Below are 57,671 nucleotides of genomic sequence, written 5' to 3' on the forward strand. Positions count from 1 at the left end.
CGACCGCGGCCTCTCGGTGGCGGAGTTCACCGCCGAGGCCGTGGCCGGTGCCACGGGCGAGGACAAGATCGACCGCCGTGAGCCGCGCGATGTCGTCCTGTACGGCTTCGGCCGCATCGGCCGCCTCGTCGCCCGCCTGCTCATCGAGAAGACGGGCTCCGGCAACGGCCTGCGGCTGCGTGCCATCGTCGTCCGCCGGGGCGGTGACCAGGACATCATCAAGCGCGCCTCGCTGCTGCGCCGCGACTCGATCCACGGCCAGTTCCACGGCACCATCACCGTCGACGAGGCGAACAGCACGATCGTCGCCAACGGCAACGCCATCAAGGTGATCTACGCCAACGACCCGTCGGAGGTCGACTACACGGCGTACGGCATCGACGGCGCCATCCTCATCGACAACACCGGCAGGTGGCGCGACCGCGAGGGTCTGTCCCAGCACCTGCGGCCCGGCATCGCCAAGGTCGTCCTGACCGCTCCCGGCAAGGGCGATGTCCCCAACATCGTCCACGGTGTCAACCACGACACCATCAAGCAGGACGAGCAGATCCTGTCCTGCGCGTCCTGCACCACCAACGCGATCGTCCCGCCGTTGAAGGCGATGGAGGACGAGTACGGCGTGCTGCGCGGCCACGTGGAGACCGTCCACTCGTTCACCAACGACCAGAATCTGCTGGACAACTACCACAAGGCGGACCGGCGCGGCCGTTCGGCGCCGCTCAACATGGTCATCACCGAGACCGGCGCAGCGTCGGCGGTCGCCAAGGCGCTGCCCGACCTGAAGGCGCCGATCACCGGCAGCTCGATCCGCGTCCCGGTCCCGGACGTCTCGATCGCGATCCTCAGCCTGCGACTGGGCCGCGAGACCACCCGTGAAGAGGTCCTCGACTACCTCCGCGACGTGTCGCTGACCTCCCCGCTCAAGCGCCAGATCGACTTCATCACGGCGCCCGACGCGGTCTCCAGCGACTTCATCGGTTCCCGCCACGCCTCGATCGTCGACGCCGGCGCCACCAAGGTCGACGGCGACAACGCGATCCTCTACCTGTGGTACGACAACGAGTTCGGCTACTCCTGCCAGGTCATCCGGGTCGTCCAGTACGTCTCCGGGGTGGAGTACCCGACCTACCCGGCCCCGGCGGCCTGATTCCCGGCCTGTCCCGCACCGCCCCCGTCCGCCCGGCGTCCCGGTCGGCGAGGGCGGTGCGTGGGCGGGAACCCCGGGGGGCGACGCCGGAAGGCGCGGAACCCGGTAACAGACCTCCCGCGGAGCCCCCGCCCGTCGAACGACGGGCGGGGGCTCCGTCGTGACCGACGTGCGCCGGGACGCCGACGGCCGGGGCGGACCGGATTGCACGGCCCGCCGGCACCTCGGCTCGCACCGCGCGGAACCCCGACCACGTTTCGACCGTCGTCGAACACGGAACAAGTCGCTGATCCGGGCAAGCCGCCCCGCCGTCGTCCTGAAGGAGCGCACCCATGCCGATCCCGCTCGGTCTCGGTCTCCCGCAGATGAAGCAGTACGACATCGGCCGCGATGTCGCCACCGTCGCACGTGCCGCGGAGGAGGCCGGATACGAGAGTCTCTGGGTCTTCGAACGCATTCTGTTCCCCGAGCCCGCGACCCAGGGGCTCTACGGCGTACCGGGACTGCCGTGGCCCGACCAGTACCGCGGTGTCGCCGACCCGCTGGTCACGCTCACGCTGGCCGCCGCGGCCACGCAGCGGCCCCGGCTCGGCACCGGCGTCCTGGTCGGGCCCCTGCACGTACCCTTCCAACTGGCGCGTTCCCTCGCCTCGTTGGACGTGGCGAGCGACGGCCGGGTGATCGCGGGAATCGGCACGGGATGGTCACTGGACGAGTACGCGGCGGCGTCCGTCGCCCCCTTCGAGAGGCGCGGCGCGGTCCTGGACGAACTCCTCGACGTGTGCGCGGCCGTCTGGGGCCCGGACCCCGTGGCGTACGAGGGCGAACTGACCACGATCGCCCCGTCCGCGGTCGGTCCCAAGCCGGTGAGCCCCATTCCGGTGTACCTGCCCGCGAACAGTCCGCGCGCCACCCGCCGTCTCGTGGACCGGGCGGACGGCTGGATGCCCGTGGCGGCGGACCCCGCCCAACTGGCCGAGCAGTGGCGTCGGGTGCGGGACACGGCCGCCGAACGCGGCAGGGAACGCCCGCTCGACGTCTGCGTCCGTGTCAACGCGCGCCACACCGCCGAGCCGGTCGGGAGCGAGGGACGGCAGCCCTTCCACGGCAGCGTGGCGCAGATCGTCGATGACCTCGCGGCGCACGCCGGACCGTACGTGACGACATTCGTCCTGGACCTCCAGGGCACGCCGCGCGACGCCGCGGAACTCGTCGACGTGGCGGCCGAGGTCTACGAGGCGGCGCGAGCGGCGGGCATCTGACGCCCCTGCCCGGGACCGGGTGGCGGACAGGCGTACGGGCAGAGGCACCCACCGCAGGGGTGCCGGGGGGTGCGTCACCCCGGCACCCCTTCGCCTCGCCCGGCGCTTCCCCCGCTCGCCCGGGCCGGGCACGTACGCGCGACCGCGACCCGGTCCCGCCCCCGGCGGGACACCGGCCGGCGACCGGGCTCGCCCGCATGGAGCAGCGCCTCGGAGGAACCACGCGGACGACCACGCCCCGCTCGGTGGTTTTTCAGGACGGGAACGGCAATCTCTCAAGAGAGCGCCGGACGTTCCCGCACCGACCACCGAGAAAGGCATGGAGACACCATGAGCGAATCGATCGCGGATGTACGGATTCCGGACAGTGCCATGGCACGGGAGGCCACCGAACTGGTCCGTGAGGCGGCCTCTCAGCTCTTGTTCGACCACTCACGGAGGGTCTTCCTCTGGGGCGCGCTGCGGGGGCGCGAGGAGGGGCTGCGGTACGACCCGGAGCTGCTGTACGTGGGGGCGATGTTCCACGACCTGGGCCTGACGGAGCGCTACCGCCGCACCGACCAGCGGTTCGAGATCGACGGCGCCGACGAGGCGCGGAGGTTCCTGCACACCCACGGCATCGCCGACCGGGAGGCCAACCGGGTCTGGACGGCCATCGCCCTGCACACCACACCGGAGATCCCGCTCCACATGGCCCCCGAGATCGCCCTGGTCACCCGGGGAGTGGAACTCGACGTGCTGGGCATCGGCTACCACGCGGTCTCCGACGAACAGCGTGCGGCCGTCGTCGCCGCCCACCCCCGCCCCGACTTCAAGAAGCGGATCCTGGCCGCGTTCACCGAGGGCATCAAGGACCGCCCCGAAACGACGTTCGGCAACGTCAAGGCAGACGTCCTCGCCCGCTTCGTGCCCGGATTCGAACGGGGAGACTTCGTCGATGTCATCCTGGACTCCGACTGGCCGGAATGACCCTCGGGCCACGGCTTTGGCATCGCCGATACACCGCTCGTCCCGCCGTGTGGCAGCGCGCCGCCCGGCGGCCGTCCGTTCGCCGTCCGCGCGGGAGGGACGGCCGCGCAGACACCACGCACCCGGTGACGGTCCGGCATCCGACCGGCCCGTCCGGACCGCCCACCACGTGCGGGTGAATTCGCTCGTGACCCACGACCACCTGAACAGCACGGCCATCACCATGGCCGAGGATCTGCACAGGTTCCCGCAAGGGTCCGGAGGACGGACTCCGGCCCGAGCGCGTCAGCCGCGGTCGCACGAGACCGCGCGAACAGACCACCATCCCTGGCCCGAAACGGGCGTGGGGGCATCCGCGCATGTGGGTGCCCGCTGTGGGCCCGCCCGTCGGCCCCACGGCGAGCCACACCCGGCAAACAGCCGAGTCGATGCCGCAGCCCGTCGCTCCGGAGCGCGACGGGCAGGAGGATCATGCCCATCACTGACGAACGCGTCCCTCTGCACCGTCTGACGTTCGCCCCGTCCGGTCCGCCCCGGCGTACCGACCTGCCCGACGGCCGCCCCGCCTGGTTGTTCACCCGTTACGCCGATGTCCATCAGGTCATCAACGACAGCAGGTTCAGGCGGACCCTGCTCCGCACGCCGGAGGACAGCGCCCCCGCCCTCGTGGACTCGCCCGATGCCGTGGGCAAGCTGGACGACGTCCAGCACCTCCGCCTGCGACGCACCGTCCAGCGCGCGTTCGGCCCGCGCGCGGTCGCGCGCATGACGCCCTGGGTGGCCGATGTGGTCGACGAACTGGCCGACACGCTCGCCGACCACGGCTCCCCGGCGGACCTGGTCGCCCACTACACCCGCCCGCTGCCCATCGCGGTCATGAGCAGACTGACCGGCGTGCACGACGTCAGCGACACGCGCCTCCTGCGCTGGACCGAGCACGCCTTCGCCACCGATGCGAAGGATCCTGCGGAAGTCGCCGAGGTCACACGGGAGTTCACCGAATTCACCACGGGCCTGCTGGCCGACCGGCGAGGCGCCCCAGGCCCGGACCTGATCAGCTCGCTCGTCCAGGCGGCCGACGGGGAGGGCGGCATCCCCGAACCGCAACTCGTCAACCTGGTCAGCACCCTCGTGGTGGGCGGCTACGACACCGCGATGACCATGCTGGGCAACTCCCTGCTCTGCCTGCTCCACGAACGCCCCGAGGTCTGGGCCCGACTCGCCGCGTCCGACGAGGACGCGGCGAGTCGGCTGACCGAGCGCCTGCTGCACCTGATCCCGCTCGGCGATCCCGCCGCCCACTCCAACCCCCTCCAGGCCATGGAGGACGTCGAGGTCGGCGGTGTCACCGTCCGGACCGGCGAGATCGCCACCGTCGACCGCGGCGCGGCCGGCCGGGATCCGGCAGCATTCTCCGACGCCCCCTTCGGAGACCTGTTCGCACCACTGGAACACCCGACCCTCGCCTTCGGCGGAGGACGGCACTACTGCCTGGGCACCTGGCTCGCCCGCGCCGAACTGCGCCTGGGACTGCACGGACTGGCCGTCCGCTTCCCGCGCCTGCACCTCACCACGCCCGTGGACACGATCACATGGCGCCACGGCACCATCACCCGCAGCCCGCTGCACCTCCCGGCCGCCTGGTGATCCGCCGAGGGAGGCTGAACCACCGCCGGCAGCCGGCATGGCCGCTCGTCCCGTCGGTGACGGGACGGGGCCTCAACGGCGTCCGTAGTAGAGCGCGTTGTGTGCGATGTCCGGGAGGTACAGCACATCGTTGCCGTCAGAGTCCCGCCGCACCGCGAGCCGGTCCGCGCTCACGCCCGGCGCGGCGGACTGCGCGGTCCACGTCCCGTCCGTGGCCTGGGTCGCGGCGAAGACGCGGTCGGTGCCGGAGGAGGTCACGTAGTACACCCGCTTCGTGTCCGTCGCGTCCCAGGTGATGCCGAGGGCCGCGGCGGTCTGGCCGCCGGCGTACACGGTCTTGCTGACCCAGCCGCTGCCGCTCGGATAGGCGTAGTACACCCGGAAGTTGCCGCCGCTGTCGGCCGAGCGGTAGCGGTAGGCGACCTTCGGGGCGGAGCCGTCGAGGGTGAGCTTGGCGCTCTGCACCGCCGGACCCGTGTAGGCGTTGTCGATGCTCCACTCCTCACCCGCGGTGAGGTCCTGGACCACGTCGGACGTGGCGGGCGACACCGGGGTGGTGACGGCCGCGCCCGCACTGTCGGCGAAGGCACCGGTCGACGGGTCGTAGCGCAGGTAGGAGAGCTGGTGCCGGAACCCGGTCGCCGGGGCCTTGGCCCACTCGTACAGGAGGTGCACGCGGCCGGCGGCGTCCACCATCAGGTCGTCGGGGTACACGGAGCGGTTCAGCGCGTCGGCGAAGGTGGCGACCACGCTCCAGCGTGCGGCGGCGTCGTCCCAGCGGTACAGCTTGCCGGGACGCCGGTCGGCGCCGGCGCCGACGCGGGCGGCCAGGTAGAGATCGCCGTTGGGCGCGGTGGTCACGATCGGATAGGTGATGCCCTGGCCCTGGTCGGGCAGTTCGGCCGCGTGGTCCGTGACGTCCGCTCCGGGGGCATCCGTGTGGAAGTAGCGCCAGGCGTCGGCGTGCATGGAGGCGAACACGTGCAGACGGCCGCTGCCGTCGCGCGCGACGGACGGCTGGTTGTGGCCGTTGTCGTCGGGGAACTCGGCCTGCTGTCCGCTCCGGTCGAGCAGCGGCAGACGGCTCCAGACCCCGTCCGGGTCGCGCCGCGCGATGGCCGGACGGTGCGTGGCGGCCGTCGAGCCGGGCTCGTTGAAGGCGAAGTACGTGTACTGGCCGCGGCCCTTGTACGTGGCGACCGGCGTCCACCAGGCGGCCTGGTTCGACGAGTCCATCGCGTACGGCACCTTCTCGATCACCGTCGCCGCGGCTGCCGAGGAGGCCGTGGTGCCGGCCTGGGCGGCCGGGACGGGCATGAGCAGGGCGGCCAGGGCCGCGGCCGAGGCGGCGTACGCGCGTGCCGTGGGACGTCGCAAGGTGAACTCCTTCGCGGGCGTGATGGGAGGAGGACGGGAGCGGCCACGCGGGCCGGTCCACCCCTCCGCTGCGCCGGAAACCTACAGTAGATCCCGGATCATGAATAGAGCTTGCACAATACGGATCTGAGATACGTCCTGAGGAAGGCGTATGCGGCACGGCGAAGGGCCCGGTGAAGGTCGTTCGACCTCCACCGGGCCCCTGGATCCCCGCGCGTCTGCTCAGCGCTTGATGAGGGCGGCGACCTCCTCGCCCGCCTTCCTCATCGCGTCCTTCGGCTTCGACCTGCCGACCAGAACGGCCTGGACCTGCTTGGCCACGGCCTCCTCGATCTGGGCGTTCTGCGCGAACTGCCAGAACGGGCTGCCGGTCGCCGTCTTGGTGATCTTCTCGGTCCACTCGGTGGTGAAGGTGTCCTTCGCGACCTCCGGGGCGGACAGGCCCGCGGTGGTGGACGGGGGCAGGGAGCGGGCCGCGAAGTACTCGGAGGTGGTGGCGCGGTCGGAGGTGGTGTGCAGGGCGAACTGTGTCGCTGCGTCCTGCCCCTTGCCCTTGACGATCGCGATCACGCCGCCCCACAGCAGCGCCTGCGGCGTGTCACCGGAGCGCAGCACCGGCCGCTGCATCGGCTGCATCGCGTCGGCCAGCGTCTTGTCCTTGGACTGGGCCGAGGTCACGCCCTTGCCGATGACGGCGTCGTCGTAGAAGGCGGCCTTGCCCTGCCCGAACAGGGCGCGCGCGTCGAAGCGGTCCACGTCCGCGGCGATCAGCTTCGCGTCGTGCAGCTTCTTGTACCAGGTGACCGCGTCGACGGACGCATCGTCGCCGATGGTCACCTTGTCGCCCTCAAGGAGCGTGCAGCCGAAGGTCTGCATCCACGGGAAGATGTCCTTGAGCTGCGCGACCTTGGTGGCAGCGGCGTACGGCACGACACCGCCGCCGAGCCCCTTCAGCTCCCGCAGCGCGTCCTCGAACTCCTCGACGGTGGTGGGGTGCTTCTTGATGCCGGCCTTCTCCAGGAGCTTGGCGTTGGCGATCACACCGATCGAACCGGTGTTCCACGGCAGGCCGTACTGCTTGCCGTCGTACATGCCGCTGTTCAGCGCCACGTTCGTGTAGCCGCCCTTCAAGGCCACGGAACCGAGGTCGGCGAGCCTGCCCATCTGCGCCACCGCGGCGAGCCAGGCGATGTCGAGGTGCACCGCGCCGGTCGTCTCCCCGCCGCCGAGCTTGAGGGTGAGCTGGCTCAGGTACTCGTTGTACGGGTACGAGACCGCGCGGATCTTGGAGTTCTCGGCCTTCTCCCACGCCGCGATGATCTTCTCGATCGCGGGCTTGGCGGCCTCCTCGTTGAGCGACCAGGAGGTGAAGTCGAAGTTCTTGGACTTCGTGTCGCCTCCGTCGGAGGAGGTGCCGGCGCCGGACGGTGCGCAGGCGCCCAGCACGCCTGCACCGGCCACACCGAGCGCGCCGATACCGAACATGCGCAGCGCGCCGCGCCGGCTGATGCCAGAGGTGGTCATGGTGTCTCCATGGGGGAGTGGGTGGAAGGGGGAGTGTGGGGGAGAGTGCGGGCTCAGCTCTTGACCGAGCCCGCGGTCATGCCGCCGACGAGGTAGCGCTGCAGGAACATGAAGGCGACGACCACCGGGACGGACACGATGAGCGAGGCCGCCATCAACTCGGGCCAGGCGGTCTGGAACTCGCCGATGTAGGTGGAGACGAGGCCGGGCGGCAGGGTCTGCTTCTCCTTGTCGGCCAGCGTCACCGCGAAGATGAAGTCGTTCCAGCCGCGGACGAAGGCGAACAGGCCGGCGGCGATCATGCCGGGCGCGGCCAGCGGTGCCACGACGGAGTGCAGCGTCCGCCACCGGGACGCGCCGTCGATGGACGCTGCCTCCAGCAGGGCGTCCGGGATGGTGTCGAAGATGCCCTTCAGCATCCAGACGCACAGCGGCATCGTGAACGTGGTGAAGGACAGCACCAGGGCGGTGTACGTGTTGAGCAGGCCGAAGCTGGAGAACACGGCGTACAGCGTCACCAGCAGGAGCGCCTGGGGGAACATCTGGGAGGCCAGCACCAGGTGCATCAGCGAACGCCGCCCGCGGTAGCGGAACTTGGAGAACGAGTAACCCATGTACGTGGCGACGACCACGCTCAGCACGGCGGTGATCGAGGCGACGATCAGGGAGTTGACCAAGTACTTGATGAGCTGGTCGTTCTCGGCGAGGGCCGTGAAGTTGCTGAAGGTGATGTCTGTGGGTACGAGCTTCGGCGGAAACTGGAAGGTCTGCTCGGGGCTGCTCAGGGCGGTGGCCAGCAGCCAGTAGACCGGCAGCATGCCGAAGGCGCCGATCACCAGGACCGCGGTCCAGGCAGCGATCCGTGAGCGCAGCAGGTCCTTGCGTACCCTGCGCCGCGTGGTGCGCGGGGCGGACGTGGCGGACCGCCTCGGCCGGTCGGTGCCGGACAGCGGGGTGGAGGTCGTGGAGGTCATCGGGCGTCGCCCTTCCGCTCGGTGATCCTGAGGTAGACGACGACCAGGATGAGCAGGAGCAGCATCCACAGACCGCCCAGCGCGGTCGCCCGGCCGATGTCGAAGCCCTTGAAGGCGGTCTGGTACACGGCGGTCGCGAAGGTTTCGGTGGCGCCGGCCGGGCCGCCGCCGGTGAGCACGTAGATCGTGTCGAAGTGCTGGAAGTTCCAGATGAACTCCAGCAGCAGCACGATCGAGGCGACACCGCGGACCTGCGGCCAGGTGACGGCGAAGAAGCGCCGGATCGAGCCCGCCCCGTCCATCGAGGCCGCCTCGTGCAGTTCCTTGGGCACGGTCTGCAGGCCGGCCAGGAGCATCACCATCATCCAGGGGAAGCTCGCCCAGGTCTTGGTGACGATGACGGCGAGCATGGCGGTGCCGGGCTGGCCGAGCCAGGAGACGGACTCCTCGATGATCCCGGCCCTCATGAGGATGCCGTTCAGCACGCCGTAGTTCGCGTTGAAGATCCACATCCACAGGAAGGAGACGACCACGCCCGGGATCACCCACGGGAACAGGAACAGGCCGCGCAGGAAGCCGCTGCCCTTCAGGCCCGAGTTCAGCGCGAGCGCGAGCGCGAAGCCGATCACGAAGGGGACGATGGTCGCACCGACGGTGAAGACCAGCGTCTGCTCGAGGATCGTGAGGAAGTCGCCGTCCAGCCAGTGGGTGAAGTTGTCCAGGCCGACGAACTCCCGGCCCGGCAGCCGCAGGTCCTGCTTGAAGAAGCCGGTGAACAGCGCCGACACCAGCGGGTAGATGATGATCGTCGCGAACAGGGCGAGCCCCGGTGCGGTCAGCAGCAGTGCGAACGCGCCGTTGGAGAGCCGTCCGCCGGTCCGCTCACGGGGTGGAGCGGCCTTGTGGGGAGGTGCGGCCGTACTCATGGATGTGTCCTCTCAAACGGTGCGGGAGCGGTGATGCAGGGCGCACCACGGGAGGCCGTGCGTCGACAGGCGGACGCGACGCGGCCGGGTGCGAGCGGTGAGCGGCCTCGTCCCCCGCTTCGATCGAGGCCCTGTGTGAATGCCATGCATGCTCCGTTGAACGCAAGTTGCAGCATGCGGGATCGTTCTCCATATCGTGCGACGGCGTCAACCCTTTTGGTCGGTGAATCGCCAGTTCTGTGCGGGACCGGCGGTCTCGCCGGACCTGCGGCGAGCTCGGCCGTCAGTCCCTGACGGCGGCGTCATCGGTTGAGCCGAAAACCTACAGCACATTCCCACTGACTGAATAGTGGTTGCACAATGTGGATGTGATGTACGTTCAAGGTCGCTCCGCTGCGGCGGAGAGTATTCGAGCTTCATACCAAGGAGGCCGCACCGTGCGGGAAGAAGAGGTCCATTACGACATCGCCGTCATCGGCGGCGGCCTGGCGGGGACCTGCGCGGCCATCGCCGCGGCCCGGCTCGGCCGGCGCGTCGCCCTGGTCAACAACCGGCCGGTCCTGGGCGGCAACGCCAGCAGCGAGATCCGCGTCTGGGTCTGCGGCGCCACCGCCCATGGCGTGCACCGCTGGGCCCGCGAGACCGGCATCATGGGCGAGCTGTACACCGAGAACCAGTACCGCAACCCCGAGGGGAACCCGTACTACTGGGACCAGGTGGTCCTCGACGCCGTGCGGGCCGAACCGGGCATCGACCTGTACCTCAACACGGACGTACGGGAGGTCGACGCGAGCGGCCCGGAGGACGCACGCGAGGTGCGCTCCTGCACCGGCTGGATGATGGGCTCCGAGCGCCGCATCACCTTCCACGCCGGGCAGTTCCTCGACTGCACCGGCGACGGCCTGCTCGGCCACCTCGCCGGTGCCCGCTACCGCATCGGCCGCGAGGCCCACGCGGAGTTCGGCGAGCCCTGGGCGCCCGAGGAGGGGGACGAGGCACTGCTCGGGTCGACGATCCTGTTCCACACCAAGGACCTGGGCCGGCCGGTGAAGTTCGTGCCGCCCGCCTCCGCCCGCGACCTCACCACCACACCCATCCTGCGCAACCGCGTGCTGCGCACCGGCGACAACGGCTGCGACTACTGGTGGATCGAGTGGGGCGGCGAGCTCGACACCGTCCACGACAACGAGCGCATCCGCGACGAACTCCAGGCCGTGATCATGGGCATCTGGGACCACATCAAGAACTCCGGCGAGTTCCCGGACGCCGAGAACCTGACGCTGGAGTGGGTCGGCAGTCTCCCCGGCAAGCGCGAGTACCGCCGCTTCATCGGCGACCACGTGCTGACCCAGCAGGACATCCTCGACCAGCGACAGTTCGACGACCGCGTCGCCTTCGGCGGCTGGTCCGTCGACCTCCACCCCGTACAGGGCATGTACGCCGACGAGCCCGGCGCCCGCCAGCGCTACGCGGACGGCATCTTCCACATCCCGCTGCGCTCCCTGTACTCGGCGAACGTCACGAACCTCCTGTTCGCGGGGCGCAACATCTCCGCCACCCACGTCGCCTTCGGTGCCACCCGTGTCATGGCCACCTGCGCGACGCTCGGCGAGGCCGCGGGCACAGCCGCCGCGTTGTGCGTCGCCGAGGGCCTCAGCCCGCGCGAACTCGCCGCCGAGCGCCCCGAACTGGTGCGCCGCGCCCTGCTGCGGCAGGACGCCTCGGTCATCGGCCTCGTCGACGACGACCCCGACAACCTGGCGCGCACGGCCCGCGTCAGCGGCTCCTCGCACCTGAGCCGCCTGGCCGCCGAACCCACGCCGACCGCGCCCGGCGAGCCGTACCCGCTCACCCGCGACCTGGCGCTGCTGCTGCCGGCGGACCCAGCACTCGACACGGTCGACCTGCTCGTCCACGGCGCTCCGGGCGAGCGGCCGAGCGAACTCACCGTGGAACTGTGGAGCACCGGCCGCCCCGAGAACGCGGTCCCCGTCGACCATCTGCTCACCACCACGGTGACCGTGCCGGCCGACGGCCCTCACTGGGTCACGGCCCGCCTCGGCCACCGCCCGGACGCCCCGGAGAACGTCGTCCTGATCGTGCGCGCCTGCCCGGGCGCGGCGCTGGTCCTCCTGCCCGAGCGTACCGACGGCGTCCTCGCCCTGCGCAGCAGGGCCGAGGGGGACGCGGCCGTCGACCACGACATCCCGGAGGAGGAAGGCCAGCTGGTCCTGGAGTGGCAGGCCCGCGGCCTGCGCCGCCGGACCTTCGGCTTCCGTGCGGCCCCGGACACCGCCGCGTTCCTGCCCGAGCGGGCCGTCGGCGGATTCCAGCGCGCCTACGGGGGCCCGCAGATGTGGTCGTCCGGGCCGCTGCCCGACCCGGACCGGGCCGCTCAGTGGCTGCGCCTCGAATGGGACGAGGAGCAGCAACTCGCCGAGGTGCGCGTGGTGTTCGACGACGACGTCGACGAGTACCTCAACAACCTGCACCGCCACCGCACCCCGTTCGAGGTCATGCCGGAACTGGTCCGCGACTACCGGATACAGAGCCGCGAGCCCGACGGCGCCTGGCGCACGCTGCTGACGGTGACGGGCAACCGCCGCCGCCACCGCGTGCACGACCTGAACGGCGCGGACGGCGGGCCCGTGCGCACCGACGCGCTGCGGCTCGTGGTGGACGCGACGCACGGGGCCCGGCACGCGCATGTGATCGCGTTCAAGGCGTACGGCGCATAGCCGTACGGCGAAGGGGCCCGGTGAAGGCCGAACGACCTTCACCGGGCCCCTTCGCCATGTGAGTCAGAGGGCGCCGAGTGCTTGGCTGATGGCGTCGGCGGCCTCGATGACCTCGCGGGTGAGGGCGAGGCGCTGCCCTTCGGCCTCGGCGTGGTTGCCGAGGAGGGAGGCGGGGCCCCACAAGGAGATGGCGGCGACGACGTCCCCCGAGGCGTCGCGTACGGGCGCGGCGAGGGAGGCGCGGCCCAGGGCGCGTTCCTCGGCTTCGAGGGCGTAGCCGGTGCGGCGGACGGTGTCGATCTCGGAGTCGAGGAGGTCGTGGCTGGTGGTCGTGTAGTCGGTGTGCGCCGCGAGGGGTTCGGGAAGCAGCTTGCGGCGTTCCTTGGGTGTGAGGCCGGTCAGGAGGCATTTGCCGATGCTGGTGGCGTGCAGCGGGGCGGTGTGTCCGGCCTGCGTGTAGGACTTGGGGGCGCGCGTTCCCTCGAAATTGCACAGGAACATCAGCTCGGTACCGCGGCGGACGGCGACATTGGCTCCGAGTCCGGTGCGCGTGGCGAGGTCCTGGAGGACCATGCGGGCGGCGCGGTGGACGGGGTGGCGGTTGGCGGCGGTGGCGGCGAGCGGGAGGATGCCGAGGCTGAGGCGGTAGAGGTTGCTGACGGGGTCGCGTTCGACCATGTCGAGGCGCTCGAGGGTGGACAGGAGGCGTGAGGTGGTGGAGGAGCCCAGTCCGGTGAGTTCGGCGACGTCCGAGACGCGTAGTTCGGCGCGGCCGGAGTCGAGTGCGCGCAGTACCGAGACCGCTCGTTCGACGCTCTGGTTCGTCCCGGTGTCGGTCGCCCGAGTAGCCATGACCCTCCTCATTCTGCAAACCGCTTGCACAATCTGCATCAGCATATCGTGTCGGCCTGAGGGCTGTTCGTGAAATCCGCTGACTCGCGGCTGGAACGGATACGGGTCGATCGCCGGGTTGCACGGGGCTCCCAGGACGGACGTCGTCTGCGTGAAGGGAAGCGTGGAGCAGGAGGAACACCTTCGACGATGTCACCGGCACGCACCGCCGTCGGGTGTCAGGACGACGGCGGTGCTCGCGGCTCACTCTCAGGCGGGTTCGGGTTCCAGGCCCGCGGGCTGTGCTCGTGGCTCCCGCGCCGGTGCGGTCCTCGATCGCCACCGCTTGGTGGTGCGTACGTAATGAAGGACGACGCCGGACATCAACAGAAGGAGCAGAGGGCCGAACAGCCACGGATGCGCGGCCATCTGCTGCGGCAGGTAGCGGTACGACACCAGCAGCACGGCGAAGACCGTCGTGCCATGGGCCACCAGCCACGTGCACGACCGGTCCCAGCCGAGTGCCGCGCCGCGCATGCCGGCCTCGATGGTGAGGGCGAACACCACACCGGCGACGAGGTCCACGCCGTAGTGGTAGCCGAAGCCCAGCGTCGCGGTGAGGGTGGCGACGAACCAGAACAGGCCCGCGTATCGCATGAACCGTGAGCCCTCGCGGGAGTGGACGAGGAGCGTGGTGGCCCACGCGGTGTGCAGGCTCGGCATGCAGTTGCGCGGCGTGATCTCGTCGAACGGTATCGGATGCGGGGCGCCGATCACCGGCAGCGAGTCGGGCCATACGTCGGCGGCCGCCCACGCTCCGCCTTCCGCACCGTAGGCGTAGACCGGCCCCACGACCGGGAAGATCATGTAGATGGCCGGCCCGAGCAGGCCGATGACCAGGAAGGTGCGCACCAGGTGGTGGGCCGGGAACCGCCGCCGATCCGCCACGTGACGCAGCTGGTACAGCCCGACGAGCGCGGCTGCCAGCGGGAGTTGGCCGTAGACCAGGCCGAGAACATGGCCGCTGACCGGGTCGGTGGCCTCGACGATCCGGCCGACCAGCCACGAGGGATCCCCCAGCGCGTGATCGGCGGTGACGACATACGGGTCGAGCACGGTCGGGCGGGTCTGCGACGTGATCAGCAGCCAGGTGTCGCCCGCCCTGTGGCCCATCACCAGCAACAGGCCGAGACCCGCACCCTTGAGAAGCAGCGCGCGTTCCGCGCCGGTGCGACGCGTGAGGGCGAGGACCACACAGCCCACGACCACCCACAGGGCGCCGTTGCCGAAATGCAGGTCGGCGCCGACCGCCCACCGCACCAGCAGGAAGAGGACGTCGATGCCGATCGCGGCCCCCGCCGCGACGAGCCGTTGCCGCCAGGTGAGCACCACCATGGTCAACGCCAGACCGGCATACAGCAGGGGGCCCGAATGGGGGGCGAATATCAGCTCCCGTGTCTCGATGGCGATCGGCCCCGGCTCGCCGTAGCCGCGCGCTGCGAATTCCAGCGCGATGAGGAATGCGAGGGTCGTCACGCCGGCCGCAGCCCACAACATCGTTCGTGGCTGACGCCATGCGGTGTGACCGTGCGAGGGTATTCGTGGTGGTGTGGTCTGCAATGGCCTGACTCATCGGTGGAGTGGAGGAAAAGGACAAGTACTGCGCCGATGAACGCGAATTCCCGGTGAAGAACAGGTGATCACGGTGATCGTCGCGAGTTCGAACATGCTAACGGCACGTGGGCATGTCACAGGCGGTTCGGCGCCGATCAGGCGGCGGAGGTCATCGTTCCGTACACCCGGCCTGCCCGAGGGAACGCTCGGACCGGAAGGCCGTGCCCGTGGCGGCACGAGGCCGACACCTGTGCGTTCCGGTAGGCGTCCATCGACGCCGACCGCGCCCGGGCTACCGGCCGGACGCGCTGAGCGGTCTCCGTGCGCGCGCCGCGCCGCGGCTCAACCACCGCCGCGGTGCGGCGGTCGGGCCAGGTACGCGGACGGGGCACGGCCCAGCAGGCTCCGGAAGGCCGCCGTGAAGGCGGCGGGATTCTCGTAACCGAGCGATGCCGCGACCCGGCTCACCGGCGTGCCCTCGGCGAGCGCGTGCACCGACCGCAGGATGCACGCGCGCTGCCGCCACTGGGCGAAGCTCAGGTCCGTACCGCGCCGGAACAGCCGGCCGAGGGTGCGCTCGCTGACGTTCAGGGCTGCCGCCCAACGGGCCGGCGGATCGTGGATGTCCGGTGCGCGCAGGAACGCGTCGCACAGTCGCCGCAGCTCCGGGGCGGCGGGCAGCGGCACGTCGAGGGGGAGCGGTGTCAGGCTCCGCAACTCGTGCAGGATCAGCTCGACGACGGTCGCGTCCCGGCCGTGCTCGGAGTAGCGGGGCGCCATGTCGACCGCGTCGAGGACCAGCGCCCGCAGCAGCGCGGAGACGTCCACCACCCGGCACCGCTCGGGGAACCACGGAACGGCACCCGGCTCGATGTACAGACTGCGGGTGCTGACCCCCGTCAGGACGACGTGGTGCCGGACCCCGGGCGGGATCAGGACCGCACGGTCCGTGGGCACGGTCCAGGTCCCGTCCGCCGTCTCGACCTGCATCACACCGGTCGCCGCGTACAGGAACTGGGCGCGGCGGTGCGCGTGGAAGGGGAGCAGGTGGTCGTGCGGGTAGTCGGTGCCGATGGCCAGTACCGCACGGTCCAGGTCGTCCACCTCGTCGACCGGTACGTTGCGCACGCCCCGATCCTACGCCGGGTTGTCGTCTGCACGTAAGAAGTCGGCGAACGATCGATTGTCCGTCGTAGGAGTCGACGTCTAGCGTCGCCACCGTGTCGACCTCGCTCCTTGCTTGTCTCCCGCTCCTCCTGTTCGGCTGCCTGACCGGCGTCACGACGGTGCTGTTCGGTTTCGGCGGCGGCTTCGTCATCGTCCCCGTCGTGTACGCGTTCCTGACCACCGCGGTGCATGACGACCCGGGCGGCGCCATGCACGTGGCCGTCGCGACCTCGACGGCCGTCATGGTCGTGAACGCGGTGACTGCCACGCTGGCGCAGCACCGGGCCGGCCGGCTGCGGCAGGAGTACGTCTGGCCCCTTGCCGGTTTCGTGCTGCTGGGCGCGGCACTCGGCTCGTTCGTCGCCACCCGGCTCAGCGGTGGCCTGCTGCGCGTGCTGTTCGTCGTGTACCTGGTGGTCACGATCGCGGACAGCCTCCTGCGCAAGGGGTTCCTCGTCATGGCCGACGACGGCGGGCCGCGCCCGCTCGGCCGGTTCACCACGACGTTCGGCGGCGTGGGCATCGGCGCGGTCGCGGCGAGCCTGGGCGTCGGCGGCAGCGTCATGACGGTCCCGCTGCTGCGTCGCCGCGGACTGCCCATGGCCACTGCCACCGCGCTGGCGAACCCGCTCAGTGCCCCCATCGCCCTCGCGGGCACCCTGGTCTACGCGCTCGCGCCCGCCGCCCAGGCACACGTCGGCCGCGTCGGCCACGTCGATCTCGTGTCCTGCGCCGCCCTGCTCTGCGGATCCCTGCCCGCCATCGCCCTGCTCAGGCGGGTCGGCGGGCGCGTTCCCGACCGCCTGCACTCCGTCGCCTACGTGGCCCTGCTCGTCCTCGTTCTGATCGTCATGCTCGCCACCGGGCCGTGACCGCAGTGCCGTCGCGCTCACGAAGGAAGCGGCCCCGGTCGATCCCCCGAGCGCACTTCCTTCTTCCCCTGCAGGCCACCAACGCCGCCGTGGCCCAGATGTTCCGTCAGGCCGGGCATCGCCGGGCCGAGGAGACGCACCGGCACTCCGCCCGATGCGGCCATGACCGAGCCGAGCGGCCCTGCGCGCACACCCTCGCCCACGAACCCACCCGTGTCGTCCAGCAGCGCCACGGGCCCGTCGCGGGCAGCGACATCGGCAGCCGCTTACGGTTCTCGACCCGTCCGACCCGTCCGACCCGTCCGACCCGTCCGGCCGTTTCGAACGAGAAGCCGAGGCCGACGCCGGGCGCGTCATGCGCGAGGCGATACCCGCGACCGCGGACACCGGTGACGAGCCGCGGCGCGACTCCGGCCGAGAGCCAGCGCATGGAAGCGCCGGACAACCCCGCCGTCTCCCCGCCTCCGGCCGCCCCCGCCGCCCTCGCGGGCCCCTCGGTGCAGCAGGTCGACTTCGAGGGCGCCATCCCCCTGGCAGGGGACAACTCGACCCGGCGGACGCCGGGTTCCGTCGTCTCCAACGCCAGGGACTGGGCGCCGTCGGGGGCGACCTGCTCACCGCCGGCCGGTGGATCGTACGGGCGAACGGCACGCAGGAGGCGGGCTCCACGATCCACTTCATGTATTGCCTGTTCGACACCCCCATCACGACCGGGCAGCCACGCGCCCCAGCGGTCTGGGAGGCCACGAGCATGGCGGTGGAGCGGACCGACGGCCCGCCAACCCTGAAACGCCGAGGGTGCGGCCCGCGTCCCTGCGCCGGGAGATGCGGATCACGGCTCCTACGGCGCGGTACGCATGCTCGACGAGACCCGTTGGGAACCGAAGAAGGTGTTCCACGCGATGGCGGCCAGGCACCGCCGCGGTTGAAGGGAAACCCGCCGCCAACTGCGCCAACGGTCGAGCGAGGCGAACGTGTCTGCTGCCCAAGGCTCGCGCCTGGCCGACCTGGCGACATCGGCCACGCAGCCGACCGCAACCACGCAGTCGACCGCGTGGCTGCGGGAACTGGTCGACGAACTGGAGAATCCGCATTCCACCTCGAAGAACCTCAGCGTCGGCACGAGGCCGATTCAGGTCGGGCCGGACTTGTTCGCGACGAAGTCCCCGTCACTGCCCACCGGCGTCCGATGCTCCACCCGTCCGCCGGGGGCCGCTCCCGCCGCAGCGGCCATGTCCTGGCTGCCATGGCGGAGACGGGTGACGGGCCCCATCCGGGCGATCACCGGCCCGTCGTAGTCCGTCGCGGCCGACGGCCCAGCCGGACGAAGGAATCGATGCCCTGCGGGCGATGCGGTGGCGGGGCGCGAGGCGTCCGGTGGCCCGCCAGCAGGACCGGAGCGCGGCGCACTTGACCTCCCACACCTGCTCGCCGGGCTTCCACACCATCCCGGCTTCCGGCAGTTCGAGCAGCTCCTTGCGCCGCTCCTACAGCATTGCGGTCCGCAGCGACTTCCCCCGCTGGGGCGCCCACCGCCCGGCGGGGCTCCTTCGTGACGTCGACCTCGGCCACCAGCGCCGACCGCCGACACGAGCCGCGGACGTACATCATGAGCACATCTGCGAAGCAGGTTTGGAGGATCGGTGAGCGCTGAGACCAACGGACTCGTAGCGTCGACGGGCGTCGTGATCAGGACGTCAGGGTGACCCACCGGCCGGTGCCGCCTGTCTCGACGCATTCCTGATACGGATTCAGCGGGCCCGGCCTTTCGCGACAGCCCCAGGAGGATCCTGCGACGTGGACGGTCGTGGCTCCTTCGCCGCCGCTGTTCCAGCTCCGCGTGTAGGCACTCGCGACCAGGAGTGCTGTGGCACAGTCCCTGGCGTGGGCCGTCCCCACCGAGAGCCCCGATGCGCCGTCGGTGCCGCAGATGACGCCGGCTGCCTCGCTCGTTTTCTCGCCGACGGCACTCGCCGCGGGTGTCGGCAGGGCCAGTAGGGCGATGCCTACCGCTCCTGCGGCTGCAGTTCTCATCGATGCGTTCATCCTTTTGTCTCCTTTGTGAAAGCCGCGCCGCGGCCGAGGACCAGTCCTCCACCTCCGCCGCGTCCAGCACGGCAAGGGCGGCATCCATCAGCACGGCGAGCCGGCCGAGCAGGGAGTCGGAGTCGTTGCCGTCTGCATACGGACAACGACACCCCGGCCGACCGGACACCCTTCAGCGGCTTCGCCGACGACCGCACCGCCGATTCACGCGTACGCCAGACAGCACGCAAGGGCGCTGCACCATGACCATCCCGTGCAGTCCGCCATGCGGCTGCAGACCGAACGCGTCGATGAGGACGAGGCTGACACCGGCCTGGCTGTAGGCGTGGCAGACCGCGCCGGTGCTCTGGGCCTGGGGCATCCGGGTGGTGACAGAGATTTCGAGGTAGCGGGGCGAACTCCGCGGCGAGGGTCCTCTCGGTAGCGCCGGACGGGACGAAGACGTGGGGTGCAGGCCACTGCCACTTCGCGCCGAGCTGTTCCAGATGCCGTCGCCCCGGCCCGGCTCGGCTGTTACAAGACGGCGACAATGCCCCAGTGAACGTCCGTCTCCGTTGTGCCGTCGTTTCTAGTGACCACGCCAATCGGCATGTAGGTGCCCTTTGGCGCGAAAGGCTGTTCTCACTATCGAAAGGGGCAGATCTGTGATGGTCTCGAAACGGCGCTCCCTGCGCATTGCCGTCGTCGGTGTCCTCGGCGCGGCTTCCCTTGCCCTCGCGGGCACCGCAATGGCAGCCACCCCGGCTACGCACACTGCCACCCCGGTCGTCGCACCGAAGGCCGTGCCGGCCAAGGCCGACATCACGGCAAAGCCGTCGGTGTCCTCCGTCCGTGCCTGGCAGCTGTTCCGCGTCACGGGCCGGACCACCGGCCTCAAGCCGGGCAGCAAGGTGACCCTTCAGCAGAAGCAGCACGGCAAGTGGGTCAGCCTGCCCGCATTCACAAGCATCTCGCGGGACGGCTCCTACTCACTCGGCGTCAAGCTCGGGCTGAAGGGCAAGAACGACCTGCGTATCATCAGCGGCACCACGGCCTCGCCGGTCTTCAACGTGACGGTCCGCTGAGACGTACCGCCACCGCAGCAGATGCTTGTCGGCACCGGGGTGGTCTCACCTGCCCCGGTGCACGCGCCGGACACGATCTGCGCCGACATCGCTGCGTCCCGCCCGATTCAGCAGTTCCGCGCCGCGCATGTGGGAACGGCGCGGCCGGCGCGCCTGCTCCCACGCTCCGACCTACGACATCATCGCCTGCCTGCACTGCGGAGAGAAGACCGGACTGAATGTCCGTTGTTCTCATCGGGAAGGCACTCGGCCTGTCGTGAACGCGGCCGACTGACCGTCCGGGCCGTCGCCGAATGAGCAGGGTCTCCGCGACATTCCTCCATGAGAACACCGACGTACGGGCCCTCGTCCAGAACGCTACGGCCGAGCACCACAGGCGCTACGACCGCCAGGCCAGCGCCGTTCTTGTGTTCTTGGTTGAACAGGGCGGTCAGACCCTTGGGCGCGTTCCAGTGCTGGTGCAGGTCGACGGTGGCGCCGAGGTTGTCCAGGAGTTGGTCGACGACGGCCGCGGCCTCGCTGGCCCGGTCGCCCCACCACAGGTGCTTGGTCGGCGTGCACGGCGCGACGTGGCCGTCGTCGGTGGCCGGGGTCTCGACCGCGGCCGCCTGGGCGCCGGGCTTCCACTCGCGGATCACACGCGGAAGGCGTAGCGGGTCGGGCCACCAGGGCGGCATCTGGCCAACGACCTCGTCTCCTGGGCCAACGAGCACGTCGACGAGGCCGGGATCACCGGCCTCGTCGTGCGTAAGGACGTCACCCGGCTGCCGGTCGGGCTCAGCCAGACTCAGGTCAGCCGCAAGCAATCGGGAACCGCGGCGTGAGCGCTGACCGACAGCGACCGTCTGTCCGCCCGCTACGGCATCCCCGTCCCCGACCTCCTCGCCGGAGCCGACCGCGCCGTCCACTGTTTACCCGCCCGCCGCCGCGCGCCGTTGCCTGGCACCTTCCAGCTGGCCTTCAGCCCCCGACCGACAGTTCGCTGACCCGCCGCGTCACCCCGCCCGTGCGTGGTGTGCCGCCCGACAAGCCGGATTCGACATGCGACGGCCAGTCAAGTTCGAATGTACGAGACGGCCGAAGCGGTCATCGGCGGGGTCACCGGCTCTCTCACCTGATCTCGGGCTCGTCGGCGTGCCGCTGTACCCGGCGCCGCCGGCGTGGAGCGGGAGCAGCGAACTGCTGCGCTTGCTGCCTCACGGCCGACGCTTCACTTCCCCGCGCCGGGCCGCGCCGGAGCGGGCCCGGGCGATCGAGCAGCGCAGCCCGGTGCCGGTCGGCCACCGTCTCCCACCATCCAGGTGGATGCGCAGCGCGTGGTGCACCGCAGCGGTCGGTGTCAGGGGCGTTGTCAGTCGGGGAGTCGGGGAGTCGGGGAGTCGGTGTGACGGTCCGGCCGGTTCTGCGCTCAGCGGATGTGCCGGGCCAGGCCCGTCGCCTTGGTCATCAGCCATTCCAGTGGTCCGCGCTGGTGGAAGCGCGACCAGACGGTCGCGAACACCATGGCGGCCGCGATGAAGCCGAGTAGGACATGCAGGGGTGACCCAGGCAGTTCCTCGATGCCCAGCAACCGGATGCCGACGAGGTGGAAGACGTACGCGGTCAGCGACATGGAACCGACTGCGATGACCGGCCGGGCCAGGGACTGGAGCCGCGGGAGTGCGTCCGTCGCGGCCAGACATGCGGTCACGACCATGATCGCCACACCGGTGTTGCCCAGGATCGACAGGGTGGTCTCACTGTGCGGGGAGGCAGCCAGCAGCCAGGCGGGGGTATCGCCGGACGGAGAACCCGCGATGTCGGACCACCATGCGTTCGCCCCACCCGCGCCGATGGCGTCGGCGGCGCCGGGAACGACGTGCAGCGCCAGCCAGGAGCCTCCGTAGCCGACGATCATGAGAGCGGCACCTGTGAGGGCCAGGCGTGTCCGGACGGCGGTGGCGGCCAGGTCCAGGCGGGCCACGGCCATACCGGCGATCACGAACGGGATCCAGGCCAGGGCCGGGTAGGCGCCGGTGAAGAGCAGCGAGACGATGCCGTCGGGCTCACCGGGTGAGCGGACGCCGCTGCTGCCGATCGCCTGCTGCACCACGTAGAGCACCTGGGGCAGGACGAGGGCCGTTCCCGCGGCGATCGCCGCCAGGGGGCCGGGGCCGAGCCGGTACAGCGGCAGTACGAGCAGGAAGTACAAGCCGTAGAACGCGAGGATCACATCGACCGGGATGCCGCTCATGGTCAGCGCAGTGCCCAGGGCCAGAAGGATCACGGCCCGGATCACCACCTTGGCCGCTGCCTGGCGCCCGGCCAGCCCCGTCTTCGGCGTCACGCGCCCGGTGATGAGGACAACGGCGAAGCCCGCCAGGAAGGCGAAGAGAGCGGAGGACCTGCCGTGGGCCAGCTCCATCAGGAAGCCGATCACACCGCCCTGGTCAGGGTCGGGGCCCACATGAGCCGCGTACATGCCGAATACCGCGAGTCCGCGGGCCAGGTCCAGCCCGATCAGCCGGCCCGCCGTGGCTTCCCGCTCTCGCGCGTGCGGGCCGGGGCTTCTGTCACAGGAGCTGCAACGTCTGAGTACTGTGTCATGCCTTCCAGGTTTGAGAGTGGGTTGATCGCCGGGTATCCGGCACATTTCCGTGCTGTCCCCGCCATCCGGCGGAGGCCCACCTGCCGGGTGACTGGAGCCACTGCTCACGGAGCCGCCCTGGTCATCCGGGGCTCTGGGCTCGGCGCAGCAGGCATGGACAGCCATCGGCGCGTGACTTCGAATGTACAGCTGACAGCCGCGAACAGATGATGGGGCGGACCACATGTGATCCGACTCTCGGTGGGGGGCGGCCGAGATGCGGCCGAAAGGGATGGCGGGACCTGTTGAGGGTGTTCCCGCCGGCTGGTCACCGCAGTCCGGAACGGGTTCTGCCGGGCATACCGGCGCCCGGCCGGGCGGCTCCTCACTATTTCGGTGCGGGGTGGAGATCACCGCTCGCCGCCCTCGGTGCCCGCGGTCAGGAGGCCGGAAGGAGCCGTCGGGCGGCGGTGGCAGCTACGCGGGGACGGATGACTGTTCGATCCTCCCCAGGGCGCGGCGGATGGTGCCGCGGATGACCTTGAAGGCGTCTGCGTGCCATCCGCCGGCACTGCTGCTGGGGCACGGAATCCGCACCCTCCCGAGCGACCGGCCGCCTGCCACCGTTACGGACGCGCGCGACAGACATCCGGCCCGCCGGTCGTCGGAGTGCCCCGGGCTGAGCCCGAGCGCTCATCGGGGGCGTTCCGCGCGGACCGAGTAATACTGGCGGCCCGGTGACCGCTGCCCGCATCCTCGTCGTCGAGGACGACCACGGCCTGCGCGATGTCCTGGCCCGTGGCCTGCGCGATGAGGACTTCGACGTCGTGACCGCCGTCGACTGTGCCACCGCTCTGAAGGCCGTCGATGCGTCGGTGCACGCGGTCGTGCTCGACGTGGGGCTGCCGGATTCCGACGGACACAACGTGTGCCAGGAGATGCGCGGTGCGGGGTTCACCATCCTGGTGATCTTCCTGACGGCCCACGGCAATCTCATCGACCGGCTCTCCGGGTTCGCCTCAGGTGGTGACGACTACCTGATCAAGCCGTTCCACCTCAGCGAGCTCGCGGCCCGTGGCCGCGCGGTCCTGAGCCGCACCGGTCACCACGGCAGCGCCCTCGCCGACGGCGCGGGCGCACTGCGGCTGGACCCCATGAAGCACGAGCTGACGGTCCACGGCCGACCCGTGGCCCTGACACCGACCGGGTTCCGGCTGCTGGCGTGTCTGATGGCCCGGCCCGGCACCGTGGCACGCCGCCCAGGCCCTGCTGCGGGCGGGCTGGCCGGAGGGGGCACACGTCAGCGACAACACCCTGGACCAGTACCTGACCCGCCTGCGCCGCAAGTTCCGTCAGGCGGACAGCCCGCAGAGCATCAGCACGGTCCGCGGGGTGGGCTACCGCTTCGACACCCCACCCCTGTCCTCGCCGCCGCCGCCGTCGTCGTCGGCATCATCGGAACGCTGAGCGGTCTTCCGACCCCCGGGGCGAGGCGGCCGCGCAGGGTCCGGGTGGTGAGGCCGTCGACACCCCCGCTCGCCCGGATCACCACCGAGACCGAGTGGCTGACCGCCCGCCCGCGCGACACGGAGCAGCGGGACACTTCCCTGGAGGCCATCGCGGGCGCCGCCGCGACCATGCGGCAGATCTGCGACTCACTGCTCTCCGAGGTCCGGACCCGCAACGCGCGGACCCCCGGCCGTCGTGCCCGCCCCGAGGACGGACACGACGGCGCGAGTCTCGGACTGGCCCTGGGCCCCGCCGACTGGCCAGGGCCGCGGCGCCCGCCTCGGCATCGAAGTCGAAGTCGAAGTCGAAGTCGAAGTCGTCCAACGCTAACCCGGAGTCAAAGGATTCGATCTGAGCCCGTCAGCTCAATAGGACGGCTGTGAAAATCTCGTGGTGGGCCACCAACCACCCCCGGACGCGGTCCGAGAGGTTCGTCTCAGCACGCTCATGGGTTGAAGTTCAATTGACAAGTCCGAGGAAAGCGCGTTCGGAGCCACCCGGACGTATGAGTGACGCAGGCCCATCCGCCCGGAGACCGCTCCGTGATTCTCGGACCGGGGCGAGCGGTCATCCCCTGCGCGTACGGGGCGGACCTTTCCGACGTGGGCGTTCAGAAGGGCGTTGCCTGTTCTTGGTGCGGTACCAGCAGTGCCCCGACCGCGCATCCCAAGGGGGCTGGCTACCGCATCGGGGCTGGTGGCTCGATCCACTGGGCCGGGACAATGGATCTCATGAACGCATTGCCCACGCTGTCTGCCACTGAGATCACCACTGATCGTCTCCGTCTGCGAAAAGCGCACGACGCCGACATCGACGGCCTCATCGAGCTCCAGACCGATCCACAGGTCCGTGCCCACCTCGGCGGCCCACGGCCCCGTAGCGTCGTCGAGCAGTACTTCGACGCGAACGGCATCGGCGCTGTTGCAGGCAAGCCCGGCACCTACGTCATCGCCGACAAGGAAGCCGACCGGTTCATCGGGACACTCGTACTCGACCGCCGCTCCGCCGACCTTCCCGGACACGTCACCGAGGAAGGCGGCGAGCTGGAGCTGGCCTACCTGCTCCGGCACGGAAGTTGGGGTGCAGGGCTGGCATTCGAGGCCGCCACGGCTCTGCTGCGTGCCGCCGCCGGCGAGCTGCCCGACCAGCCGGTCCTGGTGGTCACCCAGACGGCCAACGAGCGCTCCCTCAAACTCGCCGCCCGCCTCGGCTTCCGGCCCATGGACACCTTCGAGGCGCATGACGCGGAGCAAACCCTCGCTGTAGCCGAACTGCACTTGTTCAAGACCCGGTCTCCTGTCTCTTGACCCACGCCGAAAGCAGGGCAGCCGTTATGCCGTGCGACAGGGTCGCGTTCGGCAACATGCCGGGCGACCGCGTCGACGCCGGGGCGGGCGTTCCATCGAAGACCTGGCACGCCATCACCGTCCGCTGCGGCACGACAGGCTCACCAACGAGATCACCGTCCCCGCCGACCAGGACCCGCAGGCCGTCAGCGCCTTCATCGACGGCCGCCGTCGCGCTCCCCCTCCCCCTGGACTGGGCCGGCTGCCGCTGCGCTGGCAGATCGCCACCGCCCGTACGCTGAGCGGCCTGCCGTACGCACACCTGGTCCGTCTCTAAGGGCTCTGCACGGCGGTTCCGGCGGTGATCCCGGCGTGCGTGGTGGCCGGGCCGGATCACCTGTATGGAGATCAGCCTCGCCAACCTCATCGCGACCGCCCTCACCGGCCGGCAGACCCGCTGGGTCCTCGGCGCCCGGTTCCTGCCCGACGGCCCGCACGCCTGGGCCGAGGTGCTCGAAGGCGCGGTCGGACAGGGCATGGGCGACGGCGTCGACCGGCCCTGGACGCCGGTCCTCACCCTGCCGTAGTCGGCGGTCGGGGCCAGAGAGGCGAGAACGTCGACGGCTTCGTGGATGCAGTGGAACGGCAGACAATCACGATGAAGCTCCTGACGGAACGGTGATCTTGGTCGTGCACCCGTCTACCAGGAGCTTCCTCACTCTGCGCAGCCGCTGAACTCCAACCGGCCAGGTCCCCTGCCCGGCGGCAGCGAGTACCGCTCCAGGCAGCGGCCGACAGATCAACGCCAAGGCAGCAACGCCAGTCGTAGCTCGGGTCAGGCCGCCGCCCGAAGCGACACCTGATCATCCTCACAGTCATAGCTGTCCGCGACCGAGCCGACCGATGCGGATGTGTCGATGCCGGACAGCCGCTCGATATACCGAATTGACACATACTGGGTTGATTCCAGTGGTCGTCGCAACACCTGATTGCGGAGGTGTTGCATGGGAAGACCAGCAGGATGGGCGACGGCGGTGACGGGACGTCCGGCAATGCGTTCGCCGGGGCGGCCTCCGATTCGACGGGATGTGGAGCGGGCGTTCCGGATCAAGATTGCCGAAGGCCTGACCAGCGAGGAAGCGGCGATCGCGTGCGGTGTGTCAGGCCCGGTCGGCTCCCGATGGTTCCGCGAGCGTGGTGGCATGCCGTCGATCAAGCTCAGCCCGCCGTCGGGCCGGTACCTTGCGTTCGAGGAGCGCGAGGAGATCGCATTGTTCAACGCCCACGAGGTAGGGGTACGGGAGATCGCGCGCCGGCTGACCCGGTCGCCGTCGACCATTTCCCGAGAGTTGCGGCGCAACGCTGCGACGCGGAACGGTCAGTTGGCCTACCGGGCGTCGATCGCGCAGTGGAAGGCGGAGCTGGCTGCACGGCGCCCAAAGGCATCGAAGCTGGTGGCCAACGCGCGTCTGCGTAAATACGTGCAGGATCGGCTGGCCGGACAGATCCAGCTTCCGGACGGGAGCACGCAGGTGGTCGATCACCTGCTCGGCCTCGTCCGGGGACGGTCGATCTCCTGGGCAAAAACACGCTGGCGGCTTTCATGATCTCGTTGGTTCGCCGCAACTCCGCGCCTTCCTCGCGGAGTTGCTTCAACTCGTCATGCTCGGCGCTGGTGACCCGGTCGTTCCGCTCGCCGTGGCCGGCCTCGGCCTGACGGACCCAGCCGCGCAGGGCCTCCTTGTGGATGCCCAGATCCTTCGCGACGTGCGCGATGGGACGGCCAGTGGCACGGACCTCGCGAACCGCACGCTCGCGGAACTCGTCCGGGTATCTATGGGGTGCCGCCATGGTGCTGGTGGTTCTCCTTCGCCAGGACCGTAACCCTGGCAACAGGAACTCCACAAATCTCACTACAGCTCAGGGTCGGCGAGTCGTCAGGGCGATGGTCAGCTGCCGGACGCGGTCCTCGTCCGTGCAGCTGACCGGCACCCCCGACACAGCCATGTAGACACAGCTGTCGATGACATCCGTCGCCTTCCGCCTTCCGCCTTCCGCTGGACCAGAGTGGCAAGGACCAGTCCGGAGGTGCGGGACCACAGCCCCACGAAAATGAGACATCCCGCGCGGCGCGGAGTACCACCCGCATGGGTTGTGCCTCGATCAGCCCCGGTCGACGTCTGCAACCGGTGCTTCGTGACCGCCTTACGCCTGCGGCGTGGTGGGGCGGGTCAGATCACGACCGCGGGTCTCCTTGATCACAGCGACGGTGATTGTGGTAATCACCGCGGCGGCGCAGAGGTACAGGGCGATCGGCGTCCCGGAGTCGTAGTCCTTCAGCAGTTTGACGGCAATGATCGGTGCGAGGGCACCCGCGACGATCGAGGCGAGCTGCGACCCCATGGAGGCGCCCGAGTAGCGGACCTTGGTGTCGAACATCTCGGAGATGAAAGCGGCTTGGGGCCCGTACATGGCGCCGTGCAGCAGGAGTCCGACGGTGACCGCCAAGGTGATCACGGTGAACGACTCCGAGTCGACCAGAGCGAAGAATGCGAAGGCCCACAGGGCCATGCCGATCGAGCCGATCAGGGTGACGGGCTTGCGGCCCATCCGGTCAGAGAGCGCGCCCCACAGCGGGATGGTGATGAAGTGGACCGCCGAGCCGATCAGCACGGCGTTCAGAGCGGTGCTCTTGGGAAGTTCCAGGTGAGTGGTGACGTAGACCAGGATGAAGGAGGTGAGGATGTAGTAAGAGATGTTCTCGCCGAACCGGGTGCCGATGGCGCCGAGCACCTCACGCCAACTGTGCCGGAACACCTCGACGACCGGCGGCTTCTCCTCGGCCCCTTGTGCGACCTCCGCTTCAGCCTTGGCCTGCGCGGCGAGGAAGACCGGAGACTCCGACACCGAGACGCGGATCCACAGCCCGATCACGACCAGGACACCGGAGAGCAGGAAAGGAATGCGCCAGCCCCAGGACTGGAACGCCTCCTCGGACTGCACGGCGGCCAGCAGCGCGAGGACACCCGTGGCAAGCAGGTTGCCGCCCGGTGCGCCGGCCTGTGGCCAGGAAGCCCAGAAGCCGCGATGCTTGTCACCACCGTGCTCGGAGACGATGAGCACGGCACCGCCCCACTCGCCCCCCAGCGCGAAGCCCTGGATCAGTCGTAGCACGGTGAGAAGGATTGGGGCGCCGATGCCGACGGTGTCGTACGTGGGCAGCAGCCCCATGGCGCAGGTGGCACCGCCCATCATCAGCAGGCTGACCACGAGCAGCTTTTTGCGGCCGACCTTGTCGCCGAAGTGTCCGAAGACCACGCCGCCGAGCGGCCTGGCGGCGAACCCGATCGCATACGTGATGAAGGCGATCAGGGTTCCCACCAGCGGGTCGCTGGACGGGAAGAACAAGACGTTGAACACCAGTGCGGCAGCGGAGCCGTAGAGGAAGAAGTCGTACCATTCGATAGTGGTCCCGATCAGACTCGCACTGACGATCCGGGCGATGCCGCTGGAACGGAGCACGCCGGACGGGGCTGGGGTGGTCTCGGTCATGGGGTCATTCACCGGCTTCTCGTGTGCGTACGGGAACTGGAAGTGAAGTGCGGGATGGGGGCAGTTGGCTCCCCAGCCTCTGCCCAGGGGCAGCGAGGCAGCGGTGGTGCAACTCGCGTGGTCCGAGCACAACCACGTTGCGGCCACTGCGGCTTCGCCCGCTTCCAGGAGGCGCTTGACGGGAGAGCGGGTCAGCAGTACATCGCTGAGGACGTCCCCGGTGCTGATGCCATGTGCGGCGGCGCGACCGCGGATCTCGTTCTCGATCAACCGTGCGGACGTAGCCGGGGTGGAGGCAGTTGCTGGTCCCGCTGTGCGGGGCTCCCTCGACCGCGGCGAACTTGCTCAGCCCTTCCAGGGCGTGCTTGGCGGTGACGCAGGCGGCCTTGTAGGCACTGGCCCGCAGCCCATGCACGCTGGAGATGTCGACGATCCGCCCCCGTCCCTGGGTATACATGTGCGGCAGGCTGTGACGCATGAGCGGGAACGGGGCGGTGACCATCACCTGCTGGATGAGGGCGAACCGCTCGGGCAGGAACTCGATCAGCGGTGCGATGCGCTGGATTCCGGCGTTGTTGACCGGGATGCCGATATCGGTCGGCTGGCCGTTGATAGCAGCCTGGTCGGTCAGATCGGCCACGTGCGCTGCGCCGCCGATCTCGGCCGCGACCGCTGCGGCCGCCTCGACGTCCCGGTCCACAACATGCACGTTGGCCCGGGCCACCGCCAGTGCCGCGGCGCACGCCTTGCCGCTGCCGCTGCCACCATCCGTGACCAAGGCGGAACGGGATGTCAGATCCCTGCCTTCCACCGCCGCCCAGCGGGAATGGGATGGAAACTCACTTGTCATGGCCGGACACAGTAGGGACCCCGCCCTGTTGCACCTATGTATGTGCCAGCCATAAAGAGCGTTGGCCTCATTGTGAAGGCAACTACTCGACCAGGGCGCGTATCGAGTCGTGATCAACCTTTGGGTTGTCCCTCATGCCGAGGTCTGTTCCGGTAGATCGTCTTGTGTGACGTGCGTGCAACTGAAGTACGACGAGTGGGAGTTCATCGAGCCGTACCTGCCGATCGGCGAGTACGGCCCGTACCCCGAACGCCTGCGGCAGCAGTTCGAGGGCGTGATCTGGCGATTCAAGACCGGCGGCCAGTGGCGGGAGATGCCGCAGGAGTTCGGCGCCTGGTCGACCGTCTCCAACCGCTTCCGGCAGTGGCGTGAGATGCTGTTGTCGTTCCGATCTTGAGGGGTGCGTTTCGAACGGGAGTCTCGATCGGGTGGTCGCGGACCGCTTGGCGTATACGGGTGGGGCCTCCTGAACAGCTCGTTGGTGTCGAATCACCGAGCAGCAGCAGGAGGCCCCGGTGCCGCAGTCTTCCGTGCCGATGCCCTGGTAGTCCACTTCGGTCGCCCTGGAGTGTGACTGTCTGGCTCACCGGTTCGGAAACGCCGCCGACAACGGGGTGCGCGAGCGCCGCTATCCGACCGACATGACCGACGGGGAGTGGGCCAAGGTTCGGCCGCTGCTGCCGGTGCCGGGCTGGATGCGTGGTCGCGGCGGGCAGCCGGAGGCGTACTGCCACCGGGCGATACTGGACGCGATCCGCTACCTCGTTGACAACGGCATCAAGTGGCGCGCCATGCCCTGGGCGCGGACTACCTGGCCATCGGCACCACCTTCGACCAAGGCTCCTTCCTCTCCAAGGACCAAGCGCTCGGCGGCGAGTGGAAGAAGAAAGATTCCTGTCCGCCTTCAGCGGCATCTCACCCCACTTCAGACCCCGCCGCCCACTACCGCGCCGAGATGACCAACCGCTTCGCGATCTGGGACCAGATCAACGGCGCGACCGCCCTGCCTGCCGCGGCCTGAGCCCGGAGCCCGAACCCGGCCCCACCACCCCCGGACACACCGTCAGGCACTCACACGCTCCACAACGTGACAGCACCCGTGTCATCGACCACGACGGCCACCGTGTCGTTGACCTGAAGGAGGGATCGCCGCTCGTGCGGTTCCTCCGGTCCACGACGCCGAAGCGCGCCGGCCACATCAGCGCGCGCCAGCCGCGTCGGCGGGTGTGCGACCCGTCAGCGGGACGTCCTCGGCCGCGAACGGCCGGAGGCCGTCGCCACCGTCTCCGCCGAGCGCTTCCGTGCTCCGGGGCACGGCGGTGAGGCGCTCCGTGATCCGACGTCACCGCACCGGCAGTCGTGGGCGGGCGATCCGGCACGGCCGCATCACCCACCCACGTCCCGGTCCTCGCTCGGTCAGGACTTTTGTTGCGGGGCGTCAGCCGGCCCGGTGCTCCCACCCCCGCGTCATACGGGACAGCACCTGGAAGCCGTACCGGCTCAGCCGCTCGATCTCCTCGGTGTCGTCCACGCAGGCGCATGCCGTCAGCCGGTCCACCCCGGCCATCCGCAGCCACTGTGCGACGTGCGCGAGGAGACGTTCCTCCAGCCCCGAATCCCGGTACGGCTCGGCGATATGGAGTTCGGTCAGGTCCGCCAGTCCACCGTTGCGCGCGTGCCGCTCGGGCCGGTCCACGGACGTGTCCACCTCGGCGAATCCGACGACGTCCGCGCCCAGCGCGGCGGAGAACCGGGTCCCGCACTCGCCGAGGGTGCGCTGGACGGCCAGGCCCGGGGCGGCGGCCCCGACAACCTGCCTCAGGTCGGCCACCGTGGCCATCAGCAGCACTTCCGTGTGTCCGGTCCGTGCGAAGCCGGCCCGTTCATAGGAGGCACGGACGTGCTGCCACTGCTCCGGGAGACCGCAGATGCCGGGTGCGGGGAGCTGTCCGTCGGCGTAGCACCGCGACACCTCCCAGCGCTTCAACTGTGCGAGACAGGCCGCCATCAGGAGGTCGGCCGCCTGTTCGGAGTCCGGCCAGAAGGAGGCCGGGGGCCGGAAGACGAACCACTCGATCACGCCCGCGTTCCGGTAATCCGCTCCGGTCGCGGCATCGGCGCGGTAGCGCAGCAGGTGAGCGGCGGCGACGACGTACTGCCTCTGCTCGGCCACAAGCGTGACGCGCTCGGCCACCCACGGATCGGTGATGAACTCGTCGGGACGGCGCTGCAACTGGTTGAGAACCGTGTTCACGGACACCGAGAGACCGGGGACGACCGCTGAGACGTGGGCGTTGACCAGCTCCGTCAGCTGGTCGCGGTCGTCGCGGTGAAAGGAGCGCACCTTCAGAGAGGACGGCATGACAAACCTCCGATTCGAGGGATTCAGGAGGCCGCCAAGAGGTGCGGTATGCCACGAATGTAGCAGAGCGGCGCCCGATACCCGGATCGGGTGGTCGCGGGGCCGCCGAGTCGGCCAGTTGTACCCGGACGTGCCAGACATCCTGGCCGCGCTGCGCGCGGGGTTTCGCCCTGTACGCCATGACCAACGCGCTCGGCTCCTCGGTGCCCGCACAGGAGCCCGCGGTGTTCCGCGAACTGCTGGACGGCGTCTTCTGCTCGGCGCGCACCGGCGCGATCAAGCCGGAGCCGGAGGCCTTCGCCGCTGTCGAACACGCCAGCGAGCTGCGGCCGGAGGAACTGCTGCACGTCGGCGACTCGCTGACCGCCGACGTCCGCGGGGCCACGGCGGTCGGCTGGCACACGGCCTGGGTGGACCGACACCACACCACCGGCCCGCTGGCGTCGGCCGCGTCCACGCTGCGCCTGCACTCCCTCAACACCCTCCCGCTGCTGCTGCCCGCACGGCAGCGAAGACGATCACACCGGAGGTGTCCGGCTGATGGAGCCGTCCTGCACGTCCCGCCTGGCCAATCCCCCTTTACCCGCTGTCGGACCGCGTTCGGTGCCCGGACGACAGCAGCGCCCGAACGACGCTCCGAAATCCCCAAGAGGCAGGAAGCTCCGCGTGTTCATCGACATCCCGAGCGAACTCGAAGCCGCCCGTGACTGCCGGGGGCCGCGCCTACGCCCCGACCTCAACCCCGTCGAAGGAATCCGGTCCCTCCTGCGGCGCGGCCGGCTCTCCAACGTCGCCTTCAGCACCCCGAACACCTCGACCATCGCATCCGACGCGGCCTACGGCACATCCAGTACCGCAGTCACCTCATAGACGGCTGTCTCACCGAAACCGGCCTGACCATCGGACCTACCTGAACAGCAGCACGAAATCACGAGTTCAACCACCGTTACGAATGCCACCCCCGCAACTACCCGGCCTTTCTCGGCTTCGCAGCCGCCATCTGCTGTTACAAACGGCTCGTTCGCCTCACCGTATGGGACACAGTCCAAGGACAGAGCGGGACGGTTGACGTACCGTCCGCCCGCTGCCGACAGGCTGGAAAGACACGCTGTCCGAATAAGTCCGGTTGACCGTCTCCTGAGTGATCGACATGCTGAACGCAGGGCAGGGGGAGGCACCGAAGCGTCCGTGCCCCGTTCTTCGGCGTGCTCGAAGACGGCCGCGGCGTCCCCCGCGGCCGGGCCGGCCGCAAGACAGCACCGGGGACACCCCGAGGCCCAGGGCCTCCGTCCCGGCCGGAACGGGTGGCAGCCGCACGTACACACCCACCGCGCACACCACTGAAAGGGGCAGCCCTTGCCAGGCACCAAGCCGGACCTGAAGTCGCTCAGGGCGACGAAGTACACCTCGTCGACGCGCGCCGCCGGAAGCCTGGAGCGATTACGCCGCCTGGGGTACAACGCCGGACTGCAGGTGCTGGACCTGTGGGACACGCTGCGCGGCAGGGACCACCCGCTGCTGCCGCCCCGACGCCACCGTCGCTTCATCGGCAATGGTGACTTCCTCGAAGTGGGCCGCCAGATCACCGCGTACATGCGGGACGAACTCGGTGTGGGCCCCGGACACGACGTCCTGGACGCGGGATGCGGTGCCGGACGCATCGCGGTGCCGCTCACGGACGTGCTCACCAAAGGTTCCTATCTCGGCTTCGACATCGTGCCGCACGCCGTCGAGTGGTGCTCCCGCACGATCACTCCCCGCCATCCGAACTTCCGCTTCGCCCACGTCGACATCCGCCAGGAGATCTACAACCCGCAAGGGACCCTCTCCGCGGCCGACTTCCGGTTCCCCGCCGACGACGCGGCCTTCGACACCGCCGCGCTGGTGGGGCTCATCAGCCATCTCCGCCCGGCCGAGCTGGAGAACTACCTGGCGGAGTCCGCCCGGGTCCTGCGGCCCGGAGGGCAGTGCTTCGCCACGGCCTACCTGGTGGACGACACGGTCGCCGCGAACATCGCGCGCGGCACGACCGCCTTCGAGTTCACGCACGACCACGGTGACTACTACGTGCACTCCGAGGAGGAACCCACGTACGCCATCGCCTACCGGCTGGAGCACATCCTGTCGGTGGCGGAACGGCACGGTCTGCGCATGCGCCGGGACCCCCGACCGGGTACCTGGGGTGTTTCCACACGACGTCCCGCCTCGATGGACCTGCTGGTCCTCGAACGCGCCTGAGACGACCGGGTGCCGCAACGGCACCCGCATCCCCGCACAAGAGAGGAAATCCATCCGTCCATGACCGACAGGACCAACCCCACCGCCGTCCCCGGCGACGGAAACCCCGGCGTCATCGTCATCTCGGGCATCTCCGCCGCAGGCAAGTCCACCGTCGCGCAGGCCCTCGCCGAGCGCCTGCCCCGTTCGGCGCACGTACGCGGCGACACGTTCCGCCGCATGGTCGTCAACGGTCAGGTGCACATGACCGCCGAGGCCCCGCCGGAGGCCGTCGCGCAGCTCCGTCTGCGGTACCGCCTGGCCGCCGCGTCGGCGGACGCCTACGTCGAGGCCGGGTTCACGGCCGTCCTCCAGGACATCCTCCTCGGCGAGCACCTGCTGGAGATCACCGAGATGATCAGAAGCCGTCCGCTCGCCGTGGTGATGCTGGCACCCGACCCGGACGTCGTGGCCCGGCGCGAGGAGAAGCGCTCCAAGACCGGCTACGGACCCGACTGGCAGCCCAAGGACCTGGACAAGGTGCTCCGGGACACCACGCCCCGCATCGGGCTGTGGCTCGACACCTCCCACCAGACGGTCGACGAGACCGTCGACGAGATCCTCAAGCGCGCCTGGGGCGAGGGCGCCGTCTCCTGATCACGCCGACGGGCTCCCGCGGCGCCGCCCCGGGAGCCCGGTCCGGCCCTGTGACCCGCCCTGCCCGACATCCAAGGAAGGACACGCGTTGCGCACCCTACGGATCGGCCCCGGAGACGCTTCGGTGGGAGTCGTCGGCCTCGGCTGCATGGGCATGACCTACGCCTACGACCCCGCCGGCCGCGACGAGAACACCTCGGTCGCCGTGCTCCACCGCGCTCTCGACCTCGGCGCCGACCTCATCGACACCGCCGATGTCTACGGCCCCTGCACCAATGAGGAGTTGGTGGGCCGGGCGCTCGCCGACCGCCGCGAAAAGGCGTTTCTCGCCACGAAGGTGGGATTCGTCACCGGGGAGACTCGGCTGCGCCGTGACGGCCGGCCCGAGCACGTCCGCGCGGCCATCGACGCGAGCCTGCGCCGGCTGCGCACCGACCACGTGGACCTCTACCAACTGCACCGGGTCGACCCCGAGGTGCCGCTGGAGGAGACCTGGGGAGCCATGGCCGAGGCCGTGAAGGCCGGCAAGGCCCGGATGCTGGGCCTGCCCGACGTGACCGTCCCCCAGATACGCCTCGCTCAGAGCGTGCACCCCGTGGCCACCCTTCAGACGGAACTGTCGCTGTGGAGCCGGGACGCCACGGCCGAACTGCTGCCCCTCACCGCGAGGGAAGGCATCGCGCTCATCGCCTGCTCGCCGCTCGGCCGCGGCTTCCTGGCGGGCCGCTTCGGCTCCGTCGAGGACGTGCCGGACGGCGACTACCGACGCCACAACCCGCGCTTCCAGAAGGAGAACTTCGCGGCCAACCTCCGGCTTCTGGAGGGCGTCCGCACCGTGGCGCACCGGCGTGGCATCACCCCAGCCCAGGTCGCGCTCGCGTGGGTGCTGTCCCGCGCCCCGCACGTCGTCGCCATCCCGGGAACCAAGAACATCCGCTATCTGAACGACAACGTCGCCGCCGCCCACGTCCGGTTGGACGGCGACGACCTCGGCCTGCTGGACGCACTGCCGGCCGCGACCGGAGCGCGCCAGTGACACCGGGCGTCTCGCCCTGATCCGCTCCGCCCGCGGTCGCACCGTCGGGCGGACATCGCACGACCCGCACGAAAGGAACCTCGCCCGTGCCCGCAACCGACCGGTCGACCTTGCGCCGGGGCCTGGGGGTCCTTGCCGTCGCCGTACGGGAGGAACCCTGGATCTTCAGCGCGGCCCTGCTCGCCAGCGCCCTGTACGGCGTGGCGCCGGTCGCCACCTCATGGACGCTGGGCCGCATCACCGAGGACGTCATCCTGCCCGCCTTCCAGGAGGGCCGGACCACCGCGGCCGCCCTGGTCGCCGCCGGCCTGGCCGTCTTCGGGGTGGCGATGCTGCGGGTCGTCGGAGTGATCGGACGCCGCGTCGGTGCGGGCATCATGCAGTTCCGGCTCCAGGCGACGTACCGCCGCCGGGTCGCCCACCGCTATCTGCGACTGCCCGTCTCCTGGCACCAGCGCCACCCGGCCGGCCAACTGCTGTCGAACGTCAACGCGGACGTGGAGGCGGCCTGGGCGCCCATCGTGCCGCTGCCCACGGCCATCGGCGTCGTCGTCATGCTCACCGCCGCCATCGTCTCGATGTTCGCCGTCGACCCGGTGATGGCCGCCGTCGCCCTGCTCGTCTTTCCCGCCATCGGGCTCCTCAATGTCTTCTACCAGCGCAGGCTCACGCCACTCGCGGCGCGTGCCCAGAGCCTGCGAGCCGAGACCAGCGACATCGCCCACGAGAGTTTCGACGGCGCCCTGGTCGTCAAGACACTCGGTCTGGAGGAGCACGAGACGGCACGGATGGCGGATGCCGCCGCGCGCCTGCGCGACGCCAACGTGGCGGTCGGCCGCACCCGCGGGTCCTTCGACCCCCTGCTCGACGCGCTCCCCAACCTGGGCATCCTCAGCGTGCTCGCGGTCGGGACGGCGAGGCTGGCCGCGGGAGCCGTCAGCGTCGGCGAACTCGTCCAGATCTCCTACCTGTTCACGATGATCGCCTTTCCGGTGCGCGCGTTCGGATGGGTCCTCGCCGAGTTGCCGCGCAGCTCCGTCGGCTGGGCCCGGGTGAGGCACGTCCTCGACGCCGAGGGCGACCTGCCCACCGGGCGGCTGAAGCTGTCGGACGCCGGCCCGATCAGCCTGGACACCCGGGGCGTCAGCTACACCTACGATGACAACGCCGTCCTGCACGACGTGACCCTCAGCGTGGACTCCGGGCGGACCGTCGCCGTCGTCGGGCCCACCGGCGCGGGCAAGTCGACTTTGGCGACGCTGATGGTGCGGCTCGTCGACCCGGCGCGCGGCGACGTGCTCATGGACGGCCTCGACGCCCGCGAGATGCGCTCCGGAGAGGTGTCGTCGGCGGTGGCGTTCGTCCCCCAGGAGACCCTGCTGTTCGACGACACGGTCCGTGGCAACGTCCTGCTCGGGCTGGAGGTGCCCGACGACCGGGTCTGGGAGGCGTTGGAGGCGGTCCAGGCCGCCGATGTGGTCCGGGCGCTGCCGCACGGCCTCGACACCCGCGTCGGGGAGCGCGGCGCGACCCTATCCGGTGGGCAGCGTCAGCGGATCGCGCTCGCGCGGGCCCTGGTGCGCCGTCCCCGCCTGCTGGTGCTGGACGACGCCACGTCGAGCATCGATCCCGAGGTCGAAGGCCGCATCCTGCGTGGCCTTCGTGACGCGCGGGTACCGTCCACCCTCGTTCTGGTCGCCTACCGGCAGTCCGCCATCGCGCTCGCCGACCGCGTCGTGTATGTGGAACGGGGCCGGGTGGTCGACAGCGGCACGCACGAAGAACTGCGCAACCGCTGTCCCGGCTACCGCGGCCTGGTGACCGCCTACGAACGGCAGGAACAGCAGCACCCCGATGGGAGGACCGCGTGAACAGCCGCGTCGAGGACCGGACGGACAGCCGTGTCGTGGGAGAGCGGCGGGGGAGTCTGGGCACGCTCCGGCGGGCGCTGGAGGTCTCGCCCGGGCTGCGCGAGGGACTGCTGACGGTGTTGCTCCTGGCCCTTCTCGCCGCGGCCGGCCGGGTCGTGGTCCCCATCGCCGTGCAGCTCACCCTCGATGAGGGATTCCAGGCGGAGGGCGGCCCGCGTACCGGCTTGGTGCTGGTGATCGCGGGCGTGTGCGCCGCCGCCGTCCTGGCCACCGCCTGGATCACCTCCCGGATGAACCACCGCCTGTACCGCAGCGTCGAGGCGGGACTCGCGACGCTTCGCGTCAGGGCGTTCCGCCGGGTGCACGACCTGTCGGCCCCCGCGCTGACCGGCGAACGCCGCGGTGACCTGGTGGCCCGGGTGACCGCGGACATCGACCAGTTCAGCACCTTCCTGCAGTTCGGCGGCATGTTCCTGGTCAGCCTGTGCCAGCTGTTCGTCGGCAGCGTGGTCATGTTCGTCTACTCCTGGCAGCTCGCCCTGATGGTGTGGCTGGTGTTCGTGCCGCTCGTCCTGGTCCTGCCCGGCCTGCAGCGCCGGCTGTCCGAGGCGTACGGCCGGGTGCGCACCCGAGGCGGTGACATGCTCGCCGCGACCGGCGAGGCCGTCGTGGGCGCCGCCGTCATCCACGCTTACGATGCGGGCGACCTGATCGGGCGCAGGATCGACACGGCGGTGGAGGAGCACCGGCGGGCACAGAGCCGGGCCCAGCGGCTGGTGGCGGTCACCCTCTCCAGCGGTGAGGTCGCGGCCGCGCTGGCCATCGGCGGCGTGGTGAGCCTGGGGGTGCTGCTGGGTGTCGGCGGCCGGCTGACCGCCGGCGAGCTGGTGGCGTTCCTGTTCCTCGTCACCCTGTTCATCGGACCGGCCCAGATGAGCACCGAGGTGCTGAACGAACTGCAGAACGCCCTTGCGGGCTGGCGCCGTGCCCTGGCGGTGCTCGACACGCCGGTCGACGTGCCCGATCCCGGGCCGGCCGGCACGCTCCTGGACGGGGGACCGGTGGAGGTGCGGTTCGAGGACGTCGGCTACGCGTACCCGGGCGGTCCGCCGGTGCTGCGCGACGTCTCCGTGCACATCGCCCCGTGCGCCCGGGTGGCCGTGGTCGGCGAGACCGGCTCGGGCAAGTCGACCTTTGTCAAGCTGCTGATCCGGCTGGCCGATCCGACCTCGGGGCGGATCGCGCTGGGCGGGGTGCCGCTGGCCGAGGTGCCCTTCTCGTCGCTGCGCCGACGGGTCGTCATGGTGCCGCAGGACGGCTTTCTCTTCGACACCACCGTCGGAAGGAACATCGCCTACGGACGGCCGGGCGCCACCGCCGACGACGTGCGGCGAGCCCTGTGCGACCTCGATCTGGGCGATTGGCTGGCCGGGCTGCCGCGCGAGCTGGAGACCCCGGTCGGACAGCGGGGCGAAGCCCTGTCGGCCGGTGAGCGCCAGCTCGTCGCGCTGGCACGGGCCTACCTCGCCGACCCCGACCTGCTCGTACTCGACGAGGCCACCTCGGCCGTTGACCCGGCCACCGAACAGCGCCTGCAGCGGGCGTTGGAGAACGCCACCCGTGGCCGCACGGCGGTGTCCGTGGCCCACAGGATGTCGACGGCCGAGGCCGCCGACCACGTGCTCGTCTTCGACCGGGGCCGCATCGTCCAGCAGGGCAGCCACGAGGAACTGGTCGCCCGGCCGGGCCGGTACGCCGAGTTGTACGCGGCGTGGATGTCGGCGACCGGGGCGGCCGGAGTGCGGTGAGCGGACTGCCCCGGCCGGGCCGCGGCCCGGCCGGGGCAGTCATGGACGCTCGGCGGCGGGGCGGCGCCGGGTGTATCAGCCGACCCCTCGCATGAGGCGGCGCAGACGTGCGCGGGACAGAGCGAGGGCTGCCGCACAGAGCATGGCGGCGGCCCCCAGCATCGCGAAGTAGGTTCCGGGCGACCACACCGTGGAGAGCCGCACCACCTGGGCGCTGAGGGCACTGCCCAGCGCCACCGAGAGGAACCACAGGCTCATGATCTGGTTGGCGAACCGAGTCGGCGCCAGTCGGGTGGTGACACTCAGCCCGGTGGGGCTCAGGCACATTTCCGCCATGATCTGCACGAAGAAGGCCACGACGAGCCACAGCGGGGTGACCCGGCCGCCGTCCGCGGCGGCCCACCCCGCCCCCGCCATGATCAAGGTGGCCAGACCGAGCCCGAGCAGTCCCAGGGCGAACTTGGCCGCCGTGCTGGGCTGGCGCTCGCCCAGCCACAGCCACAGCGCCGCGAACGCGGTGGCCAGCACGATGCTGTAGAGCGGCCCCAGCGACTGGAACCAACTGGTCGGGAACTCCCAGCCGAACAGCGTGCGGTCCACGTGGTCGCGCGCGAACAGGCTGATCAGCGAACCGCCCTGCTCGGCGATCATCCAGAACACGGTGGCCGCCAGGAAGATCCACACATAGGCGGTCAGCCGGCGGCGGTCCACCGGGGCCAGGCCGGGAGCGCGGAACATCGCCGTGAACCAGACCGCCGGCACGGCGATGGTCAGTACCGTGACCGCCTGGACCACCGCCTGGGTGGGCGGCTGCCCCCACAGCACCGCGACGGCGAACACACCGGCGAGGAACACCACCGCCCCACCCACGGCGAGCAGGGCACGGCGCGGCGCCCCCGGGGAGGCCACCGGCCGGTCCGGCGCGCCGGGCATCCGGTCGCGTCCGCGCACGCACAGCAGCAGACCGAGCAGCATGCCGACCGCGGCCGCGCCGAACCCGGCGTGCCAGTCGACACGCTCCCCGAGAAAGCCGGTCACCAGCGGAGCGGCGAAGGCGCCCAGGCTGATGCCCATGTAGAAGAGTGAGAAGCCGGCGTCGCGCCGCGCCGCCCGGCCCTCGACGGCGCCCTCGGCGTCGTACAGCCGGCCCACGAGCGTGGAGATGCCCGGTTTGAGCAGCCCGGTACCGATGGCGACCAGCACCAGGCCGGTGTACGTGAAGGCGGCGCCCGCCGGTATCGCGAGGACCGTGTGCCCCGCGGTGATGACCACACCGCCCCGCACGACCGCCCGGTACGAGCCCCACAGCCGGTCGGCGAGCCAGCCGCCCGGCAGTGCCAGCAGGTTGACCAGCGCGCCGTACACGCCGAAGACTGCGGCCGCCGTGTGCGGTGCGAGGCCGAGGCCGCCGTTCCCGACGGGCGCGGCGAGGAAGAGCACGAGAATCGCCCGCATTCCGTAGAAGCTGAACCGCTCCCACATCTCGACGCTCCACAGCGTCAGCAGGCCGCGCGGGTGGCGGCCGCCGGCCGGGCGGGCCCGTGCCGCTTCCCCCGTCTTCACCATGTCGCCCCTCACTCCCTCGGCGGCGTGCGCGGCGTGGTCAGCTGTCCAGCGAACCGGACACCGACGCGGCCGCCAGTTCCTCGTCGGCTATGAGCACCGGGATGCCCCCGACAACCGGGTAGGAGCGGCCACAACCCGCCTCCCCGCAGGTCAGACTGGTCTCCCGGTCATCGGCCCGCAGCGGTGCGGTGCACACGGGGCAGGCGAGGATGTTCAGCAGGCGGCTGTCGATGGGCATGGTGTTCTCCTTCGGTGAGTGCGGGTGTGACGGTGTTCCGGTCCGGACATCGGCGGATCAGCCCGGAAGGGCGGGGACGTCGAGAGCCGGCACGGTGACGGGGGGTGCGTTCGTTCCGCTCGCCGCGTGCAGCAGGGCTCGCACCGGAGCGGCGGCCTTGAGGAGCACCTCGCGGTACTCCTCGGCGGGGTCGGAGTCGAGGACGATCGCCCCGCCCGCCCCCACGGACCAGAGGCCGCCCGAGCGGACGGCGGTACGGATGACGATGTTCAGGTCGGCGCCCCCGGTCAGCCCCAGGTAGCCGATCGAACCCGAGTACAAGCCACGCGCGGCGCCTTCCAGCCGGTCGATGATCTCCATCGTGCGCAGCTTGGGCGCACCGGTCATGGAGCCGCCCGGGAAGCAGGCGCGGACGCAGTCGATCGCGCCGAGTCCGGGCCGCAACGTGCCGCGGACGGTGGACACCAGCTGATGGACCGTCGCGTAGGTCTCCACGTGCATCAGCCTCGGGACGTGCACGCTGCCGATCTCGCACACCCGTCCCAGGTCGTTGCGGAGCAGGTCCACGATCATCAGGTTTTCGGCCCTGGTCTTGGGGTCGAGGGTCAATGCCTCCCGCAGTCGGGTGTCCTCGACGGGGTCCGCCGCGCGCGGCGCGGTGCCCTTGATGGGTTTGCTCTCCACCCGGCCGTCCGGGGCGATCCGCAGGAAGCGCTCCGGGGAGGAACAGACCGCCTCGATGTCACCGAAGTGCAGGAACGCGGCGTACGGCGCCGGGTTGAGCCGTCGCAAGACGGCGTGCGCGGACAGCCCGTCCGTGTCCACGGGCACGTGCACCGTGTCGGTCAGACAGATCTCGTAGCTCTCGCCCGCGCGCAGTTCCGCCTGGCAGCGCCGGATGTCCGCCAGGTACCGCTCCTCGCCGCGGGACGGCCGGATCACGGGGAAGCCGCCGGACGGCGGCGCCGGTGGACCGCCGTCCGGCGGCAGGGCGGTGAGACGCGCACCCGTCCGCCGCAGCCATGCCTCGGCGCGTGCCCCGTCCGTCCCGTCGTCGCGCGCCAGACACAGCAGGTACGTTTCCCCGCGCTCGTGGTCCACGGCGACCAGCCGGTCGGCGAATATCCAGGCGGCGTCGTCCCCCGCCGAGGTCCGTGTCAGCGGCGAACCGCAGTCGGCGCGCAGTTCATAGCCGAACCAGCCGACATACCCGCACGTGAAGTCGAAGGGCAGTGCGGGCGCTTCGACACGGCGTCGGGCCAATTGCGCGCGCAAGTGGTCGAAGACGGTGCCGGGCACGGTGGTCGTGCCGCCGCGGTCCGTCACCTCCACGTGGCCGGAACCCGCGCGGTAGCGCACGATCTCCGCGAGGGGTCCCTCGGCGTCCCCCAGGAAGGAGAAGCGTGCGAGTCCGGACTCCACCCGTGAACTGTCCAGCCAGAAGGAGTGGCTTGCACGGGCGAACAACGAACGGAACAACTTCTCGGTGTCAGGCGCCAGGGGCAGCTTGCGCACGTGCAGACGGAACGGGGGGCGAACGGCCGCCGTGGGTGCCGGACCCGGGGCGGACGGCATCGGCGATTCCGGGGAAACCCCGGCATGTCGCGTGCTGCCCCGTCCGTGACCGACCGCGCGATCGGCGGACCCCGCCCGGCCGCCGCCCACGCCCGACGGCTCGGCCGGGCTCCTGCGGTGACCCATCGAGGGGCGCGAGGGGCGCGACCTGTGATGGGCGCGGACCAGCCGCGCGAAGTTGGCGATGAGCCGCTCGCCGTACTCCGTGGCCACCGATTCCGGATGGAATTGCACGCCCCAGCGCGGCAGCGACCGATGGCGCACGCCCATCACGACACCGTCCTCGGCCCATGCCGTGGCCTGCAGCACCTCCGGAAGCGGTTCCTGCACCGCGAGCGAGTGGTAGCGGACGCCGGTGAAGTCCTGGGGGACGAGGGAGAACAGCCCGTCGCCCAGATGTCTGATCGTGCTGAGGTGGCCGTGCCGGGCCGCGGGCGCGGGGCTCACACGCGCGCCCGCGGCCAGGGCTATCGCCTGATGGCCCAGGCAGACCCCGAGAACGGGCAACGACGGACCGGTCAGCAGGCCTGCCGCGAGCCCGAGGTCACGGTCCCGCCCCGGGTGCCCGGGCCCCGGGGAGACGACCAGGGCGTCGAAGTCCTCCGGGTCGAGCCACCGCAGCGCCGCGGCGTCGTTGCGCAGCACCACGGGTTCGGTGCCGGTCGTGCGGGCGATCAGCTGGAAGAGGTTGTGACTGTAGGAGTCGTGGTTGTCCACGAGCAGTGTGCGCATGGGGGCTCCAGGACGGGCGTCGGACGGGATGCCGGAAGGGGGCGGGTGGTGGCTCAGTGACCCATGGCCAGCCCCCCGTCGGCGGGGATGACGGCGCCGGTGACGTAACCGGCCGGCTCGGAGGCCAGGAAGGCCACGACGGCGGCGATCTCCTCGGGGCGTCCGGCCCGGCCGAGTGGAGTGGCGGCCAGGATCGCGGCGCGCCGGCGCGGCGGCAGGTCCGAGGTGAGCGCCGTGTCGACGAACCCGGGCAGGACCACGTTGCAGGTGACACCGTGGGGACCCAGCTCCCGTGCGGCGCTGCGGGACAGCCCGATCAGACCGGCCTTGGCCGCCGCGTAGGCGGCCTGCCCGGTCGTGCCGAGCACCGCTGCGACGGACGAGACGAACACGAGCCGGCCCCACTCGCGCTCGGTCATGGCGGACACCGCCCGCCGCGCGATCCGCCAGGACCCGGTGAGGTTGGCGTCGGTCACCTGCCGGAAGGCCGTCTCGCTGGTGCGCTGGAGCAGCCCGTCGCCGCGGACGCCGACGCTCGCGACGACGATCTCCACAGGCCCCTGGCGGGCCTCCGTGCGGGCGAAGGCGGCGTCCACCTGGCCGGCGTCGGTCACGTCGCAACGCACCGCCGGAAAGCCCGCAGGTCCCGCCCCGCCCGTGGTCACACCGCGGGCGGCGACGGTCACCCGGTGGCCCTGGTCCGCCAGGGCGCGCGCGATGGCCAGGCCGATGCCCCGGCTTCCGCCGAACACCAGGGCGGAGCGGCCCGACGTGCGGTCATCTCCGGTCACGGCAGGGGCACCGCCTTCTCGAGCGGATGCATGAAGTTCAGCGCGACCGGGGCGAGCTCGGGGTGCAGGGCGGCGGCCCGTGCCAGGACCTGGCCGGGGCCGGAGTCCAGGACGGTGGTGACGCCCGAGGCGACGAGGACTCGCATGGCGTCGTTCCACCGCACCGGAACGGCGAGCTGTTCCAGGAGGTCCGTGCGCAGCGCGCCCACCTCCCGGGTGATCCGTCCGGTGCTGTTGAGCAGGAGCGGAACGGCCGGCGGCGACAGCGGCACCGCGGCCAGTCCGGGCCGCAGCGCCTGCTGGACGGGTTCCATCAGCGGGGAGTGCGACGCCACACCGGCGGACAGCTCCTTCACTCGCGCGCCGTCCTCCGCCCCCGCACGACAGCCGACCCAGCGCACGGCGGCCGCGTCACCGGAGACCACGGTCTGTTGCGGACCGTTGAAGCAGGCCGGCACCACCACGCCGTGCTCCGGAGGGCACGCGGCGCACCACTCGGTGACCTGCTCGGGCGACACCCCTGCCAAGGACGCCATCAGCGCGGGCCGCGCCCGCGTCTGCTCACCCATGAGCCGCGCCCGCCGGGCCACCAGGCGCAGGGCGTCGTCGAAGTCCAGGGCACCCGCCTCGACGAGGGCGGCGAAGTGCCCCAGGCTGTGGCCACCGACGACGGCCGGCGGCGCCCACCACTCGCCCAGATGCCGACGGAGTGCGGCCGTCGCCGCCAGCGCGGTGGCGACGATCGCGGGGTGGGATATCTCCGCCGTGGCGAGTTCGGCGGGTTTGCCCTCCCGGCAGAGGCGGACGAGGTCGAGCCCGGTGGCCTTCGCCGCCCTCTCCAGCACGTCCCGCGCGCAGTCGAAGGAACGGCACAGCCGCCGCGCCATGGAGGGGAGCTGCGATCCCGCACCGGGCAGGAGCAGCGCGTACCGGCCCTGGGACACGGCGTCGAGCACGGTGGTCGTCACGGGGCGTCCTCCTGACCACGGGCCTGTACGGCCTCCTGCCACAGCCGGGCGGCGTGCACCTTTCCCGTCCCGGTCCGGGGCAGCGCCTCCCGCAGGTGGAAACGGGTGGGGACCTTGTACGAGGAGAGGGCGCGAGCCACGTGCCGGCGCAGGCCGGACTCGGTGACCCCCTCCTCGACGGCGACGAAGGCCGCGAACCGGTCGCCGTGTCCGGCGCTGCCCTCGGGCGGCGCGGCGACCCAGCACTCGCGGACGCCGGGCACCCGCAGGACGGCCCGCTGGACCTCGTCGGGGTCGACCTTGCGGCCCGCGACCGAGATGCGCCGCGTGGTGCGGCCCTCCACGACGACATACCCGGGGGAGGGCAGCCGCCCGGTGTCACCGGTGCGGAACCAGCCGTCGACGAGGGAGGCATCGGTCAGTTCGGGCAGTCCCCAGTAGGTCACGGGACCGGCACCGGCCTGGCGCAGGTGCAGCTCTCCCGAGACGTCCGGGCCCGGCGCGGCGAGCCACGTGCCGTCCGCGGCGCGCAGGCGGGCCGTGACACCGGGCAGCAGGCGCAGCGGTCCGCCCGGGACACCGGTGGTGTACGCGATCTGGCCGAACTCGGTGGATCCGTACTGGTCGCGCAACGGCACGCCGGTGGCGGCGTGCCAGTCCTCCGCCAGCGCACAGGGCAGCGGCTCGCCGGCGCTGACACAGATCCGCAGGGAGGACGGTGCGGGCGGCTCGCCGCTGTCGAGCACGGCCCGGTAGAGGAACGGAACGCTCTGCACCACGGTGGCGCGGCTGTCACGGAGGAGCCGGGCCAGCGCCATGGGCGCGGCCGGATGCGGGGCCAGCACCAGGGTGCAGCCGGTGACCAGCGCCGGCAGCACGGCCACGCCGAACGCGTAGGCGTGGTGCACGGGGGTCGTGCACAGGAGGCGGTCGCCCTCGCGGTAGCCGGCGAGCGCGGCGAAGTCCGCCGCGTTCGTGAGGGCCGTGTGCCACCGCTTGCGCACCACTTTCGGCAGTCCGCCGGTGCCCGAGGTCACCAGGCCCAGATGGGGAGCCGGTGCCGGCCCGCCGGACGCGGGCGCCTCGGCGCCGACGGGGCCGTCCGCGTGGTCGGCGGTCGACGGCGTGTGCCATCCGGCCAGCCCGGCCAGCGCCGCCACCTGGTCCCGTTCGGCGGCTGTCGCCCGGCCGTCGTACAGGACGACCTCTCGTCCCTCGGCGGTCGCCGCCAGCAGCGCGACGAGCGTGTCGGGATCATTGCGCGCCAGTATCCCGACCCGGGCCCCGGGCGCCTGACCGCCCCGGCGCAGCCGGGCCCTGGCACGCCGCACCCGGCCGGCGAGCCCGGCCCATGTGACGGTGGTGCCCCGGTGCTCCACCGCGGGCCGCGCAGGCGTGGCCGCGGCCCGTGCCGCGAGCAGGCCCGGCAGGGTGTCGTGAGGCACGACCGCGCTCATGCGGTGCCTCCCGGGCGGAGGACGAGGAGCGAGCCGCCCCCGCGAAGCTCGGCAGGCTCGGCGGGACGTCGGTGGTGCCAGTCGGCCAGGGCGGCGAATGCCTCGCTGGGGTCGGTCCGTTCGTGGTCCGCGTCGTTCGCGTCCCGCACGGCGGGGTGGCTGCCGCCCGGGTGCCAGCCGCCGACGTCCCCCCAGCCGCCGGCACCGTCCAGCACCACGGCGGCGGTGCGCAGGCGTACCGGTCCGGTGTCCCGAGGATCTTCGGGCGGCGGCCAGTGCGCGGCGGCCACCAGGACCCGGCGCAGCCGGCCCGATGCGATCATGGCGGCGGCGTACCCCAGGGCGTCGACCCCGCTGGACGCTCCGGTCAGGGTGACCGCGGTGCCGTCCAGGCCGAGCTCGATGCACAGCCGCCCGGTCAGCGAGTGGGCCGAGTAGTGCAGGAAGCACTCCGGAGCGAGCCAGCGGGGGCCGTGGGAGTCCAGGACCTCGGCGATGTACGCGGAGGTGGCGGAGGTGGCGCGGCGGGAGGCGGTGACACAGCCCAGTGCGTGCGCCTCGTCGGGGGCGATGCCCGCGGCGGCCAGCGCCTCCTGTGCGGTGGCAAGGAGCTCGGGGCCCAGCACGTCGCGCACGGCGAGTGGCATCCGGGGGAGGTCTGCCGTCTCGCTCGGCACGCGGGGGAACTCCCGCTCGGTCAGGCGCACGGCGGTCGCGGCGATCCGCGCGGTCTCACGCTTCACGGCCGAACACCACCGCGACGTTGGAGCCGCCCAGGCCGCACGAGAGGGTGAGCGCCGCCCGCGGGGGCCGGTCGGGCTGCTCGTCCCCCAGGTTCAGGTGGTCCCAGCGCGGGTCGCGGTCCTGCAGGCCGAGCGTCGGCAGCACCTCTCCGCGCAGCAGGGTCAGTACGGTCACGATGGCCTCCACTGTGCCTGCGGCGCCCTGGCAGTGGCCGAGCGCCGCCTTGCTGCTGACGACGGGGATGCGGGGGAGGCGGTCGCCCAACACGTCCGCCAGTGCGCGCAGTTCCGCAACGTCCCCGTGCCGGGTGCCGGCGGCGTGCGCGTTCACGTATCCGATCTCCTCGGGCTGGGTACGGGCGTCCGCCAGGGCCCGCCGCATCGCCTTGGCGACCCCCTCGAAGTCCGGCCGGGCGGCCTGGCTCGCCTCATTGCTGCTGCCCCAGCCGCGCAGGTGGGCGAGCGGTCGGTCCGCAGTGCGCTCCAGCACGACGGTGGCGGCGCACTCGGAGATCCGGATGCCGGAGCGGCGCGCGGCGAACGGGCGGCAGCCGCCGGGGCTGAGCGTGCGCAGCGAGGCCAGGCCCTGGAAGGCGGTCTCCGTGATGGTGTCCACCCCGCACACCAGCACCCGGTCGGCGAGGCCGTCGCGCAACAGGTCCGCGCCGACCCCGAGAGCGGTGGCGCCCGCGGCGCTGGCGTTGCCCACCTGCACCACCGGTCCGTCCCACGCGGGAGGGGCGTACGGGCTCCAGGCGGCCCCGGCGGCCGGAGCGCGTCCCTCGTGCCACGCCCGCCAGGCGGCGGCGGACGGGAAGCCGCCGCTGTCGGTGGTGCCCAGCACCAGGGTGGTGCGGCCTACGCGGCCCCGGCCGGTGCGCGCCTCGGCATCGTTCAGGGCCTCGTCCGTCGACCGGTGCACCAGGTACGGCAGCCGGGCCGGGTGCCCGGGCGGCGGGACCCCGCGTCCGGTCGCCTCCTCGGGCACCAGGCCGACCAGGTGCGTGCCGGTACGGGAGACGTCGAAGTGCTCCACCGGCCGGAATGCGACCTCGCCGCCCGCGCACGCCCGCCACAGGGCGTCGACGCCGGCGCCACCGGGCGAGAGCACCCCGAGTCCGGTCACGACGACGGAGGAGGGGGCGCTCATCGGGCCTCCCCGGGAAGCCGGCCGTGCTCGGACAGGTGGCGGACGAGGGCGCCGACCGAGTCCGCGATGTCCCACAGCTCGCCGTCGGCGATCCGCTCGACGGCGCACTCCCGCTCCAGCGTGGCCAGCACGGTCACGATGTCCAGCGAGTCGATGCCGAGTTCGAAGAACTTGTCCTCCCGGGCGATGCTCCGGGCCAGATCCCTGCCGACCCGTTCGGCCAGCCGCTCGCGGACCAGGTCTTCCAGCGCGGCGGCGGGTGCCGCCGGGCCGTCGTCGGTGTGCCGCATCCGTGTCCTCTCGTGTGCGCAACCACCACCGCCGTGCCGGCGGAAGGCGGGCGGTGCCTCAGCCGATCGGCGTGCCGGCCGTCAGATCCGTACGTGCGTGCGTGTGCACGCGTGCGCCGTGCCGGACCGTCACGGCCGCGGCGTAGCCCGGGGCGCGGGCCGGGACGGTGCGCACCGACCAGCCCGCCAGTTCCTCCGGGCCGGCCACGGTCACCCGGCCCGTGGTGTCGACCCGCGCGCCCATACGGGCCAGTGCGTGACCGAGTCCGGTGCCGGTGGCCTTCGCGTACGACTCGGCGCTCGTCCAGACCCGTAGCAGGACGGCCTGCCGCACCGACGCGGACAGCCGGGTGAGCCGGCCGCTCTGCTCCGGGCCGAACAGCCGGGGGGCCAGCGTCTCGACCTCCGCCGCGCGGTCCGCGGTCTCCACGTCCACCCCCACCGGCCCGGCCCCGCGCCCCAGCGCCACCGCAGCCAGGATCCCCGAGTGCGCGATCGACACGGTCCACTCCGCGCCGCCGGCCCCGGCGAGCCGCACCGGACCGTGGCCGGCTTCTCCGCAGGCCGGGCAGCGCGCCGCGAGTGCGACGCACCCCGGCGGTACCCCGAGACGTCCGGACAGCGCCGAGCGCAGCAGTCCGCGCGCCACGGTGAACCGGGCGGCGGCCCGCTTCGCCAGCAGGCCGGCCCGTTCGCGCTCGGCGGCGTCGAGGAGCCCGGCACAGCGGCGGACGGCCTCGGGAGTCACCAGCGCCTGGTACACGCAGACTTCCCGGCCGCCCGGGACCGTGGCGCCGGGGTCCGCCCGCGTCCCGGAGCGCGGCGACGGGGCGGGGGTCGCACCGGTCATGACAGCGCGCTCTCGTCGAGGCGGTCCAGGATGTCCCGGACGGTTTCCTCCTCCTTCTGGCCGGTCGTGTCCAGCCACAAGCCGATGCGCGCGGTGTCGCGGCGGAACACCTCGTCCAGTTCGCGTGCCCCCCAGCCCTGTCCGTCGTACGCCTGGTGGGCGCGGCCCGCGTCCCGGCACAGGACGGTCTCCGGCCGCGGGGCCAGCACCACCACATGGCAGGGGCGGACGTCGCCGAGCATGCCGATGAACCGTTCCAGGTGTTCGCCCAGCAGGTTGTCCTCGGCGATCACGGTGAAGCCCTCCGCGGCGTACGAACGGGTCAGCATGGCCAGGTGCCGCAGGCGCAGTTCGTACTGGCGCAGCGCCTGCGGCGACGGGTCGGGGGACATTTCCGCACGGCCGGTGACCACCATGCGGCGCAGCACGTCGCCCTCGATCAGCACGGAGGGGTCGAACCGGCGTGCCAGCAGCGTGCCCACGGTGGACTTGCCGCTGCCGGGGATGCCGGTCACCACCACGATGCGAGGCCCGGACGGGGAGCGGGCGTTCACAGGGCGGCGCCCGCCGCGGCCGGCTCGGGGGCGAGGCTCTCGCCGCCCCGGTGGACCTGCCAGCGCAGCGGGGGCTCACGGAAGGTCAGGAGTTCCACCAGCAGGCGGTTGCCGACCGGTTCCACTTTCTGGAAGATCCGTTTGACGGCCTTGGTGCCGGCCGGGCCGAGTGCGTCGGGCAGGTATTCCTTGATCTGTTCGAACAGCAGCCATTGCCGGCCCTTGCGGTTCTTGACGACCCGCTCCACGTAACTGGGCCTGATGCCGTACTTGGTGGCGAAATGCCTGAGGGTCTCGGCCGTCCACGCGTCGCTCCAGCGCAGCATGAAGTACGGCAGGTCGGCGAGCGCGAAGGGCGGCGGCATCCGGTAGGTGATCACCGAGCTCGGTTCGAACCACACCGTGCCGCCGGCGTCCAGCACCCGCTGGCTGAAGTCGAGGTGCTCGCGGGTGGTCAGCAGCCCCTCGTCCATGCCGCCGACCTGGTCGAAGACCGAGCGGCGCACCAGCGCGCAGTGGAACTCGATGATGTCGCACGCCTGGCGGCGCATCTTCTCGGCGGGTACTTCCGAGACGTGCTTCATGAAGTACCGCTGGGTCTGGGTGAATTCGCGCGTGCCCCAGACACCGGAGAACTCCATGTCGCCGCCGGCCATGTGGACCGTCTGCTCCTCCAGCGGTCCGTGCAGGTAGAGCGGGCCGACCATCGCGGCCTTCTCCTCGTCGGCGCAGGCGAGCAGCGGCTCCAGCCAGTTGTCCGTGTACTCCACGTCGTTGTCGAGGAAGACCACGTACTCGCCCTCGGCATAGCGCAGTCCGATGTTGCGGGCGCAGTTCGGCGAGACGTACTTGTTCACGCGCACCGCGGTGAAGCCGTGCACGTCGCTCAGTCGACGCAGTCGTTCCCAGCGCTCCTTGGGGGAGTTGACGTCGACGTACACGACGTGGCAGGGGACATCGGTGTGGGCGAAGAAGTTCTTGAGGGACTCCTCGGCGTACGAGAAGCGCTCTCGGCTGGTGATGACGGCGGTGACGCGGGGCGGGCTGTCCATGTGGTCTCCCGTTCGGGTGCGGACGTCCGGTGGGCTTCGGTCCGGCAGGGCCGGGCCGGTGTCAGGCGGGGCGTGCGGTGAGCAGGGAGTAGTGGCCGTAGACGGGCGTGACAACGCAGTCGGTGAAGCCGGAGCCGTCGAGCAGCGCGACGAGTTCGGGACATGTGCGCAGCCGGCCGCCGGTCATGACCGCCAGGGCGAGCGAGTAGCCCGTGATGGTGGGGGAGCGGCGGGCCGCGTCGTCGGGCAGCACCTGGTGCACGAGCAGCCGACCGTCGGCGGACAGGGCCGCGCGGGCGCGTTCCAGCAGACCTCGGCAGTGTGCGTCGTCCCAGTCGCTCAGCACGTCCGCGAACAGCACCCGGTCCTGGCCGCCCGGCCACGGGTCGGCGAACATGTCGCCGGTGCGCAGGCGGACCCGCCCGGCGAGGTCCGTCCGGTCCAGCAGCCGGTTCGCCTCGCGCTCCACCACGGGCAGGTCCAGGACAGTGGCCGTGAGACGCGGATTGCGGCGCGCCAGCGCCATCGCGAAAGTGCCCACGCCGCCCCCGACCTCCAGCAGCGCGGCGCAGTCCGTCAGATCCAGACGGTCGGCCAGGGCGGCGGCCGGGCCGACGGAGTGCGCGTGCATGGCACGGGCGAACTGCTCGCCGTGGTGGGGGGAGCGTTCATGGGTCTCCCAGATGTCCTTGCCCCGGTAGCCGTGGGGGGCGCCGGTGGTGATCAGCCCGCGTACGGCGGCGCAGCGTTCGTCCCAGCCGAGTCCGAGCATGGGCCCCCAGTAGCGGGCGCCGTCCGGGAGCAGGAAGGCGCGGGCGGCCGGGGTCAGGTGGTATCGGCCGCCGTGCACGGACAGGTATCCGAGGGCGGCGAGGTATTCCAGCACCACCGCCGTCCCGGCCTGGTCCAGACCGCGTGACGCGGCGAGTCCGGCCGCGTCGGCCGGTGACTGGGCGAGCGTCGGGAAGAGACCGAGACGGTCCGCGGCGGCGACCGCCGGAAGCCGGTACTGCGACATGAAGGTGTCCATGAGCAGCCGGTCGTCCGGGCCCGACGCGTGGGCACCGGCTTCCGGCAGGACGCCGGACGGGGCGAGGGTCTTTGCGGTCACCGGGCCTCCGCGGCGGCCTCGGAGATGCGCGTGGCGAGGACGTCCAGCAACTCGCCGACCGTGGTGTAGCGCAGGGGGTCGATGTCGTCGTTCTCGAAGGTCAGATCGTGCTTCTGCTCGAAGTGGGTGAAGACATAGGCAAGCGTGATGGAATCGAGCCCGAGTCGGCTCATCGGGTCGTTCTCGGTGAGTTTTCCGGCGACCTCCGGCGGGGTCTCGCACTGTTCGACGAGAATCGTGCGCACCTCGTCGAACAGTTCCGTGCGGTCCGTGGATCCGAGACTGTCTACGCTGCTCATCTGCAAGCCCACCCCTCTGTTTGCCGTGCCCTAACGTGCGGCGACGCGAAATCCGGGCCACACGCTAAAACCATCGATCAAGACTGTCAAATATTTCGAAAATTGTGGTCGGTATTTTTCTCCCCTATTCAGGGAATAGTTTTCCGACCCTGCGGGCAGGCCCATTCCGGGCGATTGTCCGCAGGGTTTTCCGGTTTTCTCAAGTTTTTCCGGGCGGCTTCCCGTGCCCGTGGGGGCTCAGGCGAAGGACAGCTCGGGCAGCGGCCTGCCCTCCCCGAAACACCACTCGGCCTCGCCCCGCAGGCGCCGTGCGAGACGGGTGCCGTCCCCCTCGGCGTACGGGCGCCCTGTCCCGGCGTGCCGGCACATCGCCTCCAGCAGTGCCTCCAGCGCGTTCGCCAGCGTGGCGATCTCCTCATGGGCCATCGCGTAGACGCCCTCCGAGCGGTAGCGGTGCAGCCCCAGCAGCAGCAGGCCCAGCTTCTGGGCCCGGCCCGCCGCCGCGAGCGCCGCACGGGACACCGCGACGGTGCGCGGCTCCTCGGCACCGGCCAGGGCGTGTCCCAACAGGAAGAGCTGCGGCTGCACGTCCCCGAGCACCCATACGTCCATCCCCTTCGCCAGCAGCAGGGGCAGGCGCGCCCCCGACCACACCTCGCCGTGGAACGCGCGCAGTTCGGCGACGTCCTCGCCGAGCGGGACCAGGGAGGGCGGCACCAGTGCGGCGGCCGCCTCCTCGGGGCGCCGGGCGTCCGGCGGCGCGATCCGCTCCACGACCGCGTACCGGGTGCACGCCTCGCGCAGTGCGCCGGTGACGGGCAGGACCCGCCGATGGCCGTCCTCGGCCGGGGCGTCGGTGTCCAGGACATGCAGCCCCCGGCCGTCGATCCGGTGGGCCAGCACCATGTGGTGGTGGTAGTGCTCCTTGCCCTCGTGGTCGTCGCCCGGCCAGTGGTGACCGTCCGGCATCAGCACCACCGGTGTCCCGGAACCGACCAGTTCGGCGACGCGCGGCCAGTGGATCCGGCCCGATCCGATCCCGGTCAGGTGCCAACGGACCGCGCACGCCGGGAATTCGCTCATCGGCCCGTACCACTCCCCGCGCCGCACCAGGTCGAGCGGTACGGCGAGGCCGCGTGCCACCGCGTCTGCGCCGTAACCCCGGTGCAGCAGTACGGCCTCGACCGAGCGCATGAAGCACCCCAGCCCGTCCAGGCCGATGTTCTTCCAGCCCAGTGCGGCGGCGGGGTCGAAGGCGTAGGGACGGATGTCCTCGGCGGTCGTGTCGCTCACGTCGTCCTCCTGGTGTTGCGCAGCACGGTGGCGGTGATCGTCAGAGTCGGGTTGTGCGCCCCGGAGGTGGGGAAGAGGCCGCCGTCGGCGACGAAGACGTTGTCCAGCGCGTGCATCCGGCCCACGCCGTCGGTCACCCCCGTGCGAGGGCCGTGGCTCATCCGCAGTCCCCCGAGGGTGTGGAAGTTGCCGGGCACGGTGCCGGGTTCACCGGGAAAGGCCCGCGAGCGCGTCTCCGGCACCGCGGCCACCGCGTCCGCGCCCGCTGCCTCCAGCAGCGCGGCCAGCCTCGGCAGGTAGAAGCGCTGGGCCGCGGTCTCGTGGACGTGCGGGGCCCACGAGACGCGGGGCACCGGTAGCCCGAGCCAGTCCCGGACGACCGGATCGAGGCCGACGCGGTTCTCCCGCTGGGAGACGTCCTCCCCGTGCATCTGCACCCCGAGCAACCGGTCCCGCAGGGGGCTCTCGCGCATCAGCCGTTGGAAGGCCCGGCCGTAGGGCACGTCCGTCAGTTCCGGCAGGAGCCGCCGGTAGAGAAGGCCCTCCTGGACGGGGCCGGGCTGCCCGCCCCCGAGTTCGACCACGCCACCCCGCAGATACGGCAGCCCCGCCGCGCGTGCGGCCTCGCGCGCGCCGGGGCAGTCCGGGTCGGCGAAGTCGTCCAGGGCGTGGGTGATGTTCCGGCCCCTCGGGCTGCGCACCCGCTCCCCGAGGAACAGCCCGTAGGCGACCGAGTACCAATGGAACATCAGGTGGCGCCCCAGCAGCCCGGACGGATCGGGCAGCTCCGACAGCAGGGCCAGTCGGCAGCTCTCCACCGCGGACCCCGCGAGCACCACCCGGTCGGCGGGCAGTTCTGTCCGGACGCCCTCGGCATCCGCGTACACCACCGCGCGTGCCCTGCGCCCCGTGTGCCGCACCTGCACGGCCGTTGCCAGCGGCAGTACCTCGGCGCCCGCCAGGACCGCGCGGCGCAGCGCCGTCAGGGCGCTGCCGCGGGAGAGGTTGGGGCAGCCGTAGCCGCAGCACGCGCCGCAGTCGGTGCAGGCGGGCCGCCCGTCGTAGGGACGGGAGTTGGCGGCCATCGGCATCGGGTAGGGGTGCAGATCCAGTGTCCGCGCGGCTTCGGCCACGCGCACCGATGACGTCTGGTCCGGCCCCGGCGGCATCGGGAAGTCCCGGGAACGCGGGGCGTGGCGCAAGGTCGTCTCGGGCAGGGCGGCACGGTCGCCCTGCACACCCAGAAGTGCCTCGGCCTCGTCGTAGTAGGGAGCGATCTCCGCGTAGTCGAACGGCCAGTCCACGACGTCGCAGCCCGGCAGCGGGCCCAGCGCGGAATGCTTGGCGAAGTCGAGGTCCCACAGCCGGGGCGTCTTGGCGTCCCAGTGCACCGAGCCGCCGCCGACGGCCGCCGGCAGGGCGTTGACGAACCCGGTGACGGGCTGCCCGGGGAAGGCCCGGTCGTGGTAGACGCGGGGCTCGGCGAGCGGGTCCGGGTATTCGAAGCCGCGGACCGGGCCCTTGATCTCGTCGGCGGAGAAGACGTGGCGCGGAGCCGGGGCCGAGAGGTCCTCGAAGTGGTTGGGGCCGCGCTCCAGGACGGTGACGTCCCAGCCCGCTTCGGCGAGCACCATCGCTGCCGTCGATCCGCCCGGGCCGCTGCCCACGACCACCGCGCGCTCAGCCACCGTAGCCCCCCGACGACGCGATCAGCCGTGCGGCCGTGGCGAAGTGCCGGGCGAGGGCGGCGACGGGATCGGGCCCCTCGCCGGCGTACGGCTCCACGTCCTCGGGCCGGTCCGTCGCCTCGGGCGCGTTCGTCCGTGGCGGTCCGGCGGGCGTCGTGGCCGTCTCGGCGCCCCGGGGCGCCGGAAGTCCGAGCAGGACGGGGCTCGCCGGGGCGGACCGGCCCCGGTAGGCGGGGGCGCCGTAGGTTCCCTCGACGGCGTGGTCGAAGAGCTGGTCGCGGAAGACGGCCGCCTCGGCGTCGCGCAGGGCCCGGTGCCGCGATGCGGGCGGGGCGGAGGCGAAGTCGCCCCTCGCCAGGCGGTCCAGAACCGTCACGCCCGTGCGGTAGGCGCGGCGCAGGTCCGAGACCCGGCGGCGCCATCCCCTTCGCTGGGCGGGGGTGAGGGGGAGGAACGAGCCGTCGGGGCGGCCGGAGGCGTACACGAGGGGCGGCTCGACGGTGAACGCGCCGAGCAGCTGGTCGGCGTACCGGACGGCGTCCGCTTCACGTGCCCCGGGGCCGGGCTCGCCCGGCGCGTCGGCGGGGCCTGGGACGAGCAGCGCCATGGCCTCACGGACCACGTCCGCCTCGTGCGGGGTGAAGAAGAGCCAGTTCCGGTCGTCCGGTCCCAACCCCTCTACGGATAAGGCGATTTGCTGATAATCATGGTGTTCGTTCACATTTGCCCTTCGGTCAAGGAGACCCGCATGAGTCAGTCCGGAGCCGTCAGTGCCGGTGACGCGCAGGACGTGTTCGCCCTCACCCGACGGCTGCTGGCCACGCAGACCCCCCGATTCACGGGCGAGCACGGAGTGGAGGTGCACAGCCTGGTCTCCTCCGACCATGTGCCGCTCTACCTCTTCGCCGCCAAGTCGCTGGCACGTTTCTGGCCCGAGGTGACGCCCGTGGTGCACGACGACGGCACGCTCACCCCGCGCGACACGGCCCGGCTGCGCCGGCACGTGCCCGACGCCCGGATCCTCGGGCGCGCCGAAGCGGACCGGCGCGTGGAGGAACTGCTCGCGGACCACCCCACGCTCGCCGCGGTGCGCCGCAACAACGTCCGTATCCTCCAGCTCGTCGACTACTACCTGCTGAGCCGCGCGCCGTCGGTCGTGAGCATGGACAGCGACGTGGTGTTCCTGTCCCGTCCGCGCGCCCTCGTCGACTGGGCGACGGCCGCGTCGGACGAGCGTCCCGCCTTTCTCTATTCGCCCGAGTTCGGGTGGGAGCCCCAGGGCGTGCACTGGATAGCGGACCACCTGCCGGGCACCCCCTACGTTCCGTACATGTGCTGCGGCTTCGCCGCCGTCGACTCCGCCGCCTTCTTCGACGCGGACTTCCTGGAGCGCACCCTGCGCGCGCTGCCCCGCGAGATCAGCTTCGCGCCGCGCTACGTCA

Annotated in this window: 47 protein-coding genes and 10 pseudogenes (2 of these 57 cut by a window edge); 25 read left to right on the top strand and 32 right to left on the bottom strand. The window is 71.2% G+C overall.

Features of this window, described 5'->3' with window-relative positions; genetic code table 11:
• The 4 genes from ACFYXM_RS21885 to ACFYXM_RS21900 form a co-directional block, all read left to right on the top strand.
• A protein-coding gene (locus ACFYXM_RS21885) for a glyceraldehyde-3-phosphate dehydrogenase (protein WP_389291550.1) crosses the window boundary here: on the top strand, positions 1-1,147 show its 3' portion. Its footprint begins 299 nt before the window's first position; only the last 1,147 of its 1,446 coding nucleotides appear in the window; the start codon falls outside the window, past its left edge; its stop codon occupies positions 1,145-1,147.
• A gap of 332 nt (positions 1,148-1,479) precedes the next feature.
• On the top strand, positions 1,480-2,409 hold the full coding sequence (locus ACFYXM_RS21890) for an LLM class F420-dependent oxidoreductase (protein ID WP_389291552.1): 930 nt from the start codon (positions 1,480-1,482) through the stop codon (positions 2,407-2,409).
• Between the two features lie 330 nt (positions 2,410-2,739).
• Positions 2,740-3,378, top strand: a complete 639-nt coding sequence (locus ACFYXM_RS21895) for an HD domain-containing protein (RefSeq protein ID WP_389291553.1) — start codon at positions 2,740-2,742, stop codon at positions 3,376-3,378.
• A gap of 471 nt (positions 3,379-3,849) precedes the next feature.
• Entirely contained in the window at positions 3,850-5,025 is a 1,176-nt protein-coding gene (locus tag ACFYXM_RS21900) for a cytochrome P450 (RefSeq protein WP_389291555.1), read from the top strand.
• Positions 5,026-5,097: 72 nt separating this feature from the next.
• Here ACFYXM_RS21900 and ACFYXM_RS21905 read toward each other — a convergent pair whose 3' ends face one another.
• The 4 genes from ACFYXM_RS21905 to ACFYXM_RS21920 all read right to left on the bottom strand — a co-directional run bounded on the left by ACFYXM_RS21905 (position 5,098) and on the right by ACFYXM_RS21920 (position 9,826).
• Positions 5,098-6,402 (bottom strand): BNR-4 repeat-containing protein, encoded by a 1,305-nt coding sequence (locus ACFYXM_RS21905; protein WP_389291557.1) that lies wholly within the window; start codon positions 6,400-6,402, stop codon positions 5,098-5,100.
• A gap of 222 nt (positions 6,403-6,624) precedes the next feature.
• Positions 6,625-7,926, bottom strand: coding sequence for an extracellular solute-binding protein (locus tag ACFYXM_RS21910; RefSeq protein ID WP_389291559.1), 1,302 nt, complete (start codon positions 7,924-7,926; stop codon positions 6,625-6,627).
• Positions 7,927-7,979: 53 nt separating this feature from the next.
• A complete protein-coding gene (locus ACFYXM_RS21915) occupies positions 7,980-8,900 on the bottom strand; it encodes a carbohydrate ABC transporter permease (RefSeq protein ID WP_389291561.1) in 921 nt (306 codons plus the stop codon).
• Positions 8,897-9,826: a carbohydrate ABC transporter permease gene (locus ACFYXM_RS21920; protein ID WP_389291563.1), complete on the bottom strand. Its 930-nt coding sequence runs from the start codon at positions 9,824-9,826 to the stop codon at positions 8,897-8,899. Before ACFYXM_RS21920 ends, ACFYXM_RS21915 begins: the two co-directional genes overlap by 4 nt.
• A gap of 437 nt (positions 9,827-10,263) precedes the next feature.
• Between ACFYXM_RS21920 and ACFYXM_RS21925 the strand changes: the two genes are divergently transcribed.
• On the top strand, positions 10,264-12,564 hold the full coding sequence (locus ACFYXM_RS21925; protein WP_389291565.1) for an FAD-dependent oxidoreductase: 2,301 nt from the start codon (positions 10,264-10,266) through the stop codon (positions 12,562-12,564).
• Between the two features lie 63 nt (positions 12,565-12,627).
• Here the strand turns inward: ACFYXM_RS21925 and ACFYXM_RS21930 are convergent, their stop codons facing one another.
• The 3 genes from ACFYXM_RS21930 to ACFYXM_RS21940 form a co-directional block, all read right to left on the bottom strand.
• Positions 12,628-13,416 carry an IclR family transcriptional regulator gene (locus tag ACFYXM_RS21930; protein WP_389291566.1) on the bottom strand — a complete coding sequence of 263 codons (789 nt, stop codon included), beginning with the start codon at positions 13,414-13,416 and terminating at the stop codon, positions 12,628-12,630.
• Between the two features lie 249 nt (positions 13,417-13,665).
• Positions 13,666-14,952 carry a phosphatase PAP2 family protein gene (locus tag ACFYXM_RS21935; protein WP_389291568.1) on the bottom strand — a complete coding sequence of 429 codons (1,287 nt, stop codon included), beginning with the start codon at positions 14,950-14,952 and terminating at the stop codon, positions 13,666-13,668.
• Positions 14,953-15,351: 399 nt separating this feature from the next.
• A complete protein-coding gene (locus ACFYXM_RS21940) occupies positions 15,352-16,137 on the bottom strand; it encodes an AraC family transcriptional regulator (protein WP_389291570.1) in 786 nt (261 codons plus the stop codon).
• Between the two features lie 92 nt (positions 16,138-16,229).
• Between ACFYXM_RS21940 and ACFYXM_RS21945 the strand changes: the two genes are divergently transcribed.
• Entirely contained in the window at positions 16,230-17,048 is an 819-nt protein-coding gene (locus tag ACFYXM_RS21945) for a sulfite exporter TauE/SafE family protein (protein ID WP_389291572.1), read from the top strand.
• Between the two features lie 17 nt (positions 17,049-17,065).
• On the opposite strand, the gene ACFYXM_RS21950 is transcribed toward ACFYXM_RS21945, so the two are convergent.
• Positions 17,066-17,281, bottom strand: a complete 216-nt coding sequence (locus ACFYXM_RS21950; RefSeq protein ID WP_389291573.1) for a hypothetical protein — start codon at positions 17,279-17,281, stop codon at positions 17,066-17,068.
• Between the two features lie 741 nt (positions 17,282-18,022).
• On the opposite strand from ACFYXM_RS21950, the gene ACFYXM_RS21955 reads away from it, so the two are divergent.
• A complete protein-coding gene (locus ACFYXM_RS21955) occupies positions 18,023-18,346 on the top strand; it encodes a hypothetical protein (protein ID WP_389291575.1) in 324 nt (107 codons plus the stop codon).
• A gap of 391 nt (positions 18,347-18,737) precedes the next feature.
• Here ACFYXM_RS21955 and ACFYXM_RS21960 read toward each other — a convergent pair whose 3' ends face one another.
• Positions 18,738-19,082 carry a hypothetical protein gene (locus tag ACFYXM_RS21960; protein ID WP_389291577.1) on the bottom strand — a complete coding sequence of 115 codons (345 nt, stop codon included), beginning with the start codon at positions 19,080-19,082 and terminating at the stop codon, positions 18,738-18,740.
• A gap of 659 nt (positions 19,083-19,741) precedes the next feature.
• Here ACFYXM_RS21960 and ACFYXM_RS21965 point away from each other — a divergent pair.
• Complete coding sequence (locus tag ACFYXM_RS21965) at positions 19,742-20,158, top strand: hypothetical protein (protein WP_389291579.1); 417 nt, start codon at positions 19,742-19,744, stop codon at positions 20,156-20,158.
• A 179-nt stretch (positions 20,159-20,337) separates the two neighbouring features.
• On the opposite strand, the gene ACFYXM_RS21970 is transcribed toward ACFYXM_RS21965, so the two are convergent.
• Positions 20,338-20,796 (bottom strand): hypothetical protein, encoded by a 459-nt coding sequence (locus tag ACFYXM_RS21970; protein ID WP_389291581.1) that lies wholly within the window; start codon positions 20,794-20,796, stop codon positions 20,338-20,340.
• A gap of 770 nt (positions 20,797-21,566) precedes the next feature.
• Complete coding sequence (locus ACFYXM_RS21975) at positions 21,567-22,604, bottom strand: DUF418 domain-containing protein (protein ID WP_389291583.1); 1,038 nt, start codon at positions 22,602-22,604, stop codon at positions 21,567-21,569.
• Positions 22,605-23,461: 857 nt separating this feature from the next.
• Between ACFYXM_RS21975 and ACFYXM_RS21980 the strand changes: the two are divergent.
• The 5 genes and pseudogenes from ACFYXM_RS21980 to ACFYXM_RS22000 form a co-directional block, all read left to right on the top strand.
• Positions 23,462-24,191: pseudogene (locus tag ACFYXM_RS21980) on the top strand (response regulator transcription factor).
• 773 nt (positions 24,192-24,964) lie between these two features.
• A complete protein-coding gene (locus ACFYXM_RS21985; protein ID WP_389291585.1) occupies positions 24,965-25,540 on the top strand; it encodes a GNAT family N-acetyltransferase in 576 nt (191 codons plus the stop codon).
• A gap of 31 nt (positions 25,541-25,571) precedes the next feature.
• Positions 25,572-25,856, top strand: coding sequence for a hypothetical protein (locus tag ACFYXM_RS21990; RefSeq protein WP_389291587.1), 285 nt, complete (start codon positions 25,572-25,574; stop codon positions 25,854-25,856).
• A gap of 49 nt (positions 25,857-25,905) precedes the next feature.
• Positions 25,906-26,106, top strand: a pseudogene (locus ACFYXM_RS21995) (hypothetical protein); the annotation flags it as partial.
• 417 nt (positions 26,107-26,523) lie between these two features.
• Positions 26,524-27,045 (top strand): annotated as a pseudogene (locus ACFYXM_RS22000) (transposase); the annotation flags it as partial.
• Between the two features lie 151 nt (positions 27,046-27,196).
• Here the strand turns inward: ACFYXM_RS22000 and ACFYXM_RS22005 are convergent.
• The 3 genes and pseudogenes from ACFYXM_RS22005 to ACFYXM_RS22015 form a co-directional block, all read right to left on the bottom strand.
• Positions 27,197-27,370, bottom strand: a pseudogene (locus tag ACFYXM_RS22005) (transposase); the annotation flags it as partial.
• A gap of 354 nt (positions 27,371-27,724) precedes the next feature.
• On the bottom strand, positions 27,725-29,071 hold the full coding sequence (locus ACFYXM_RS22010; RefSeq protein ID WP_389291658.1) for an MFS transporter: 1,347 nt from the start codon (positions 29,069-29,071) through the stop codon (positions 27,725-27,727).
• 63 nt (positions 29,072-29,134) lie between these two features.
• A pseudogene (locus tag ACFYXM_RS22015) lies at positions 29,135-29,921 on the bottom strand (SDR family oxidoreductase); the annotation flags it as partial.
• A 166-nt stretch (positions 29,922-30,087) separates the two neighbouring features.
• Between ACFYXM_RS22015 and ACFYXM_RS22020 the strand changes: the two are divergent.
• The 3 pseudogenes from ACFYXM_RS22020 to ACFYXM_RS22030 all read left to right on the top strand — a co-directional run.
• A pseudogene (locus ACFYXM_RS22020) lies at positions 30,088-30,350 on the top strand (transposase); the annotation flags it as partial.
• 266 nt (positions 30,351-30,616) lie between these two features.
• A pseudogene (locus ACFYXM_RS22025) lies at positions 30,617-30,676 on the top strand (hypothetical protein); the annotation flags it as partial.
• A gap of 130 nt (positions 30,677-30,806) precedes the next feature.
• Positions 30,807-30,942, top strand: a pseudogene (locus ACFYXM_RS22030) (IS6 family transposase); the annotation flags it as partial.
• A 417-nt stretch (positions 30,943-31,359) separates the two neighbouring features.
• Here the strand turns inward: ACFYXM_RS22030 and ACFYXM_RS22035 are convergent.
• The gene (locus ACFYXM_RS22035) at positions 31,360-32,283 is read right to left on the bottom strand and encodes an N-acetyltransferase (RefSeq protein ID WP_389291589.1); all 924 of its coding nucleotides are present in this window, start codon (positions 32,281-32,283) and stop codon (positions 31,360-31,362) included.
• Between the two features lie 179 nt (positions 32,284-32,462).
• Here ACFYXM_RS22035 and ACFYXM_RS22040 point away from each other — a divergent pair, with 179 nt between their 5' ends.
• The 8 genes and pseudogenes from ACFYXM_RS22040 (at position 32,463) to ACFYXM_RS22075 (ending at position 39,872) form a co-directional block, all read left to right on the top strand.
• On the top strand, positions 32,463-32,990 hold the full coding sequence (locus ACFYXM_RS22040; RefSeq protein ID WP_389291590.1) for an HAD family hydrolase: 528 nt from the start codon (positions 32,463-32,465) through the stop codon (positions 32,988-32,990).
• 10 nt (positions 32,991-33,000) lie between these two features.
• Positions 33,001-33,197 (top strand): annotated as a pseudogene (locus ACFYXM_RS22045) (IS630 family transposase); the annotation flags it as partial.
• Positions 33,198-33,227: 30 nt separating this feature from the next.
• A pseudogene (locus ACFYXM_RS22050) lies at positions 33,228-33,314 on the top strand (IS5/IS1182 family transposase); the annotation flags it as partial.
• 325 nt (positions 33,315-33,639) lie between these two features.
• Positions 33,640-34,521 carry a class I SAM-dependent methyltransferase gene (locus ACFYXM_RS22055; protein ID WP_389291592.1) on the top strand — a complete coding sequence of 294 codons (882 nt, stop codon included), beginning with the start codon at positions 33,640-33,642 and terminating at the stop codon, positions 34,519-34,521.
• A gap of 60 nt (positions 34,522-34,581) precedes the next feature.
• The gene (locus ACFYXM_RS22060; protein ID WP_389291593.1) at positions 34,582-35,157 is read left to right on the top strand and encodes an AAA family ATPase; all 576 of its coding nucleotides are present in this window, start codon (positions 34,582-34,584) and stop codon (positions 35,155-35,157) included.
• A gap of 88 nt (positions 35,158-35,245) precedes the next feature.
• A complete protein-coding gene (locus ACFYXM_RS22065) occupies positions 35,246-36,193 on the top strand; it encodes an aldo/keto reductase (RefSeq protein WP_389291595.1) in 948 nt (315 codons plus the stop codon).
• Between the two features lie 86 nt (positions 36,194-36,279).
• The gene (locus ACFYXM_RS22070; RefSeq protein ID WP_389291597.1) at positions 36,280-38,064 is read left to right on the top strand and encodes an ABC transporter ATP-binding protein; all 1,785 of its coding nucleotides are present in this window, start codon (positions 36,280-36,282) and stop codon (positions 38,062-38,064) included.
• Positions 38,061-39,872 carry an ABC transporter ATP-binding protein gene (locus ACFYXM_RS22075; protein WP_389291599.1) on the top strand — a complete coding sequence of 604 codons (1,812 nt, stop codon included), beginning with the start codon at positions 38,061-38,063 and terminating at the stop codon, positions 39,870-39,872. The genes ACFYXM_RS22070 and ACFYXM_RS22075 overlap by 4 nt, the downstream gene beginning before the upstream one ends.
• Before the next feature lie 75 nt (positions 39,873-39,947).
• Here the strand turns inward: ACFYXM_RS22075 and ACFYXM_RS22080 are convergent, their stop codons facing one another.
• The 17 genes from ACFYXM_RS22080 to ACFYXM_RS22160 form a co-directional block, all read right to left on the bottom strand.
• Positions 39,948-41,438 carry a peptide MFS transporter gene (locus ACFYXM_RS22080; protein ID WP_389291601.1) on the bottom strand — a complete coding sequence of 497 codons (1,491 nt, stop codon included), beginning with the start codon at positions 41,436-41,438 and terminating at the stop codon, positions 39,948-39,950.
• A 37-nt stretch (positions 41,439-41,475) separates the two neighbouring features.
• Entirely contained in the window at positions 41,476-41,676 is a 201-nt protein-coding gene (locus ACFYXM_RS22085) for a Trm112 family protein (protein ID WP_389291602.1), read from the bottom strand.
• 57 nt (positions 41,677-41,733) lie between these two features.
• A complete protein-coding gene (pabB, locus tag ACFYXM_RS22090) occupies positions 41,734-43,983 on the bottom strand; it encodes an aminodeoxychorismate synthase component I (RefSeq protein WP_389291603.1) in 2,250 nt (749 codons plus the stop codon).
• Between the two features lie 53 nt (positions 43,984-44,036).
• Positions 44,037-44,774 carry an SDR family oxidoreductase gene (locus ACFYXM_RS22095; protein ID WP_389291604.1) on the bottom strand — a complete coding sequence of 246 codons (738 nt, stop codon included), beginning with the start codon at positions 44,772-44,774 and terminating at the stop codon, positions 44,037-44,039.
• Complete coding sequence (locus ACFYXM_RS22100; protein ID WP_389291606.1) at positions 44,771-45,742, bottom strand: ACP S-malonyltransferase; 972 nt, start codon at positions 45,740-45,742, stop codon at positions 44,771-44,773. The genes ACFYXM_RS22095 and ACFYXM_RS22100 overlap by 4 nt, the downstream gene beginning before the upstream one ends.
• Positions 45,739-47,199, bottom strand: coding sequence for a class I adenylate-forming enzyme family protein (locus tag ACFYXM_RS22105; protein ID WP_389291608.1), 1,461 nt, complete (start codon positions 47,197-47,199; stop codon positions 45,739-45,741). The genes ACFYXM_RS22100 and ACFYXM_RS22105 overlap by 4 nt, the downstream gene beginning before the upstream one ends.
• A complete protein-coding gene (locus tag ACFYXM_RS22110) occupies positions 47,196-47,942 on the bottom strand; it encodes a beta-ketoacyl synthase N-terminal-like domain-containing protein (RefSeq protein ID WP_389291609.1) in 747 nt (248 codons plus the stop codon). The genes ACFYXM_RS22105 and ACFYXM_RS22110 overlap by 4 nt, the downstream gene beginning before the upstream one ends.
• Positions 47,932-49,092: a beta-ketoacyl-[acyl-carrier-protein] synthase family protein gene (locus ACFYXM_RS22115; protein ID WP_389291611.1), complete on the bottom strand. Its 1,161-nt coding sequence runs from the start codon at positions 49,090-49,092 to the stop codon at positions 47,932-47,934. The genes ACFYXM_RS22110 and ACFYXM_RS22115 overlap by 11 nt, the downstream gene beginning before the upstream one ends.
• Positions 49,089-49,382 carry an acyl carrier protein gene (locus ACFYXM_RS22120; protein WP_335937735.1) on the bottom strand — a complete coding sequence of 98 codons (294 nt, stop codon included), beginning with the start codon at positions 49,380-49,382 and terminating at the stop codon, positions 49,089-49,091. Before ACFYXM_RS22120 ends, ACFYXM_RS22115 begins: the two co-directional genes overlap by 4 nt.
• Positions 49,383-49,440: 58 nt before the next feature.
• A complete protein-coding gene (locus ACFYXM_RS22125; protein ID WP_389291613.1) occupies positions 49,441-50,232 on the bottom strand; it encodes a 4'-phosphopantetheinyl transferase family protein in 792 nt (263 codons plus the stop codon).
• Complete coding sequence (locus ACFYXM_RS22130; RefSeq protein WP_389291615.1) at positions 50,229-50,747, bottom strand: AAA family ATPase; 519 nt, start codon at positions 50,745-50,747, stop codon at positions 50,229-50,231. Before ACFYXM_RS22130 ends, ACFYXM_RS22125 begins: the two co-directional genes overlap by 4 nt.
• 35 nt (positions 50,748-50,782) lie before the next feature.
• A complete protein-coding gene (locus ACFYXM_RS22135; protein ID WP_389291617.1) occupies positions 50,783-51,838 on the bottom strand; it encodes a glycosyltransferase family 2 protein in 1,056 nt (351 codons plus the stop codon).
• Positions 51,839-51,899: 61 nt separating this feature from the next.
• A complete protein-coding gene (locus ACFYXM_RS22140; protein ID WP_389291619.1) occupies positions 51,900-52,949 on the bottom strand; it encodes a methyltransferase in 1,050 nt (349 codons plus the stop codon).
• The gene (locus ACFYXM_RS22145) at positions 52,946-53,248 is read right to left on the bottom strand and encodes an acyl carrier protein (RefSeq protein WP_389291620.1); all 303 of its coding nucleotides are present in this window, start codon (positions 53,246-53,248) and stop codon (positions 52,946-52,948) included. Before ACFYXM_RS22145 ends, ACFYXM_RS22140 begins: the two co-directional genes overlap by 4 nt.
• A 237-nt stretch (positions 53,249-53,485) precedes the next feature.
• A complete protein-coding gene (locus ACFYXM_RS22150) occupies positions 53,486-54,541 on the bottom strand; it encodes a hypothetical protein (RefSeq protein ID WP_389291622.1) in 1,056 nt (351 codons plus the stop codon).
• Positions 54,538-56,229 (bottom strand): GMC oxidoreductase, encoded by a 1,692-nt coding sequence (locus ACFYXM_RS22155; RefSeq protein WP_389291624.1) that lies wholly within the window; start codon positions 56,227-56,229, stop codon positions 54,538-54,540. Before ACFYXM_RS22155 ends, ACFYXM_RS22150 begins: the two co-directional genes overlap by 4 nt.
• Entirely contained in the window at positions 56,222-56,902 is a 681-nt protein-coding gene (locus ACFYXM_RS22160; protein WP_389291625.1) for a hypothetical protein, read from the bottom strand. The genes ACFYXM_RS22155 and ACFYXM_RS22160 overlap by 8 nt, the downstream gene beginning before the upstream one ends.
• A gap of 75 nt (positions 56,903-56,977) precedes the next feature.
• Between ACFYXM_RS22160 and ACFYXM_RS22165 the strand changes: the two genes are divergently transcribed.
• Positions 56,978-57,671: the 5' portion of a hypothetical protein gene (locus ACFYXM_RS22165; RefSeq protein WP_389291627.1), read on the top strand. Its footprint extends 215 nt past the window's final position; the window shows 694 of its 909 coding nt (coding positions 1-694); it begins with the start codon at positions 56,978-56,980; its stop codon lies beyond the right edge, outside the window.

Source organism: Streptomyces sp. NPDC002476 (assembly GCF_042889785.1).
In the GTDB taxonomy this organism is placed as follows: Bacteria; Actinomycetota; Actinomycetes; order Streptomycetales; family Streptomycetaceae; genus Streptomyces.

What these genes read in the sequence shown, in the direction of transcription:
- pabB (WP_389291603.1), bottom strand. Translation starts at nt 43,983, where the DNA reads ATGCGCACACTGCTCGTGGACAACCACGACTCCTACAGTCACAACCTC.
- ACFYXM_RS22060 (WP_389291593.1), top strand. Translation starts at nt 34,582, where the DNA reads ATGACCGACAGGACCAACCCCACCGCCGTCCCCGGCGACGGAAACCCC.
- ACFYXM_RS22135 (WP_389291617.1), bottom strand. Translation starts at nt 51,838, where the DNA reads ATGGACAGCCCGCCCCGCGTCACCGCCGTCATCACCAGCCGAGAGCGC.
- ACFYXM_RS22120 (WP_335937735.1), bottom strand. Translation starts at nt 49,382, where the DNA reads ATGCGGCACACCGACGACGGCCCGGCGGCACCCGCCGCCGCGCTGGAA.
- ACFYXM_RS21930 (WP_389291566.1), bottom strand. Translation starts at nt 13,416, where the DNA reads ATGGCTACTCGGGCGACCGACACCGGGACGAACCAGAGCGTCGAACGA.
- ACFYXM_RS21935 (WP_389291568.1), bottom strand. Translation starts at nt 14,952, where the DNA reads ATGTTGTGGGCTGCGGCCGGCGTGACGACCCTCGCATTCCTCATCGCG.
- ACFYXM_RS22115 (WP_389291611.1), bottom strand. Translation starts at nt 49,092, where the DNA reads ATGAGCGCCCCCTCCTCCGTCGTCGTGACCGGACTCGGGGTGCTCTCG.
- ACFYXM_RS21915 (WP_389291561.1), bottom strand. Translation starts at nt 8,900, where the DNA reads ATGACCTCCACGACCTCCACCCCGCTGTCCGGCACCGACCGGCCGAGG.
- ACFYXM_RS21900 (WP_389291555.1), top strand. Translation starts at nt 3,850, where the DNA reads ATGCCCATCACTGACGAACGCGTCCCTCTGCACCGTCTGACGTTCGCC.
- ACFYXM_RS21895 (WP_389291553.1), top strand. Translation starts at nt 2,740, where the DNA reads ATGAGCGAATCGATCGCGGATGTACGGATTCCGGACAGTGCCATGGCA.
- ACFYXM_RS21910 (WP_389291559.1), bottom strand. Translation starts at nt 7,926, where the DNA reads ATGACCACCTCTGGCATCAGCCGGCGCGGCGCGCTGCGCATGTTCGGT.
- ACFYXM_RS22010 (WP_389291658.1), bottom strand. Translation starts at nt 29,071, where the DNA reads ATGACCGAGACCACCCCAGCCCCGTCCGGCGTGCTCCGTTCCAGCGGC.
- ACFYXM_RS22145 (WP_389291620.1), bottom strand. Translation starts at nt 53,248, where the DNA reads ATGAGCAGCGTAGACAGTCTCGGATCCACGGACCGCACGGAACTGTTC.
- ACFYXM_RS22080 (WP_389291601.1), bottom strand. Translation starts at nt 41,438, where the DNA reads ATGGTGAAGACGGGGGAAGCGGCACGGGCCCGCCCGGCCGGCGGCCGC.
- ACFYXM_RS22035 (WP_389291589.1), bottom strand. Translation starts at nt 32,283, where the DNA reads ATGCCGTCCTCTCTGAAGGTGCGCTCCTTTCACCGCGACGACCGCGAC.
- ACFYXM_RS22040 (WP_389291590.1), top strand. Translation starts at nt 32,463, where the DNA reads ATGACCAACGCGCTCGGCTCCTCGGTGCCCGCACAGGAGCCCGCGGTG.
- ACFYXM_RS21965 (WP_389291579.1), top strand. Translation starts at nt 19,742, where the DNA reads ATGGTCTCGAAACGGCGCTCCCTGCGCATTGCCGTCGTCGGTGTCCTC.
- ACFYXM_RS21985 (WP_389291585.1), top strand. Translation starts at nt 24,965, where the DNA reads ATGAACGCATTGCCCACGCTGTCTGCCACTGAGATCACCACTGATCGT.
- ACFYXM_RS22085 (WP_389291602.1), bottom strand. Translation starts at nt 41,676, where the DNA reads ATGCCCATCGACAGCCGCCTGCTGAACATCCTCGCCTGCCCCGTGTGC.
- ACFYXM_RS22105 (WP_389291608.1), bottom strand. Translation starts at nt 47,199, where the DNA reads ATGAGCGCGGTCGTGCCTCACGACACCCTGCCGGGCCTGCTCGCGGCA.
- ACFYXM_RS22125 (WP_389291613.1), bottom strand. Translation starts at nt 50,232, where the DNA reads ATGACCGGTGCGACCCCCGCCCCGTCGCCGCGCTCCGGGACGCGGGCG.
- ACFYXM_RS21890 (WP_389291552.1), top strand. Translation starts at nt 1,480, where the DNA reads ATGCCGATCCCGCTCGGTCTCGGTCTCCCGCAGATGAAGCAGTACGAC.
- ACFYXM_RS21920 (WP_389291563.1), bottom strand. Translation starts at nt 9,826, where the DNA reads ATGAGTACGGCCGCACCTCCCCACAAGGCCGCTCCACCCCGTGAGCGG.
- ACFYXM_RS21960 (WP_389291577.1), bottom strand. Translation starts at nt 19,082, where the DNA reads ATGAGAACTGCAGCCGCAGGAGCGGTAGGCATCGCCCTACTGGCCCTG.